Below are 56961 nucleotides of genomic sequence, written 5' to 3'. Positions count from 1 at the left end.
CAGCCACCACCGGCAGCGGAGCGCCCAAGTGACGAACGCTTCCCTCCCCGGCCACCCCCACATTGCCCAGCGCGACGGCGCACTGCATGTCGAAGGTCTCGCCCTTGATGCGTTGGCGCGCGAGCACGGCACGCCGCTGTTCGTCTACTCGAAGCAATGGATGCTGGACGCCCTGGCGGCCTACCAGCGTGGCTTCGAGGGCCGCGACGCCCTGATCTGCTATGCGATGAAGGCTAATTCGTCGCTCGGCGTGCTGCGCGTGTTCGCGGAGGCGGGCTGCGGATTCGACATCGTCTCGGGCGGCGAACTCGCCCGCGTGCTGGCCGTGGGCGCCGATCCGAAAAAGATCATCTTCTCGGGCGTCGGCAAGACGCGCGCGGAAATGCGCCAGGCTCTCGCGGCCGGCATCGCCTGCTTCAACGTCGAGAGCGAAGCCGAACTCGACGTGCTCAACGAAGTGGCGTTGGCCGAAAGCCGCCGCGCGCCGATCAGTATCCGCATCAATCCGAACGTCGACCCGAAAACGCACCCCTACATTTCTACCGGCCTGAAGGGCAACAAGTTCGGCATCGCGCATGACCGCGCCGTGCAGGCGTACCGCCATGCCGCCAAGCTGCCCGGACTCGAAGTGGTTGGCATCGATTGCCACATCGGCTCGCAGATAACCGAAGCGTCGCCGTACCTGGACGCCTGCGATCGCGTCCTCGACCTGGTCGAGGCGATCGAGGCGGCCGGCGTGCCGATCCACCACCTGGACTTCGGCGGCGGCCTGGGCATCGATTACAACGGCGAAGTGCCGCCCAAGGCCGATCACCTCTGGCAGCAGCTGCTCGCCAAGCTCGACGCGCGCGGCTTCGGGCAGCGCAAGCTGGTCATCGAACCCGGCCGTTCGCTCGTCGGCAATGCGGGCGTGTGCGTGACCGAAGTGCTCTACACCAAGCCCGGCGAAGACAAGAATTTCTGCATCGTCGATGCGGCCATGAACGACCTGCCGCGCCCCGCGATGTACCAAGCCTTCCAGAAGATCGTGCCGCTGCGCATCCGCGCTGGCGACGCGCCGACCTACGACGTGGTCGGCCCGGTCTGCGAGAGCGGCGACTGGATCGGCCGCGACCGCGCGCTCAATGTGCTGGCCGGCGACCTGTTGGCCGTGCTGTCGGCGGGCGCGTACTGCATGAGCATGTCCAGCAACTACAACACGCGTCCGCGTGCGGCCGAAGTGCTGGTGAGCGGCCAGAGCGCCACGCTGATCCGTCGCCGCGAGACGATGGAAGACCAGCTGCGTAACGAACAGGTCTGAGCAGCCTAAGTGGTGCTGCGCAGCGGCTTCTCGCCGCCGCGTGCACCGGCGGACGCCTTGGCCTTGCGCTTGCTCGCGTAGTTCCACACGCGCCATCCGAGCAGCACCGCGATGATCGCGACGTAGATGAACACCTCGGCGAAGTTGTTCTTGCCGGCACGCATCCAGAAGAAGTGCAATAGGCCGAGCCCCGCGATCACGTACACCAGCTTGTGCAGCATCTGCCAGCGCTTTGCGCCCATCGCCTTGATCGCGCGATTGAACGAGGTGGCGGCCAGCGGCGTCAGCAGCACGAAGGCCGAGAAGCCCACCAGGATGAACGGCCGCTTGGCGATGTCCTTGGCGATCTCGCCCCACTCGAAGCCCATGTCGAACCAGCTGTAGCACAAGAGGTGCAGCACGACGTAGAAGTACGCGAACAGCCCCAACATGCGGCGAAAGCGCGCGAGCGCGTTCCACTTGGCTGTCACGCGCAGCGGCGTCACCGCCAGCACGATGCAGATGAAGCGCAGGGTCCAGTCACCCGTGGCGCGGATCAGGAACTCGGCAGGATTCGCCCCCAGCCCATCGGTGAACGCGCCGTACGCCAGCCGCGCGAACGGCAGCAGGCATAGCAGGAAGATGACCGGCTTGGTCGCCGGGTGCATGAGCAGCTTGTTCATGAGATGCGACCTGGGCGACGAAGCTCGCTCAGAAGTTCTTCTTCAGGTCCATGCCCGCATAGAGCTGGCCCACCTGCGCTTCGTAGCCGTTGAACAGCAGCGTCTTGTTGCGCTTGGCGAACAGCCCGCCGCCATCGCCGATGCGGCGCTCGGTCGCCTGGCTCCAGCGCGGGTGGTCGACGTTCGGATTCACGTTCGAATAGAAGCCGTACTCCTGCGCCGCCGCCTTGTTCCACGCCGTGCTTGGTTCCTTCTCGACGAAGCGGATCTTCACGATCGACTTGGCCGACTTGAAGCCGTATTTCCATGGCACTACCAGGCGCACCGGCGCGCCATTCTGGTTGGGCAGCACCTCGCCGTACATGCCGAAGGCCAGCAGCGTGAGCGGATGCATCGCCTCGTCCATGCGCAGGCCCTCGGTGTAGGGCCAGTCGAGCACGCGCGAGCCGACGAAGGGCATGGTCTTCGGGTCGGCCAACGTCACGAACTCGATGAACTTGGCATTGCCCTGGGGCTCGACCTTCTTGATGAGTTCGGCCAGCGAATAGCCGACCCACGGAATGACCATCGACCAGCCCTCGACGCAGCGCAGGCGGTAGATGCGCTCTTCCTGCGCACTGAGCTTGAGGAGGTCTTCGATACCGTACTTGCCCGGCTTCTTGACCAGGCCTTCGACCTCGACGGTCCACGGGCGCGTCTTCAGCGTGCCGGCGTTCTTGACCGGATCACCCTTGTCGGTGCCGAACTCGTAGAAGTTGTTGTAGCTCGACGCGTCCTTGTAGTCGGTGAGCTTGTCCATGGTCTGCGCGCCGGGCACCGTCGATTTGACGGCGGGCAGCAGCGCCAGCTTGTGCGGGCCCGTGGCTTGCGCGAAGGCCTCGCGTGCCGCAAAGCTGGCCAGCGCCGCACCGGCGACCCCGCCGGCCATCAACTTGAGCATGTCGCGACGGCCTTCGTAGGCGGCGCGCGGCGTGATCTCGCTCGACAGCGGATGGGTGAAGCCACCGGTGTCGCGGCGGTGCGAACGGGAATGGAACGACATGACAGGCCTTTCGCGTGAATCGTTGGTCTCAGGGTAGTTCGTGACATGCCCTGGTTTGGTTACGCGCCGTGGCGGCGCGCGGTTTCAATTCTTCGCGAAAGGCGCAGAACCTGCGCTGCGCCTACAGCGTGCCGTAGCTGTGCAGGCCGCTCAGGAACATGTTGACGCCCAGGAACGCAAAGGTCGTGACCGCCAGGCCGCCCAGTGCCCACCACGCAGCCACGGTGCCGCGCAGGCCCTTGACGAGCCGCATGTGCAGCCAGGCCGCGTAGTTGAGCCAGACGATCAGCGCCCAGGTTTCCTTCGGGTCCCAGCTCCAGTAGCCGCCCCAGGCGTCGGCCGCCCACAGCGCGCCGAGCACGGTGGCGATGGTGAAGAAGGCAAAGCCGACCGTGATCGACTTGTACATGACGTCGTCGAGCACCTCGTTGGCCGGCAGGCGCGCGGCGATGCGCTTGCGCCCGAGCAGGATGCCCGCCGCGATCAGCGCCGAGATGCCTGCGTAGATCACCCAGTAGCTGCCGCCGGCTTCCTGCACGCGCTGGCGGAATGCCACCGGCACGAAGCAGAGGGCCACGCCCAGAAGCCAGATCGGCGTGAGCTTGTACCAGCGCGTCTCGGTCGCCTGCTCCTTGATGAGGTAGGCGAAGGCCACCATTGCCGCGAGCGCGAAGGTGCCATAGCCGATGAAGTTGGCTGGCACGTGCAGCTTCATCCACCAGCTCTGCAAGGCCGGCACCAGCGGCTGGATTTCATGCGCCTCGCGCACGATCGTGTACCAGAGCAAAAAGCCCACCGCCGCACTCACCACCAGCATCACGAACGCGCCGAGTGCGCGCGTGTTGTAGCGCTCTTCGAAGTAAAGGTAGAACGCGGCCGTCAGCCAGCAGAACAGCACGAACACTTCGTACAGGTTGCTCACCGGGATGTGGCCGATGTCCGGGCCGAGCTGGTGGCTCTCGTACCAGCGCACCATGGTGCCGATCAGCGCCATCGTCACGGCCGCCCAAGCCAGGCGCGAGCCGATCGCGTCGAAGGTGTCGGCCTGCTTGCCGCCGAAGAAGCCGAGCCAGTAGAACACCGTGCTCATGAAGAACAGCACGCTCATCCAGAGGATGGCCGACTGGCTCGAGAGGAAGTACTTGAGCCAGAACACCGAGTCGGCGCGCGCCAGGTCGCCCTGATAGGAGGTGATCGCCAGCAGCGAGGCCGCGGCCACCACGATGGCCAGCACCCGCAGCGGGCGCCAGAACCAGCCGATGGAGATCATCGCGATCACCGCGGCGGCGAGGATCGGCTTCTCGTAATAGTCCATCGACCCCGCATAGCGGGTGAAGGCGAACAGGCCACCGGCCAGCACCAGCGCCGCGAACACCCAATCGAACAGGTTGCGGCGCGAGAGCCAGCTTTCATTGAGCGTGAGGGTCGTGGTGTTCATGGTGTCTCTGGTTCTGTCTTGTTCAGCGCGAGCAGCTTGTGCTTCAAATGCTCGAATTCGCGGTCGCTGTCGATCGTCTTGCGGTTGACCGAGAAGGCCATCGTGGCGGCCGTTGCGTTGTCCCCTGAAGCGGCGCCATCGGGAGTGAGCCACACCCACAGCCGGCGCTCGCGCACGTACAGCATGGCAAAAATCCCGACGATCAGCAACAGACACCCGAGATAGACGACGTTCTTCCCAGGGGCACGCGCCACCTGGAACACGCTGGCCTGCACCTGGGTGAAGTCGGTCATCATCATCGCGACGGGCGCCGGGTAGAAATGCGCATCGCTGATGGCCAGCACCGCCTGGGTGAGGTAGGCCTGCGATTTGTCGTCGCTCGGCACGGCCGCAAGGCCCGCGCCTTCGCGGCTCAGGTTGAGCACTTCGAACAGCACGTCGTTGAGGATGCGCACCAGCACCGCGCCGGCACGTTCGCGCTCGGCCTCGGGCACGTTGGCTTCCATGAATTCGGCAATCGCCTGCCAGCCGCCGGCGGTGGTGGCATCGGCCCGAGCGCGCTCGCTGCCCGAGAACAGCGCGAGCGCGCGGGTGGCCGACACGCGCAGTTGCTCGGCCATTTCGGGCCGCTTCGGATCGCTCGCCTTGGCGACATAGCGCTCGATGGCGCGCGCGCGGGTGTCGGCATCGCCGAGTGCGGTGCGCATGCGCACGAACCCGTCCATCGAGCCCTGCTCGTCGGCCGGCACGCGCAGGTAGCGGAACGGGTCCTCGGGCTTCTCGCGCATGCCCAGCAGGAAAACCGGCTGGCCGTCGCCGGTGTCCACCGGCACCATGTAGTTCTGGTATTCGCGCGCCTGGCCGGAAGCGTCGCGCAACTTGTAGCCGATGCTCGGACCGATGTTGCGCAGCACCTTCGGCTTGTTGGTCTTGTTGGCGGCGCCCAGGCGCGACTCGAGGCTGTGGCGCAGGTCGACCTTGCGCACGTCGGCGCCGCTGCCCATGGCTCCGCCGTCGGCGAAGTTCTCCACGTTGATCACGCGCAGCGCGGCGTACTCGAGCGTGAGCTTGTCCTTGCCGTTGGTGATCTCGGTGCTGGGGCCGCCGATGATGCCCTCGACCTCGAAGGGCTTGGCTGCGGCTGCCATCGGCACCGCCTTGAGCTTCACCTTGGAGCCGCCGTCGTCGAAGCTCGACTGGTAGATCTCCACGCCCTTGTAGCTGGCCGGATGGTTCACCTCGATGCGCGCCGGCACCTGCGCGCCGGTCTCGCGGTCGTGCAGCACCACCTCGCTCGCGAAGAGCTTGGGCATGCCGGTCGAGTAGTAGTCGACGATGAACTTCTTCAGCTCGATGGAGAACGGCAGTTCCTGCAGCAGCACGCCATCGGCCTGGTTCAGGATGGCCACGCTGCCCTGCCCGCCTTCGGGCACGAGGATGTTGCCGCGGAAGGTCGGGTTGTTGACCGAGAGCCGGTGCTCGGGCGCCACGTCGGCGATCATGCCGCCGCCGGTGAACACGCTCTTGCCGTTGAACCAGGTCTGCGCGCGCACCACGAGGTCGCCGTCGAGCAGGCCGCCGATGCACACCAGCACGATGGCGCTGTGCGCCGCGATGTAGCCCAGCTTGTGGGCGCCGCCGGCGCGCGCGGCAACCATCCAGCCCGGGGCGGCCTTGCCGTCGCCCGAGCCGTCGCGCTGCTGCAGCTTGACCTTCCAGCCGCCGCTCACCAGCAACTGGCCGATGCGGTTGGCGGCTGCGTCCGGTGTTTCGGCCAGCGTGTTCTCGGCGCGCTGGCCGAAGGCCTTCAGGCTCTGCGCGCGGATGTCTTCCTTGAAAGTCTTCAGGTCGACCAGGATGCGCGGCGTGTTGCGCGCGATGCACAGCGTGGTGCTGATCACCAGGAACAGCAGGATCAGCAGGAACCACCAGGCGCTGTAGATCGAATCGAGCCGCGCCGCCCGGAACAGCTCTGCCCAGAACGGCCCGAACTGGTTGATGTAGTTGTTGATCGGCTCGTGCTGCTTGATGACCGTGCCGATGATCGAGGCGATGCAGATGACGGTGAGCAGCGCGATCGCGAAGCGCATCGACGAGAACAGCTCCACCGCCGCGCGAAGCACTTGCGGGCCGCGATGAACGCGAAGGCCGTGGGTGGAAACTGACATCGGGTGTGGGGCGCTGGAAAAGGGAGAAAAAAGCAAAAGGGCGGGCAATCCTCCTGGATCGGCCCGCCCTTTGTTTGGGGTTGTTGTCGGCGGTTAGTTCACGCTCGAAAGCGCGGAATCAGCGCAGGCCGGCGATGTAGTCGGCCACGGCCTTGATTTCGCGGTCGTTGAGCTTGGCGGCGACGCCCGTCATCGGCAGGCTGTTGGTGCGCACGTTGTCGCGGAAGGCCGTCAGCTGGGCGACGGTGTACTCGGCGTTCTGGCCACCCAGGCGCGGGTACTGGGCGGGAATGCCGGCGCCGTTCGGGCTGTGGCAGCCGGCGCAGGCCGGGATCTGGCGATCGCCGATGCCGCCGCGGTAGATCTTTTCGCCCAGGGCGATGGTGTCCTTGTCCTTCGAGAAGCCCGTCTTGACCTTCTTCGAGCCGACGAACCAGGCGATGTTGCGCATGTCTTCGTCCGACAGCGCCGACGCCAGCGGCTTCATGATCGCGCTCTTGCGGGCGCCGGACTTGAAGTCCTGCAGCTGCTTGAGGATGTATTCGGGATGCTGTTGCGCCAGCTTCGGATTGGCCGCGATGGCCGAGTTGCCGTCGGCGTTGTGGCACGAGGCACAGCTCTGGCTGTTGGCCGGCGTTGCGTTGAACACCGTGTCGCCCTTGGCGGGATCGGGCTTGGCCGGCTTGGCTGCTGCCGCTGCGGGGGCGGCTGCATGTTCATCGGCTGCAAAACTCGCGCTGGCCGTGGCGCCCATGAGGGCTGCAAGCAGAATATTGGCAAACAACTTCATATCGGGGGCTTAGATTTATGGCGCAAAACCCCGCGATTCTACAATGGCGCCCCGTTCCGAAAGCCCATTGATGACCTCCCCGCGCGCCAAGTCCGCCGCTTATCCTCCCCGCGCGGCCCCCGCCGCGGACCCGCAGGTCGCCGAACGCGAGCGCGTGGCACTGGGTTGGCTGCACACCGCCCACTTCCTCACCAGCGCTCCGCAGCTGGAACACCTGCCTCCGGTGGACCTGCCCGAGATCGCTTTCGTCGGCCGCTCGAACGCCGGCAAGTCGACCGCCATCAACACCCTCACCCAGCAGACGCGTCTGGCTTTTGCCTCGAAGACGCCGGGCCGCACGCAGCACATCAACCTGTTCGGCATCGGCAAGCAGAAGGTCGACGACGCGGTGCTGGCCGACCTCCCCGGCTACGGCTATGCGGCCGTGCCGAAGGAAGCCAAGCTGCGCTGGCAGCGCGTGATGGGCAACTACCTCATGACGCGCGAAAGCCTGCGAGGGGTTGTCCTGATGTGCGATCCGCGCCACGGCCTGACCGAGCTCGACGAAATCCTGCTCGATGTGATCCGCCCGCGCGTGCAGCAAGGCCTCAAGTTCCTCATCCTGCTGACCAAGTCGGACAAGCTCACGCGCAGCGAGGGCGCCAAGGTGCTGTCGATCACGCGACTCCAGGCTGGCGGCGGCGAAGTCAAACTGTTCTCGGCGCTGAAGAAGCAGGGCGTCGGCGACGCGGCCCAGCTGCTGTGGCAGTGGGTGCATTCCGAAGGCGGCGCTGCGCCGGCCGAAACGCAGGAGCTGCCGGAACCCCCGGAAGAAACCTGAGGCCGAACGGCTGCATTGACCGTCCTGCCTGCTTCATTCACTATCAAAACAATAGCGACAGTCAACCCAAGGAGACGAGAAGCATGATCGAGACATTCCAACGCAGCCTGCCCAACGGCACTACCCTGAGCTGCCGCGCGGCCGGCAAGCCGGGCCAGCCGCTGATGGTGTTCCTGCACGGCTTTCCCGAGGCCGCGTTCATCTGGGACGAACTGCTCGATTACTTCGCGGACCCCGCCCACGGCGGCTACCGCTGCGTGGCGCCCAACCTGCGCGGCTTCGAGAAATCGAGCGCGCCGACCGAGGTCGCCGAGTACAAGGCGCACCTGCTGATCCAGGACATCCAGCAACTCGTCGCAACCGAAAACGCCGACGGCTCGATGGCCGCGCTGGTCGCCCACGACTGGGGCGGCGCCTTCGCCTGGGGCTACGCCAACGCGTTCCCGGAGCAGGTCGGCAAGCTCGTGATCATCAATTCGCCGCACCCCGGCACCTTCACGCGCGAACTGCGCAACAGCCCGGCGCAGCAGCAGGCCAGCGCGTACATGAATTTCCTGGCGCGCCCTGACGCCGAAGCCCTGCTTGCGGCCGACGACTTCAAGCGAATGTGGCCCTTCTTCACGCTGATGAAGGCCGGCCCCGATGGCTTCGGCTGGCTCACCGAAGAAGTGAAGCAGAAGTACCGCGAGGTCTGGGGCGCTGGCCTCACAGGCGCCTGCAACCTCTACCGCGTGACACCCATGAAGCCGCCGCTGCCGGGCCAGACCATCGATGGCATCCCGGTGCTGCCGCCCGAGCGGCTCACGGTGAACGTGCCGACCTTCGTGTTCTGGGCGCTGGACGATGCGGCGCTGCTGCCGGGCCTGCTCGAAGGGCTGGATGCGTATGTGCCGAAGCTCGAGGTCAAGAAGGTGCCCAACGCGACCCACTGGATCGTGCACGAACAGCCGCAACTGGTCGCCCGCGAGATCGAGGCCTTCCTGCAGCGCAGCTGAGACGGCTCGGCTCCGGGCCGCCCCGAGGCGAGCAGCGCCTCCCCTTGCGGGATGGCGTTACACGCAGCGAAGCGAGTGAAAAGCCGGGGGCGTTTTTCCTCAGTAGATCTTCGGCTCGCCATCGGGGCGCGTCTTGAACCGGCGGTGCACCCAGTAATACTGGGACGGCATCGTGTCGATATAGCCCTGCAGCCGCTCGTTCATGAGCGCGGTGTCGGCCTCGACGTCGTCGGTGGGGAAGTTCTGCCACGCCGGCTTCACCTCGATCTCGTAGCCGCCGGGCGTGAGCTTCGCCACCACCGGTACCACCTTGGCCTTGCCCAGGCGCGCGAAGCGCGAGAGCGACGGCACGGTCGCCGCCTGCACGCCGTAGAACGGCACGAAGATCGTCTGCTCGCGGCCGAAGTCCATGTCGGGAAGCAGGTACAGCAGGCCGCCCTTGCGCAGGCCCGAGAGCACGGGCTTGATGCCGTCCACCCGGTTGAGCGCCGCCACGTCGCCAAAGCGCGTGCGGCCTTCGCGGATCCAGGCGTCCACCATGGGGTCGCGCTGGGTCGTGTAGATCGTGGCCGAGGGGCGCGCCGTGTGCATGGTGAGCGCGGTGGCCGCGGCATCGAGGCCATAGAAGTGCGGCGCGAACAGGATCATCGGCGCGTCGCCCTCGGCGATCTCTGCGATCTCCGATGCCGAGCCCACGATCTTCAGGCGGCTCGCCACGACCTTCTCGGGCGCATGCCACAGCCAGCTGCGGTCCAGCCACGATTGCGCAACGAAGACGAAGGTCTCGCGCGCGATGGCGCGGCGCTCGGCCTCCGATTTTTCGGGGAAGCAAAGGGCGAGGTTTCGGTCGACCACGCGCCGCCGCGGCACGGCGACGGTGTGCAGCAGGCGGCCCAGAATCCTGCTGAAGCCGCGCACGAGCGGCAGGGGCAGCGGTGCCAGCACCCGCATGAAGCCGATGCCCAGGCGTGAGCTGAGGCTCATGGCGTCTGCTCCCCGGCGGCGGCTGCGACGGCCCGGTCGGCGCGCGGCTCCTTGAAGCGCGCGTAGTCCCACACGTACTGGCCGGGCAGGCTGCGGATCAGGCGGCCGATGCCGTCGTTCATTGCGGCGGCCGCGTCTTCGACGGAGGCCTTCGGATCGGTCAGTGCCGTGCCCACGATGGGCTCGAAGCGGATCACGTAGCCCGCGCCGCGCGGCAGCCGCTCGCATACGCTGAGAAAGCACGCCGCGCCGGTCTGCTGCGCGAGGCGCGGGAGCAAGGTCATGGTGTAGGCCGGCCGGCCGAGGAAAGGCACCCAGACGCCCTGCCCCTGCGGCGGCACCTGGTCGGGGAGGATGCCGGTGTAGCCGCCGCTGCGCAGCGTGCGGATCAGGCCGCGCACGCCGGTGTTGTTGGTCGGCAGCGTCTGCAGGCCGGGCCGGTCGCGCGAGCCCGCGGCGATCAGGTCGGCCATCCATTTCTTGCGCGCCGGCCGGAACAGCGCGGTGATCGGCCCGAAGGCCTCGAAGAAGCGCTCGCCGATCGCCTGGCCGCACATCTCCCAGCTGCCCAGGTGCGGCGCGACCAGGATCACGCCCTTCTTCGCCCGCATGGCAGCCTCGAAGGCCTCGACGCCTTCCCAGCGCACGACACGGGACAGCACGCTCTCGCCCTGCGGGCGCAGCCACAGCCAGGGCAGCTCGGAAGCCATGTGGCCGGCGGCGGCGATGGCGGGGCGGTATTGGTCGGGCGCGAAACCCGCGCTTTCGGCATTGGCCTTGAATCGGCGGCGGTAGTCCGGCGCGCAGAACCAGACCAGCCAGCCCAGCATGGCGCCCATGCGATGCATCAACGGCATCGGCACGCGGGCAAGCAGGCGGAACAGGGTGATCATTGAGACGGGAGGGGAGTCAAAAAACGGACGCGCGCGCATGGTATTGCGCGGCTCGAATAGAATGCAAATTGTCGCCGAGTTACGGAACAACTTGCAGGGCGACAAACACAAGCGCGAAGCGATTGTGCCCCGCCGATTCTCGGCACCTGCTAAAGCGTTCGCCAGGGCTCCGCAGAGTTGGCAACGCGCCAAACCACTTCAAGGAGCTTTGAAAAAATGGCGAACGACTTCCTCTTCACTTCCGAATCCGTCTCCGAAGGCCATCCCGACAAGGTCGCCGACCAGATCTCGGACGCCATCCTGGACGCGATCTTCGAGCAGGACCCCCGCAGCCGCGTGGCCGCCGAAACGCTGACCAACACCGGCCTCGTGGTGCTCGCCGGTGAAATCACCACCAACGCGCACGTCGACTACATACAGGTCGCACGCGACACCATCAAGCGCATCGGCTACGACAACACCGACTACGGCATCGACTACAAGGGCTGCGCGGTGATGGTCTGCTACGACAAGCAGTCCAACGACATCGCCCAGGGCGTGGACCATGCCTCCGACGACCACCTGAACACCGGTGCCGGCGACCAGGGCCTGATGTTCGGCTACGCCTGCGACGAGACGCCCGAGTTGATGCCCGCGCCGATCTACTACGCCCACCGCCTCGTGGAACGCCAGGCCCAGCTGCGCAAGGACGGCCGCCTGCCTTTCCTGCGCCCCGACGCCAAGAGCCAGGTCACGATGCGCTACGTGGACGGCAAGCCCCACAGCATCGACACCGTGGTGCTCTCGACCCAGCACAGCCCCGACCAGAGCGAAACCTCGACCAAGATGAAGGCCTCGTTCAATGAAGCCATCATCGAGGAGATCATCAAGCCCGTGCTGCCCAAGGAATGGCTCAAGGACACGCGCTACCTGATCAACCCGACCGGCCGTTTCGTCATCGGCGGCCCGCAGGGCGACTGCGGCCTCACCGGCCGCAAGATCATCGTGGACACCTACGGCGGCGCCTGCCCGCACGGCGGTGGCGCGTTCTCGGGCAAGGACCCCTCCAAGGTCGACCGCTCGGCCGCCTACGCCGCGCGCTACGTGGCCAAGAACATCGTGGCCGCCGGCATCGCACGCCAATGCCAGATCCAGGTCGCCTACGCGATCGGCGTGGCCGAGCCGATGAACATCACGGTCTACACCGAAGGCACGGGCGTGATCCCCGACGAGAAGATCGCCGAACTCGTGCGGGAGCATTTCGACCTGCGTCCGAAGGGCATCATCCAGATGCTCGACCTGCTGCGCCCGATCTACCAGAAGACCGCCGCCTACGGCCACTTCGGCCGCGAAGAGCCCGAGTTCACCTGGGAGGCCACCACGCAAGCGCCTGCACTGCGCGCTGCAGCCGGCCTCAAGTAAGCAAGAACAGACGGTGGGTCGTCAGAAGCGGTATGCACCGCTGAAGCCCACCGTCCAGTTACGGCCCTGCGCGGGCTCGTAATAGCGCGCATTGCCTTCGTTGACGATGACCGAGCCCACGTAGCGCCGGTCGAACAGGTTGTCGACACGCGCGAAGGCGTTGAACTCCCAACGCTCCCATTTCTTCAGATAGCCCGCATACAGCGCCGCGACGGCATAGCCCGGCGCGCTCGCGGTGTTGACGTCGTTCGCCTGGATGCGACCGAGCGCGCGCATCTCGACGCCGGCGCGCCAGCCCTCGGGCGGCACCCAGCCCAGCGATGCGAACAGCGACTGCCGCGCGATGCCCGGGATTCGATTGCCACCCGCCACCGTGTTGGCTGCCGCGCAGGGCGATGGCGAGCAGAAGGCATCGCGGTACGTCGCATCGAGCCACGTGTAGGCCAGCTGCGTGCGCCAGTGGTTCGCCGTCTCGTGCTGCCAGCCGAGTTCGAAGCCGTTGCGCCGCGTGCGACCCGCGTTCTGGAAGGTGGCACGGCCGCCGACGTTGGTGTCGGTCACGATCTCGTCGCGCGTGCGGGTCTGGAACAGCGCCGCCGTCAGCAGCCCGCCGGCGAGCCGCGCCTTCGCACCCAGCTCGACGCTGTCGTTCACCGACGGCCGCAGCGCGAAATTGAGTCCGCTCGCGCCGCCCGAGCGGTACGAGAGCTCGTTGAGCGTCGGCGTCTCGAACCCTCGCCCGACCGACCCATAGAGCGCGAGATCCGGCGTGGCTTGATAGCGCAGCGAGGCCACAGGCAGCGTCTTGCTGTAACGCGCAGTGCCGCTGTCGTCGCGGTTCGCGCCCACGATGTAGCGGTCGTTCGATGCGAAGTGCACGCTGCTGCGGCGCACGCCGGCCTCGAGCGTCCAGCGGTCGGCCAGGCGCCAGGTGCCCTGCGCGTAGGGGTCGAGGTTCCAGACCTCGTTGCGCTCGCTGCGGCGCAGGCGCCCCTGCACGCCCAGCAGCGGGTTGGCGACGCTTCCAAGATAGTTCTCGAAGCCGCGGCGGCGTTCGCGCAGGCTGTCATAGGCAAGGCCGGCCACCACGTCGAGCGGCCGGTCGGCCAGTTGCAGCGCGGCGGTCCAGCGCACATCGACGCCGCCGTACTGCCGCGACAGGTCGATCACGCCGCCCGCATGCAGCGGGTTCTGCTGCGCCGAGGGCGGGATGGACTGGTACTGCGTGGTCTTGCGCTCGCCGCCATAGACCATGAATCGCAGCCCCTGCGTCGCGTCGATGCGCCGTTCGTAGAGCAGACCGATTTGCGTCTGCTCCACGGTCTTGCGCGTGTCGTACTGCGTCGCGAGCGGCGCTTTGCGGGGCGCGAGCGCGTACTGGTCGGCGGTCAGGCCCAGCGGGTCTTGGGCATCGATGCGCACGCTGTTGAGCACCAGCGTGAGCTTGTCGCCGTTGTCCAGCGCGATGCCCAGCTTGCCGTTGGCGATGTCGCGCCGCGCCGCGCTGTGCTCGCGCCAGCCGTCGGTGTGGAACCGGCTCGCGCCCAGCAGATAGTCGACGGCGCCCTGCGATCCGCTCAACTGCAGCGACTGGCGCCAGGTGCCGAAGCTCCCGCCCGCCGCGGAATACGAAAGACGCGGCGCGCCCTCCCCCGATGCGGTGAAGGCCTGCAGCACCCCGCCAGATGAATTGCCGTAGAGCGCCGAGAACGGTCCGCGCAGCACCTCGACGCGATCGACCGAGCCGATGTCTATGTTCGAAGTCTGCCCCTGTCCGTCGGGCAGCGTGGCCGGAATGCCGTCGACATAGAGCCGCACGCCGCGCACGCCGAAGGTGGAGCGCGCACCGAAACCGCGGATCGACAGTTGCAAGTCCTGCGCGTAGTTCAGCCGGTTCTGCACCTGCAGCCCCGGCACCGCGCCGAGGCTTTCGGAGAGGTTGACCTGCAGGCGGCCCTCGCGCATCTCGTTGCCATCGACCCGGTCCACCGAGCCGGGCACGTTGAACGGCGCGACCTGCCCGCGCGGCGTGGAGACCGTGATCGCGGGCAGCTGACCCGCCCCGGCCTCGGCGGTCGGCGCCGGCTGGGCGTGCGCCGCGAAGGGGATGCCCAGCAAAAGCAGTCGGACGGCGTGGGCAGGTGAAGCATTCATCGCCCCGATTCTGCGTTGGCGCGCCGACGCCCTCGCCTAGCGAGAACCCGACGAGACGAGAAGAGACAGAGGGGCGTGCAGCTAGCGGTCGGGCGACCGGCGCCAGCCGAACCAGGCGCAGACCACGACCGGAATACCCAGTGCCGCCCAGGCCAGCATGTCGCCGAACCCGCCGTCGCTGAAGAGCGCGGAGATCAGTCCGACGGTGGTTAGCAGGCCGAGCACGATCGGCCAGCCCCACATGCGCCAGAACGACTGATGCTGGGTCTTGTGGTGCGTCGTCATGCCTGCACCTTCATCGCCGGTGCCGGGTCGGGCTGCGGGCCCGATGCCGCCGGCGGCGCGCGCTCCGTGGCGGGCCCGCTCGCAGTCGTCTTCGCCGGCACGGTGTTGCCGCGCTTGAGCCAGAGGTAGAGCCCGCTGCCCAGCACGATGATCGTCGCGATGTCCAGGAGCGCCCAGATGATCTGCATCGGCATGCCGCCGTAGTCGCCGAAGTGCAGCGGCTGCGACACGAGCAGGGCCGTGAGGTACCAGGGCATCTTCGGCGCCGCCGTCACTTCCGCGGTCTTGGCATCGACCAGCACCGGCTGCAGGAGCTTCGAAGTGAAGGGCTCGTTGCCGCGCATGAAGAAGGTGTTGTGGTGCGGGCTGGAGAACGAGGTGCCGGGGAACGCGATGAACGACAGCTTCATGCCGGGCGTGCGCTGCATGGCCTCGTCCATCGAGCGCTGCACCGAGCCGCGCTCGGCCGCGGGCACGATGGGCTCGTTCTTGTAGGGCGTGAGCAGCGCGCTCAACTGGTCGTACTGCCAGTACTTGATGACGAGGTCGGCCCACGTGTTGATCATGCCGGTGGAGCCCACAACGAACAGCCACACCAGCGTGACCACGCCGAGCAGGTTGTGCAGGTCGAGCCACTTCAGGCGCGGGCGCTTCTCGCGCCGCACGGTGCCGAAGTCCAGCTTGCGCATGAAGGGCGAATAGAGCACCACGCCCGAGACGATGGCCACCAGCAGCAGGAGGCCCATGAAGCCGAGGAAGAGCTTGCCCGCCAGGCCCGCGAACAGGTCGACGTGCAGCTTGAACATCACGTACATGAAGCCCTCGTCGAACTTGGGCTGCGCCAGCACGACGCCGGTGCGCGCGTCGACCGCGACCGACTTGAAGTCGTCCGTGGGCTCCGGCGTGGGCGTGAGCGTGACGAACCACAGGCCGTCGTCGTCCTCGGGCTGCGATGCGAACTGCACCACGCGGTCGGGATGCTTGGCCTTGGCGATCTCCAGGACCTTGTCCAGGCTGATGCGCGGCGTGCTGGCCGGCATCTTGGGCGCCTCGACCTCGGTGCCCAGCAGGTGGCCGATCTCGTGGTGGAAGATCAGCGGCAACCCCGTGATGCACAGGAGCAGCATGAACACGGTGCACACGAGGCTGCTCCACTTGTGCACCCAGGCCCAGGTCTTGATCTTTCGGCTGTTCATGTCGTCGTGGCGGTGTTGGGTTGAGGGCGGAGTTTAGAAGCGGTAGGTCGCGCTCGCGACGATGTTGCGGCGCGAGCCGTACCAGCAGTCACCGCGCGACAGGCAGGTGCTGAAGTACACCTTGTCCGTCACGTTGTTGATGTTGAGCGCATAGCGCCAGCTCGCCGTGTCGTAGGCGAACACGAGGTCGGCCAGCGCGATGCCCGGCACGCGCGGGCCCACGCCGAACTGGGTGTCGCGGAACGAACTCATCAGGCGCACGCCGGCGCCGGCCGAGAAGCCGCTGACGCCGCCGATCGAGAAGCGGTACTTGGCCCAGACGCTGGCCTGGTGCTTGGGCAGGCCCTCGATCTGCGCGTCGGCGTCGGTGTAGTTGTAGTGGGCGACCAGGTCGAGATCGCGGCCGATCGAACCCTTGGCTTCGAGCTCGACGCCCTTGGTCTTGGTGAGGCCGCGTTGCGAGAACACGTTCGGCTGTTCCTCGACGATCTGGTTCTTCTCGCGCAGGTCGTACACCGCGGCGCTGAAGGCCAGGGCGCGGTCCTTGGGCTCGTATTTCACGCCCACTTCCCACTGCTCGCCGCGCAGCGGCGTGAAGATGCGCCCCTGCCGCGGCGACTGCGGCGTGAACGACTCGCTGTAGCTCACGTAAGGCGACCAGCCCGAGGGCGACGCGTACATCAGGCCGAAGCGCTTGGTGGTGGCGCTGCTCTTCTGCTCATCGCTGCCGGCGGCGCTGGACACCGCCTTGTCGTGGCGCAGGCCCGCAACGAAGATCCAGTTGTCCAGCTTGATCTGGTCCTGCAGGTACAGGCCCGTCTGGCGCTGGCGGGTACGCGGCAGAGCGACGGCCTCGGGCACGTCGCGGTGGCCGTAGACAGGCGCATAGACGTCGATGGTGTCGACGGTGGTACCGCTCCAGACGTTCTCGCGCTGGCGCGCGAAGTCCGCGCCGACGAGCAGCGTGTGCTTCAACGCCCCGGTCTGGAAATGGCCTTCGACATGGTTGTCCAGCGTCTGGGTGCGGTTCAGGGTCAGCCCGTTGTCGAAGTAGCGGCCCAGCACGCGCTTGGCGACCGGGTCGGACGACCAGCTGTCGAACCCGCTGAAAGCGGCGCCGTAGTGGTAAAGGTTGGCGTTCTCGTTCTGGGCGTAGCGGAAGTTCTGGCGCACGGTCCAGTTGTCGTTGAACTTGTGCTCGAACAGCCAGCCGAAGGTCTTGCGCTCGCTGTTGTAGAAATCGCCCGGCTCGCCGATGAAGCGGCTGCCCGGAAGGCGTCCGTTCGGGTTCGGCAGCAAGGTGCCTTCCCAGGGCAGGAACTGCGAACTGCTGCCGCTCTTGTCCTTTTGCCAGAGGCCTTGGAGCGTGAGCGAGGTCGCCGCGCTGGGCCGCCAGGTGAGCGAAGGGGCGATCAGGCTGCGGTCGTCGGGCACGTAGTCGACCTGCGTGTCGGACTTGCGCTGCAGCGCGATCAGCCGGTAGGACAGGGAACCGTCGGCATTGAGCGGGCCGGTCAGGTCGGCCTGGATCTGTTTGCGGCCGAAGCTGCCGAACTGCACGCCCACCTCGCGCTGGGCCTCCTGCAGCGGCCGCTTGCTGACCATGTTGACCACCCCCGCGGCCGTGCCCGCGCCGAACAGCATGCCCGAGGGGCCGCGCAGCACTTCGAGCCGCTCCAGGGTGTAGGGCTCGGTGCGGGTGGTGCTGGTGTAGTAGCCGTAGGCCTGGCGCAGGCCGTCCAGGTAGACATCGGGGTAGGCGCCGCGCACACGCACCGAGTCGGTCCGCGAGTCGAGGCCGTAGGCGTCGGAGCGCACGCCGGCGGCGTAGTTGAGCGCGTCCTGCAGGTTGGTCGCGCCCTGGTCGACCATCTGGTCGCGCGTCACGACCGTCACGGACTGGGGCGTTTCGGACAGCGGCGTGTCGGTCTTGGTGGCGGTGACGGCGTTCTTCGCGCGGTAGCCGATGACGGGGGTGGTGGCGGTTTCTGGCTCGGCGTTGGCATCGACCCGTATTTCCGACAGCGAACCCTGGGCTGCGCCCTGGGCCTGGGCCAACACCTGGTGCTGCGTGTAGATCGCCATGCATCCCACCAGCACAGAAGCGGCCCTGCGCCGCACCAACGTCCTCTTCATCCTGCTCCACTCCAATATCAATTAAGAACCATTCTCATTTTAATAGCCACAAAGTCTCAATCTTCCGAATCCCCAACGCGGGGAAGGGAGTTGCGTTGCGAATTCGCGTCCTCGGTCCGAGGCAGAGCAGCTACGATGCCGCGGGCACGTTTTTCCTTGCTGGCAGGCCTCATGCACAAGCTCATTGCCCTTCTGTTTCCTGCGCTGCGCGCCCCGGTTCTGCTGCTGATAGCGCTTGTTCTTACGGGCTGTGCCGGGCTGCCGCCGCGCACGCCTGAGCCGCCGAGCCAGGCCATCGCGGCCTCCCCCGCCACCGCGCTCGGCCGCGCCGCCGTCCGCCTGAACACGCCGCCCGACGGGCTCTCCAGCCTCAGGCCGCTGATCGAGGCTTCCTACGCGCTCGACGCGCGCCTCGAACTCATCCGGCGCGCCCAGTCCTCGCTGGACGTGCAGACCTACCAGCTCGGCAACGACAAGACCGGCCGGTTGCTGTTGCGCGAGTTGCGCGATGCCGCCCGGCGCGGCGTGCGGGTGCGCCTGTTGCTCGACGATTTCTACACGGCCGGCATGGACCGCCTCCTGCTGGGCCTGGCCTCCGAACCCAACGCCGAAGTCCGGCTGTTCAACCCCTTCGTCAACTTTCGCGACCACTCGTCGAGCCGCTGGCTGGAGTTCTTCGGCGATTTCCGGCGGCTCAACCACCGAATGCACAACAAGCTGTTCGTGGCCGACGGCGCCATGGCCATCGCGGGCGGCCGCAACCTGGCCGACGAGTATTTCCAGCGCAGCGAGGTCGCGAACTTCATCGACTTCGAGCTGGTCATGGCCGGCCCCGTGGTGACGGAGTCGGCCGCCATCTTCGACACCTACTGGAACAGCGACGTGGTCTACCCGCTCCAGCGGGTCGCCGGCACCACCCGTACGCCGGCCGAACTGAAGTCGGCGTTCGACGCCGACACCGGCCGCACATACGCCCCGCCCCCCGATCCGTTGCCCGCCACCGACCTCCTGGGCGACCCGCCGCTGGCCGCGCAGCTGGCGAACATCGACGAGGCGAAATGGATGCGTGCAGAAGCGCATGCCACCGCCGACAGCCCCAACAAGGCGCTGGGCGTCATGGCGCACCCCACCGAGTCGCTGGCGCAGCGCTTCCACGAGATGCTGGCCACCGCCCAGTCGAGCGTGGTGGTGATCTCTCCCTACTTCATCCCCGGCGACGAGGGCATGGCCCGCATCCGCATGGGCCGCGACCACGGGATCAACATCACCGTCATCACCAATTCGCTCGCTGACAGCGACGAGCCGCTGGTCAACATCAACTACAACCGCTACCGCGTCGACATGCTCAAGCTGGGCGTGAACCTGTACGAGGTCAGCACCCAGCAGCTGCGGCGCAGCGGCCAGTTCCGCGACCTGCTCAAGAAGGCGCGGGGCCGGCTGCACGCCAAGCTGGCGCTGGTCGACCGCCAATGGGTGCTGCTCGGCTCCATGAACCTCGATCCGCGCTCCGCCCGGCTGAACACCGAGTTCGGCGTGCGCGTGCGCAGCTTCGACCTCACGCAGGCGCTGCTTTTCGCCTACCAGCTGGACGACATCGAAGGCGTCTACCGCGTCGTGCTGAAGCCGGACGGGCAGAACGTGCAGTGGATCGGCACCGGCGACGTCACCAACGAAGTGCTCGACAGCGAGCCCGATTCGAGCATGCTGACCAGGCTGCAACTGCTGCTGTTCTCGTGGTTCGTGCCTACGGACCAGTTGTAAGAACCCGCCCGTCAGCAAGCCCCAGGCCTTGAAAGCCCACCGATTGCCCTTATGATTAGCACTCGCTGATGATGAGTGCTAACAAGCCTCGCTCCCAGTCGATGGGCCGCCGACCTTCAGTCCGGCACCCGACCACAAACCCGTTTCTTATCCATATCCAGGAGATGCAATGAAACTTCGTCCTTTGGCCGATCGTGTGATCGTCAAGCGTATCGACAGCGAAACCAAGACCGCCTCCGGCATCGTCATCCCCGACGCAGCCGCAGAAAAGCCCGATCAGGGCGAAGTCCTGGCCGTGGGCCCGGGCAAGCGCACCGACAAGGGCGAACTGACCGCACTGACCGTCAAGGTCGGCGACCGCGTCCTGTTCGGCAAGTACAGCGGCCAGACCGTCAAGGTCGACGGTGACGAATTGCTCGTCATGAAGGAAGACGACCTGTTCGCAGTCGTCGAGAAGTAATCCATTCCATCCATTCGGAGTAAATAAACATGGCAGCAAAAGACGTAGTCTTCGGCGGAGAAGCCCGCGCACGCATGGTCGAGGGTGTCAACATCCTGGCCAACGCAGTCAAGGTGACCCTGGGCCCCAAGGGCCGCAACGTGGTGCTCGAACGCTCGTTCGGCGCCCCCACCGTGACCAAGGACGGTGTGTCCGTGGCCAAGGAAATCGAACTCAAGGACAAGCTGCAGAACATGGGCGCCCAGCTCGTGAAGGAAGTGGCTTCCAAGACTTCGGACAACGCCGGTGACGGCACCACCACCGCGACCGTGCTGGCCCAAGCCATCGTTCGCGAAGGTTTCAAGCTGGTGGCTGCCGGCATGAACCCGATGGACCTGAAGCGCGGCATCGACAAGGCTGTCACGGCCCTGGTCGCCGAGCTGAAGAAGGCTTCCAAGCCCACCACCACCTCCAAGGAAATCGCGCAAGTCGGCTCCATCTCGGCCAACAGCGACGAAACCATCGGCAAGCTCATCGCTGACGCGATGGACAAGGTCGGCAAGGAAGGCGTGATCACCGTGGAAGACGGCAAGTCGCTGGACAGCGAACTCGACGTCGTCGAAGGCATGCAGTTCGACCGCGGCTACCTGTCGCCCTACTTCATCAACAACCCCGAGAAGCAATCGGCGTTGCTGGACAACCCCTTCGTGCTGCTGTTCGACAAGAAGATCAGCAACATCCGTGACCTGCTGCCGGTGCTGGAGCAAGTCGCCAAGGCTGGCCGTCCCCTGCTGATCATTGCCGAAGAAGTCGAAGGCGAAGCCCTGGCTACGCTGGTCGTGAACACGATCCGCGGCATCCTGAAGGTCGTGGCTGTCAAGGCTCCTGGCTTCGGCGACCGCCGCAAGGCCATGCTGGAAGACATCGCCATCCTGACGGGCGGCAAGGTCATCGCTGAAGAAGTGGGCCTGACGCTCGAAAAGGTGACGTTGGCCGACCTGGGCCAAGCCAAGCGCATCGAAGTGGGCAAGGAAAACACCATCATCATCGACGGCGCTGGCGCCGCTGGCGACATCGAAGCCCGCGTGAAGCAAGTGCGCGTGCAGATCGAAGAAGCCACCAGCGACTACGACCGTGAAAAGCTGCAAGAGCGCGTGGCCAAGCTGGCCGGCGGCGTTGCAGTGATCAAGGTCGGCGCTGCCACCGAAGTCGAAATGAAGGAAAAGAAGGCTCGCGTCGAAGACGCCCTGCACGCCACCCGCGCTGCAGTGGAAGAAGGCGTCGTGGCTGGCGGCGGCGTGGCTCTGCTGCGTGCCAAGCAAGCCGTGGGCGAGTCGGTCAAGGGCGACAACGCCGATCAGGAAGCCGGCATCAAGCTGGTGCTCAAGGCCATCGAAGCGCCCCTGCGCGAAATCGTGAACAACGCCGGCGGCGAAGCCTCGGTGGTGGTGAACGCTGTGTTGGCCGGCAAGGGCAACTACGGCTTCAATGCTGCGAACGACACGTACGGCGACATGCTCGAGCTGGGCATCCTGGACCCGACGAAGGTCACTCGCACCGCACTGCAGAACGCCGCATCGGTGTCCTCGCTGCTGCTGACGACCGAAGCCATGGTTGCTGATGCACCCAAGGACGAATCGGGCGCCGGCGGTGGTGGCATGCCCGACATGGGTGGCATGGGCGGCATGGGCGGCATGGGCATGTGATTTCGCTCGCCCCCAGGCTGCGCGGCACTTCGTGTCCGCTACGCCTACCCCCTACCGGGGGCAACACCTGCGGCCCGGCAAAGCCGGTTCCGCGGTGTTTCGCGAAATAGAAAAAAAGCCCCGCTTCGGCGGGGCTTTTTTCATGGGCGCGTGTCAGCGCTGGGCTAGCGAAACTGGTCGCGCAGCGCCATGTACAGCACCTGGAAACGCGCATGCCGCGTCTTGTGCCCATCGGCCCCTTCAGACGAAGGCGTCAGTTTTTGCTTCACCGGCGGCAACGTGCACACCTCGGCCACGGCACCGCCATCGGCCAGCCACGCGAGCCGCGCCGCACCGAGCGCACCACCCGTCTCGCTGCCTGCATACAACGTGAGCGGCACCTGGAAGATGTCGGCCAACAACTGGCCCCACCAGATGCTGCGCGCACCGCCGCCCACCAGCGCGACTTCGCGCAGCGGCATGTCGGCCGGCAGGCTCAGCGTGTCGAAGCCATCGCGCAGTCCGAAGCTCACGCCCTCGACGATCGCATAGGCGATCTCGGCCGGGCCGTCCGCATGCGTCAGGCCGAACAGCGCGCCCTGCGCGTTCGGGTTGTTGTGCGGCGAGCGTTCGCCCGACAGGTACGGCAGGAACAACGGGCAACGCGCCCGGTCCGCGAGCGCGACCGATGCCGCCGCCTCGAGGAGCGCAGCTTCGTCGGCAAACCTGAATGTCTTCGCGGCCCAGCTCACTGCGCTCGCGGCCGAGAGCATCACCGACATCTGGTGCCAGCGCTGGGGCAGCGCATGGCAGAAGGCATGCATCGCCTGCGCGGGGTTCGGCAAGAAGCGATCGGTCGAGACGAACACCACGCCCGAGGTGCCGAGCGACACGAAGCCCTGCCCTGGTTCAACCAGCCCCATCCCGACCGCGCTGGCGGCGTTGTCGCCCGCACCACCGGCGATGCGCACGATGCCGCTGCCCACGCCCCAACGCGCGGCCAACTCGGGCTTGAGCCTGGCCGACACTTCGCTGCCCTCGACCAGCCGCGGCATATGGTCGCGCGTGAGCCCCGTGACCGCGAGCAGTTCGTCGGACCAGTCGCGCGCCCCCACATCGAGCCACAGCGTGCCGGCCGCATCAGACATCTCGCTGACCGCCTCGCCGCTCAACATGAAGCGCAGCCAGTCCTTGGGCAGCAGCACGCGCGCGGTGCGCTTGAAGATCTCGGGCTCGTGCTTGCGCACCCACAGCAGCTTGGGCGCGGTGAAGCCGGGCATCGCGAGGTTGCCCGCGATCTCGCCCAGGCGCGGTACGGCGCGGGTGAGCTCTTCGCACTGCGCGCCGCTGCGCCCGTCGTTCCAGAGGATGGCGGGGCGCAGCACTTCGCCGGCCGCATCGAGCAGCGTCGCGCCGTGCATCTGGCCCGACAGGCCGATGGCGCGCACGGCCGCCAGCGCCTGTGCATGCGCGCTGCGAAGCTGCGCCATGACGTCCTCGAGTGCCTGCCACCACTGGCTGGGCGCCTGCTCCGACCAGAGCGGTTGCGGCCGTTCGACCGTGAGTGCCGCGCGCGCCACGCCGACGATGCGGTGATCGTCGGCGAGCAACAGCGCCTTGAGCTCGGACGTGCCGAGGTCGAGTCCCAGATACAAGATGAACTCCCTGCTTTTGTGACTACGAAGAGACGCCCGAGCCGAACCGGGTGTCGGCCTGCCGCCGGAATTCGCTGGGCGTCATGCCCTTGATCTCCAGAAAGCGCCGGTTGAAATTCGCGACGTTGTTGAAGCCGACCTGATAGCAGATGTCCGTCACGTAGTGGTCGGTCTGCATCAGCAGGTGGCAGGCGCTGTTGATGCGCACACGGTTCACGAAGTCGGTGAAGCTGTTGCCGGTGGAGCGCCGGAAGAAGCGGCTGAAGCGGCTCTCGCTCATGCCCAGTTCGGCCGCCACATCCGACATCGAGATCGGCTCGGCCATGTTGTTGGTGATGCGGTTGACCACGTCGTTGATCTGGTCGACCTGCGCATCGCCGTCGCTGCCCTGCACGCCCTGCATCTGCACGCTCGAGAGCAGCCGGTAGTCGGTGCATTGCGCCAGGTCCGCCAGGAATTCGAGGAACAGCCCGAGCCGGCGCGCGCCGCGCGCGGCCTTGATGTTGTCCCAGTGCGACTGCGCCTGCTGCGACATGCCGAAGAACTCGATGCCGTGGCGCGCGCGCTCCAGCAGCTGCATCACCTCGCGCAGCTCGGGGATGCCGGTGGCGGCCATCTCGATCGGCTCGTGGCGGAACTGGATCACCCGGTCGCGCCCCGCGGCGCCGCCTTCGGGTACGTCCAGCGAGATCCAGTTGTGCGGCAGCCGCGGCCCGCACAGCACCAGGTGCCCGGGCTGGAACGGCCCGATCCAGTCGCCGATGAAGGCCTTGCCGGAGGTCTCGGTGATCAGGTGCAGCTCGTAGTCTTCGTGGAAGTGCCAGCGCACCAGCGGGCTCGGAAAGCCGTGCGCGAGGCAGCGCACCAGGCCGGTTTCTTCGGGCGCCTCGTAGCCCAGCGAGGGCGAGCGCGCAAAGTCACGCTCCAGCTCGGGTTGGCGCTGACGGGGGATCGAACGTTTGCGTGTGGACGTCGTCATGGCGGCAGAAAGGCAAAACCTGGAAGCAGCCTCAATTGTCTGCCCGGGCGAGCGCGCTGTGAACGGCTTCCAGGGTGGGTGGGTCCGCGCCCTCGCGGGTGCAGTTCAGGGCAGCGGCGGTAGCGGCAAAGCGCATCACTTCGCCCCAGGCCTCGTCGCTCAGTTCGCCCAGCTGGGCCGGATGCTCGACGCCGTGCGCGAGCAGCGACACCGAAAGCCCCGCCGTGAAGGTATCGCCCGCGCCGATGGTGTCGACGACCGTGATCCGCGGCGCAGCGACGGTGAGCGGCTCGTGTCCCGTGCGCCAGAGCGTGGCGCCCGCACTGCCGCGGGTGACGATCACGGCGCGCGCGCCGGCGTTCAGGCAGTCGGCCGCCAGCGCATCGACCGGCTGGCCCGGTGCGAGCAGTTCGGCGTCTTCGTCGCTGAGCTTGACCAGGTCCGCCATCGCCAGCCAGTTCGTCACGCGGTCGCGAAACGCGGCCATGTCCGGAATCAGGCTCGGCCGCACGTTGGGGTCGAACACGATCACGCAGCGGCCTGCGTTCGCGGTGACGAGCTCGGCGATGCGCGTCGAAGCCGGCTCCTGCAGCAGCGAGATCGAGCCGAAGTGCAGGAAGCGGCACTCCGCCGGCAACTGCGGCAGCGGCTCGGGAGACCACGTCGCATCGGCGCTGCCGCGCGTATAGAACGCATAGCGGTTGGTCTCGGGCGTGCGCTCGACGAAGGCCAGCGTCGAGGGCGCACTGCTGCGCAGGATGAAGCCGGTGTCCACGCCGTTGCGTTCGAGAAAACCCATCAGCCGCTCGCCGAACAGGTCGGTCGACAGCTGCGTGAGAAACCCCGTGTGCACCCCGAGGCGCGCGCAGGCCACGGCCGTGTTGAGCGGCGAGCCGCCCTCGTGGCCGAGAAACGCCAGGGTGCCCGCCTCGCTGGCGGTGAAATCGATCAGGGCTTCGCCCGTGAGTGCAATTCGCATGGTTCTTGAATCGTGTGGGTCAGCGCAGTTCGCCGGCATCGGCCAGGAAGCCGCGTTCGGCAGCCAGCGTGGCCGGATGGTCCAGCAGTTCGGAAAAAAGGCGCGGCGGGATCGTGATGGCGCCCACGCCCAGCGCGAGCAGCGACAGGCAGGCCTCGCGCGACCGGATGCTCGCCACCAGCAGCCGCGTGCGGGGCGAAGGCCGCTGCGCGACCAACGACTGCATCTGCGCGATGAGCCCCAGCCCATCGACACCGGCGTCTTCGAGCCGCCCGAGATACGGCGCCGCATAGGCCCCGCCCAGCTGCGCCGCGAAGTGCGCCTGCTCGGGCGCGTACACGGCGGTCCACGTCACGGGTACGCCCTCGGCGATGAGCCGCGCGCCTGCATCGAAGCCCTGGCGCGTGGCCGGAATCTTGACGACCAGCTGGCCGCGGTCGAAGTGGGAGAGCAGCGCCTGTGCATCGTCGAGCATGCCGTCGACGTCGCTCGAATACACCTGCGCCTGCACCTGCCGCGCGCCCAGGTCGAGGCAGCGCTTGAGGAGGCCCGGCACCTCGCCGCGGCCGACGCCCGCGCGCTTGAGCAGCGTCGGGTTGGTCGTCACGCCGTGAACCACCGAGTGCGGCAGGCAGGTCCGCAGTTCGGCGAGGTCGGCGCTGTCGAGGTAGAGATGGAAATCTTCGTTCATGGACCGCGTGCTGCAAAGGAAACCGATCTTCTCACCGTGCCGGAGGCAAATCACCGCCCGGAAGCGAGGCCGCCTGATACTTTCTTACCCGCTCTCCTTTCAGCTCATGACGTTGCCGCCATCGACATTCAGCGTCTGCGCCGTGATGTAGCGCGCCTCGTCGCTGGCCAGGAAAACGGCGGCGCCCGCAACATCGCTCGGCGCGCCCATGCGGCCCAGCGGCACGTCGAGCCCCACGCGCCGCTTCTTCTCGCCGGGCGCGAGCCCTTCGGCCTTGGCGAACAGGCTGTCGACATGGTCCCACATGGGCGTGTCGACCACGCCCGGCGAGATGCCGTTGACGCGAATGCCGTGCGGCGCCATCGCGAGCGCCGCGCTCTGCGTGTAGCTGATGACGGCCGCCTTGGTCGCGCAGTAGTGCGACACCAGCGCCTCGCCGCGGCGCCCCGCCTGCGAGGCCATGTTGATGACCGACGCGCCCTGCGTGCCGGCCTCCACCATGTGGCGCAGCACCGCCTGCATGACGAAGAACATGCCCTTCACGTTGACCGCGAAGAGCTTGTCGAACGAGGCCTCGTCGCTCTCCAGAAGCGGTGCGAGATCGAACACGGCCGCATTGTTGAAGAGCGTGTGGACGGGGCCGAACGCGGCGATCGCCTCGGCCAGCAAACGTCGAATGTCTTGCGCGTTCGTGACGTCGGCCGCGATGTAGGCGAGGCGGTCGGGATGGCGCTGCTGCAAAGCGCGCACGGCGTCCGGCGCGCTGCCAGCACGGTCGATCACGCTGCAGCGCGCGCCTTCGGCGATGCACGCCTCTGCCACCGCGAGACCGATGCCGCCGCCGGCACCCGTCAGCAGCACATGGCGGTCTTGCAGCCGGCCGCTCATTTCACGTCGCCTTCGACGAAGCGCACGACACGCGCGCTTGCCTTGCGCACGGCCTCGACCAGCCGCGCATCGCCTGCGAGGTCGCCCCACAGGCCGGTGTCGGCGCACAGCGCCGCGACCGGGTCGGCCGCATCGCAGATCGCGTGCGCGGCCGCCTCGTCCATGCCCTGGTCCTGGTAGGCGTAGGGCAGCGCCCCGCGGTGCCAGCGCTGCAGGAAGGCGAGGAACAGCGCCGGCAGCATCGCCACGCTGTCGATGCCCTGTCCCGCGGCCAGGCGCTCGCGCACGGTCGGCGCGATGAAGCCGGGGATCTTGGAGAACCCGTCCGCCGCCACGCGCTGGTTGGTGTCGCGGATCGCGGGGTTGCCGAAGCGATCGAGCACCACGTCGCGGTAGGCGGCGAGATCGATGGGGCTCGGGCTCAGGCACGGGATCACGTCGTCGGTCACGTAGTCGTGGGCCATCTTGCGGATGGCCGCGTCGTGCGTGCCTTCGTGGATGAACGCCAGGCCGATCAGCGTGCCGGCCCAGGCGATGCAGCTGTGCGTCGCGTTGAGGATGCGGATCTTGGCCTCCTCGTACGGCTGCACCGACTCGACCAGCTCCACGCCCACGCGTCCCCAGTCGGGCCGCCCGGCGATGAAGTTGTCTTCGATGACCCACTGGATGAAGCTCTCGCCCGTGATCGGCGCGGCGTCGTCGCGGCCCGTCGCTGCGTGCACGCGCGCGCGCAGCTCGGGCGGCGGGCGGGGCGTGATGCGATCGACCATCGCGTTCGGGCAGCGGGTGTTGGCAACGGTCCAGGCCAGCAGGTCGGCATCGCCCGCGCGTTCGATGAATTCCAGCAGCCCGCCATGGAAGCGGTCGCCGTTGTGGCGCAGGTTGTCGCAGTTCAGGAGCGTCACAGGGCCCGCGCCCGCCGCCTTGCGCGCGCGCAGGATCGCGCACACCGCGCCGTAGATGGTCTCCCCGGCTTCGCCGCGCCGCGCGCGTTCGATGTCCGCAGCCAGGTCGGCGAACGACAGGTCGAGCTTGTTGTCCTTCGCGTCGAGGTAGTAGCCCGCCTCGGTCACGGTGAAGGAGACGATGCGCGTCGAAGGCGCCGCGCCGCGCGCGATCACCGCGGCGAGCGAGGGCTCGTAGGGCAGCACCTCGCGGATCGCCTCGATCTGCTCGTAGCGGTACTCGCCCGCCGGCGACACGGTCTCGAGCGTGTAGCGCCCGCCCTGTGCGCGCAGTGCCGCGACGACCTCGGCCATGTCGGGCCGGATGTTGGCGCCCGAAAGCGACCAGCGGGTGTCGCCCGCTTCGATCAGCCGCTGCAGGTAGACAGCCTGGTGGGCGCGGTGGAACGAACCCAGGCCCAGGTGAAGCACCGTGAACTCCGAAGGAGCCGGTGTTGTGTGCGCGGTAGACGCTGCTGCGAGAGTCACGGGGAAATGTCCGGAAAAGAAGAAGAAATCAGACGGAGACCGAACGGCCTTCGCGGTTGAAGAGATGCAGCACCGACGGGTCGAGCTCGACCGCCACGTCGTCGCCGGCCTGCAGGGGCGTGCGGTCGTTCTGCCGCGCGATGAGCGGCACGCCGCCCACGTCGACGTGGATCAGCGTGTCCGCGCCCAGCGCCTCGATCAACTCCACGCGGCCCAGCACGTCCGACACCGGCGCGCCCTGCTTCGGGTGCACGCGCAGGCCCTCGGGGCGCACGCCGAGGAAGCCGTCGTTCGGCAGGCGTCCGCCGGTGGCTGCCGAGAAACTCGGAATGGCGCTGGCCGACACCATGTTCATCGACGGCATGCCGATGAACTGCGCGACGAACTGGTTGGCCGGATGGTCGTACAGCTCCAGGGGCGTGCCGACCTGCTCGATCAGCCCGTCTTTCAGCACCACCACGCGGTCGGCCAGCGTCATGGCCTCGACCTGGTCGTGCGTCACGTAGATCGTGGTCGCGCCGAGCGCGCGGTGCAGCTTGTGGATCTCCACGCGGGTGTTGCCGCGCAGTGCCGCATCGAGGTTCGACAGCGGCTCGTCGAAGAGGAACACCTTCGGCGCGCGCACGATCGCACGCCCGATGGCCACGCGCTGGCGCTGGCCGCCCGAGAGGTCCTTGGGCGTGCGGTCCAGGTACTGCGTGAGGTTGAGCGTCTTCGCCGCGTACTCGACCTTGGTCCTGATCTCGTCCTTGGCCACGCCCGCGAGCTTGAGCGCGAAGGACATGTTGTCGTACACGCTCATGTGCGGATAGAGCGCGTAGCTCTGGAACACCATCGCCAGGTCCCGCTTGCCCGAAGGCGTCCAGGTGATGTCCTTGCCGTCGAGCAGCAGGTTGCCGCTGGTGATGGGTTCGAGCCCCGCGATCAGGCGCAGCAGCGTCGACTTGCCGCAGCCCGAGGGCCCGACGAAGACGATGAATTCGCCCTTGCGGATCTCGAGATCGACGCCCTTGATGATGTTGACGTCACCAAAGCTCTTCTTGATGTTCTTGAGTTCGAGGTAGGCCATTCACAACTCCTTGATTGCTTGTGGGCAGGCTGCCGAAGCGCCTGCACGGGTCGAAAGCGCGCAGCGAAATGCGGGAGCTGCCGCGGAACCGGCTTTGCCGGGCCGCTGGCAGCGCCCCCTTGAGGGGGTTGGCGAAGCGACACGAAGTGCGCGAAGACTGGGGGTGTTCATTTCACGGCGCCGAAGGTCAGGCCTTGGACGAGCTGCTTCTGGCTGAACCAGCCGAACACGACGATGGGCGCGATGGCCATCAGCGAGGCGGCCGACAACTTGGCCCAGAACAGGCCTTCGGGGCTGGAGTACGAGGCGATGAGCGTGGCCAGCGTGCCGGCCTTGGCGGAGGTGAGGTTGAGCGCCCAGAAGGCTTCGTTCCAGCTCAGCACCAGGCAGAGAAGCCCGGTCGATGCGAGCCCGCCCACCGACAGCGGCATCACGACATGGCGGAACTCGGTCCACAGGCTCGCGCCGTCCATGCGCGCGGCTTCGAGGATCTCGTTCGGAATGTCCTTGTAGGCGCTGTAGAGCATCCACACCATGATCGGCAGGTTCGACAGCGTGAACACGATGGTGAGCGCGGTGAGCGAGTCCAGCATGCCCGCGGTCTGCGCGAGCACGTAGATAGGCACCAGCGCGCCGACGGCCGGCATCATCTTGGTGGAGAGCATCCACATCAGGATGTCGCGCGTCTTCTTCGTGCGGAAGAACGCCATCGAGTACGCGGCGGGGGCCGCGATCAGCAAGCCGAGGATCGTCGAGCCCAGGCTGGTGATGAGCGAGTTGCGCGCATACAGCAGGTAGTCGCTGCGTCGCTGCACTTCGCCGAAGTTGTCGAGCGTGGGCTCGAAGATGAAAAGCGGCGGCACGTGGATCGCCTGCAGCTCCGTCTTGAAGGCGGTGAGGAACAGCCAGCCCAGCGGAAAGAAAAGAAGCAGCGCCACGGCCCACGCACCGACGGTGCGCAGCAGCTGGGGAAGGAAGTTGCTGGGTTGCATGATGAGTTACTCCACCGCTCGTTGATTCGGGGCAGGACCAGTTCCAGGAACACCACGGAACCGGCTTTGCAGGGCCGTTGGCGTTGCCCCCTGCAAGGGGGTTGGCGAAGCGACACGAAGTGCGCGAAGACTGGGGCTGTGCAACATGACTAGTCGAGGTTCTTGCCGATGATTCGGATGAGGAACACCGCCACGATGTTCGCCAGCACCACCGCGAACAGCGCACCTGCGGAAGCCACGCCCACGTCGAAATTCATCAGCGACTGCTTGAAGATCAGGTAGGTCATGTTCGTGCTCTCGTTGCCCGGGCCGCCATTGGTGGTGATGGCGATCTCGGCGAACACGCTGAGCAGAAAGATCATCTCGATCATGATCACCACGGCCATCGGGCGGCCCAGGTGCGGAATCGTGAGATAGAAGAAGCGCTGGAACGAGCTCGCGCCGTCCATGCGCGCGGCTTCCATCTGCTCGCGGTCGAGCGACTGCAGCGAGGTGATGAAGATGAGGCAGGCGAAGGGCAGCCACTGCCAGGCCACCATGATGATCACCGAGAGCAGCGGCACGTCGGTGAGCCAGTCCACCGGCTGCGCGCCGAAGAAGCGCCACACGTCGGCCAGGATGCCGTAGATGGGGTTCATCATCATGTGCTTCCACAGCAGCGCATTGACTGCCGGCATGACGAAGAACGGAGAGATGAGCAGCACCCGCACGATGCCGCGGCCCGGAAAGGGCTCGTTCACCAGCAGCGCGAGCAGCACGCCGAACACCACCGTGATGACGATCACGCTGCCGATGAGCAGCAGCGTGTTCCACGTGGCGGGCCAGAAGTCCGGGTCGGTGACGAAGTAGTGAAAGTTCTCCAGCCCCGCGAACGTGCGTTCGCCAGGCTGCATGAGGTTGTAGTTCACGAAGGAGAAGTACAACGTCATCAACAGCGGCACGATCATCCAGAGGAAGAGCGTGAGCACTGCAGGCGCCATGAGGGCCCGGGGCAGGAGTCTTTTCATGAGGAGGTCCCTTCTTGTTGTCTCAGGCTCCTTCCCCCTCTGGGGGAAGGCGGGGATGGGGGCTCCCTGATCGACCACCGTGGCGATTGGATGCGCCGCGTGCCCCCACCCCTACCCTCCCCCGAAAGGGGAGGGAGTCAAGCCCGCGCTTACTTGTACTGGCCCGACTTCTTGATCTCGCGCTCGGCCAAGGTCTGCGAGGTCTTGAGCGCCTGGTCGACCGTGACCTTGCCCGACAGCGCCGCGCTCATCTGCTGGCCCACGCCGGTGCCGATGGCCTGGAACTCGGGAATGGCCGCGTACTGCACGCCGACGTACGGCGACTTGGGCAGCGTGCTGTCGCTCAGGTTGGCGCTGTCGATGGCCTTCTTCTCGGCAGAGGCGAACTTGGCCACTTTCTGGAACTCGGGGTTCGCGTAGGTCGACTTGCGCGTGCCGGTGGGCACCGAGCCCCAGCCGCTTTCCTTGGCGACCAGGTTGACGTACTCCTTGGAGGTCGCCCACTTCACGAAGGTCTGCGCGGCGGCGCCCTTGGTCGAGCTGGCGGGAATCGCCAGGTTCCAGGTCCACAGCCAGTTGGCGCCCTTGGGCGTGACGGCCACGGGAGCCTGCGCGAACGCGACCTTGTCAGCCACCTTCGACTGCTTCGGATCGCTGATGAACGAGGCCGCGATGGTCGCGTCCACCCACATGCCGCACTTGCCTTCGTTGAAGAGCGCCAGGTTCTCGTTGAAGCTGTTGGCCGAGGCGCCCGGCGGGCCGTAGGCCTTCATCAGGTCGACGTAGAAGGTGATCGCGTCCTTCCAGGGCTTGGTGTCGATCTGCGGCTTCCACCGCATGTCGAACCACTGGCCGCCGTTGGTGTTGACCAGCGTCGTGAGGAAGGCCATGTTGTCGCCCCAGCCGGGCTTCCCGCGCAGGCACATGCCGTACACGCCCGCCTTCGGGTCGTGGATCTTGCCGGCCAGCTCCTTCACCTGCACCCAGGTGGGCTGCTCGGGCATCTTGAAGCCGACCTTGTCGGCCAGGTCCTTGCGGTACATGAGCATCGAGCTCTCGCCGTAGAAGGGCGCTGCGTAGAGCTTGCCTTCGTACGACAGGCCCGCGCGGATGGCGGGCAGCAGGTCGTCCGCGTCATAGGCGGCATCGGTGGCGATGGGCTGCAGCCAGCCCTTCTTCGACCAGATCGGCGCTTCGTACAGGCCGATGGTCATCACGTCGAACTGGCCGCCCTTGGTGGCGATGTCGGTGGTCACGCGCTGGCGCAGCGTGCCTTCTTCCAGCGTGACCCACTTGAGCTTGATGTCGGGGTTGGCCTTCTCGAAGAACGGGGTGAGCTTCTGCATCTCGATCATGTGGCCGTTGTTCACGGTCGCGATCACGAGTTCGGTGGCGGCCTGGGACACGAGCCCCGTGCCGATGAGTGCGAGGACGAGGCCCGCTTTCAGAAAACGCTTCATGTTGTCTCCTAGAGGTGAGCGACGCCCTCTTGTTGTCGGGTCGCCGTGGGAGGATTCTGGAGAAACTCAGTTGCGGCTTTGGTACTTCGTCGGTTACCTCCAGTACTTTCATGCACCGGTTGGCTAGTGAATTCCCTAATTGGTGCAACACAGCATGGAAAACAGCAAGCCAAAGGCCTCAGGTGCAATTCAGGTACCGCCGCCGAGCAGTTGGCGCCGGAACTGCGCGGCCGCCGGCGAGAGCGCCCGGTCTTCTCGGGTGATGAGGCAGATCGGCGGCACGCGCACCGGCAGCTCCACCGGCACCGTTCGCAGCACGCCCAGCCGGGCGTAGTGGTCGGCCTGCGAGGCCGGCATCACGGCGGCCATGTCGGAGTTCTCCAGCAGCGCCGTAATGGCGATGGGCGATGCCGTTTCGATGATGTCCAGCCGCGCCTGAATGCCCGCCTCCCGCATCGCCGCCTCGAAGCGCCCGCGCTGCGGCGAGCCCGGCGGCTGCAGCACCCACGACCAGCCCGCCATCTCGGCCAGCGTGACCGGGGCGGCGCGCTCGAGGACCGGGTGCGCCGCGCGCACCACCACCACCTGCGACTCGCCCAGGAGCGGCACGCTCGCGTACTTCGCCTCGTCGTGCCCGTCGGTGAGGCGGCCAAGCACGAGGTCGACATCGCCCTGCTCCAGCTGCGCCTGCATCACGTCGCTGGTCTCGACCACCACCGAGACGGCCACCTGCGGATGGCGGCGGTGGTATTCGACGAGCGCCGGCGCCAGCAGTTCGGGCACCGCGCCCGGCACGCTGCCCACGCGCAACGCACCGCTCAGGCCCGAGCGCAGCGCGAGCATTTCCTCGCGGGCCGTGCCGAAATCGCTGAGAACGCGGCGGGCGTAGCGAATGAGGATCTCGCCGTAGGGCGTGGGCTCCATGCCGCGCGCGAGGCGCTCGAAGAGTTTCTCGCCCAGCGAATCTTCCAGCTGCTGGAGCAGCTTGGTGGCCGCTGGTTGGCTGATGTTCATGGCCTCGGCCGCGCGCCCGAGGTGCCGGTGGGCATCGAGCCGGGCCAGCAACAGCAGCTGGCGCGGCCGCACGTGGAGCATCAGGGAGGCATCGGTGAGGCCGGAATTCATACTCAAAAGTATATGGACCTTCGGACTTTTACGATTGGATCGGGCGGGTGAAGCTCCGTAGGCTCGGGCCAAACAAAGCAGGAGACATCCCGATGAATCTTTCGTTCCTGGCCCGCGCGGCAGGCATTGCCGCATTGGCGCTGGCCGCCGCGGCTGCCGGCGCGCAAGCGACCTACCCCGACAAGCCCCTTCGCATCATGGTCGGCGCTTCGCCAGGCGGCGGCACCGACATCCTCGCGCGCGTGCTGGCCGACAAGTTCTCGCCGGTACTCAAGCAACCGGTGACGGTGGAGAACCGCCCCGGCGCCTCCAACACCATCGCCGGCGAGCTCACCGCGCGCGCACCGGCCGACGGCGCCACGCTGCTGCTGGCCACCAACACCGCGCAGGCGGTGGCGCCGCACATCCTCAAGCTCAAGTACGACCCGCTCAAGGACCTGACGCCCGTCGGCCTCGTGGCGGTGATGCCCAACGTGCTGGTGGTGTCGGCCAGTTCGCCGTACAGGTCGGTAAAGGACCTGGTGGCCGCGATGGCCGCCAAGCCCGGCGGCTTCAAGTACGCGTCGTCGGGCATCGGCAGCACGCAGCACGTGGGCGGCGAGGCCTTCAACCTGGCCACCGGCATGAAGTCGATCCACGTGCCCTACAAGGGCAGCTCGCAGGCGCACATCGACATCATTTCGGGCGAGGTCGACATGATGTTCGACAGCACCTCCTCGGCCATGGGCCAGATCAAGGCCGGGAAGTTCCGCGCGCTGGCGGTGAGCGCGCCGCAGCGCTCGCCCGAGCTGCCCGACGTGCCCACGCTCGCCGAGCAGGGCATCAAGGGCGCCGACGTATCCACTTGGTACGGCCTCTACGTGACGGCCGGCACGCCCCGCCCCGCGGTCGACAAGCTGAACGCCGAGCTCGTGCGCACGCTCAAGCTGGCCGACGTGCAGGCGCGCATCAAGGCCCTGGGCGGCGAGCCCGGCGCACTGACCGGCGAGCCCTTCGCGGCGATGAACCGGCAGGAGTTCGACCACTACGGCCAGCTCGTGCGCGACGCCAACATCAAGGCCGAGTGAGGCCGCCCTTTCATCCCTCCAACTCCCATCCGACGACGACATGTCCACTTCATCGAAAACCCCGAGCGTGATCTCCGCCAAGCCCCGCATCGTCGTGCTGCTGGGCGACCCCGGCGGCGTCGGCCCCGAAATGGCCGTGAAGCTGCTCGCGCGCCAGCGCAACCTGGACGCCGCGCGCGTGCTGCTGATCGCCGATCCGGCCGTGCTGGCCGAGGGCGAGCGCGTGGCGGGCGTGAAGCTCGATCCGCTGCAGGTCGAGGGCCTGAACGACCTGCGCTTCGAGGACGGCCGGCTGAGCCTGTACCTGCGCGACTGGATGGAGGGCGAGACGCCGGTGCTCGGCGAGTCGAACGAGCGCTCGGGCCGGGCCTCGTTCGAGGCGCTCGAATATGCGACGGTGACGGTGCGCCGCGGGCAGGCCGACGCGATCGTCTTCGCGCCGCTCAACAAGCACTCGCTGCGCCTGGGCGGCCTCACGCACGAGGACGAGTTGCGCTACATGCAGGAGCGCTTCGCGGTAACCGGCTTCGTCTGCGAGTTCAACCTCACCGGCTCGCTCTGGACCTCGCGCGTGACCTCGCACATTCCGCTGAAGGACGTGGCCAGCCACATCACGGTGGAGGGCGTGGGCGACGCGGTGAAGATCATCGCGTCGGCGCTGCGCCGCGCGGGCGTGGCGCAGCCGCGCATCGCCGTGACCGGGCTCAACCCGCATGCGGGCGACGGCGGCTCCATCGGCATGGAAGAGATCGAGATCATCGCGCCGGCCATCGCGCAGCTGCGCGCAGAAGGCTTCGACGCACGCGGCCCGTTCTCGCCCGACACGGTGTTCATCGGCGCGCGCCGCGGCGATGTGGATGCGGTGGTGTCGATGTACCACGACCAGGGCCAGATCGCGATGAAGCTCATGGGCTTCGAGCAGGGCGTGACGCTGCACGGCGGCCTGCCGGTGCCCGTGGCCACCTCGGCCAGCGGCAGCGCCTTCGACATCGCCGGCAAGGGCATCGCGCAGATCGAAGGGCTGCAGCAAGCCTTCGACCTGTGCGTGCGGATGGCCAGCGGCGGAGCGGCCTTGAAGGCGCCCGCCGAGACCGCTACGGTCTGAAGCGCTTCAGGAACCCAGGCGCTTCAGGAGGCCGGCCGTCGAGGCGTCGAGCCCGGTGATGTCGCCCGAGGCCAGGCGCGGCTCGATGTCCTTGGCGAGCACCTTGCCCAGTTCCACGCCCCACTGGTCGAAGCTGTTGATGCCCCACAGCGCACCGCTGGTGAAGACGCGGTGCTCGTACAGCGCGAGAAAGGCGCCCAGTGATTCGGGCGCGAGCTTCTCGAACACGAAGAAGGTGCTCGGCCGGTTGCCAGGAAAGTTCTTGTGGCCGCCCTCGTCGAGCTTGCCTACCATCAGCGCCTGCGCCTGCGCGAGCGCGTTGGCCAGGAGCTTGGGGTGGTGGCCTTCCAGGTCGTGCGCCGCATCGCGCACCGCCACGAATTCGAGCGGGATCACGTCGGTGCCCTGGTGCAGCATCTGGAAGTAGGCGTGCTGGCCGTTGGTGCCGGGCTCGCCCCAGAGCACGGGCGAGGTGCCGAACGCCACGGGATTGCCGTTGGCATCGACCTGCTTGCCGTTGCTCTCCATCTCCAGCTGCTGCAGGTAGGCCGGCACGCGCTTCAGGGCGCTGTGGTACGGCGCGATGCTGCGGCTCGTGAACTTGTGGAAGTTGCGGTACCAGACGTCGAGCAGGCCCAGGCGCACCGGCAGGTTCTGCGCGAGCGGCGCAGTGCGGAAGTGCTCGTCCATCGCATGCGCACCCGCGAGCAGCCGGCGGAACCCATCGGCACCGATGGCCAGCGCGATCGGCAGGCCGATGGCCGACCACAGCGAATAGCGGCCGCCCACCCAGTCCCAGAAACCGAAGGTGGTGTCGATGCCGAACTTCTTCGCGGCTTCGACATTCGTCGTGAGCGCGGCGAAGTGACCGGCGATGTCGTTGCCGCCCGACTGCTCGTACCAGCGCTTGGCCGAGATCGCGTTGGTCATCGTCTCGGTGGTGGTGAAGGTCTTGGAGGCGACCAGGAACAGCGTGTGCTCCGGCGCGAGGCCGCGCAGCACGCCGGCCAGTTCGTGGCCGTCGACGTTCGAGACGAAATGAAAGCGCTTGCCCGGCGCGGCGAACTCCGCGAGCGCCAGCACCGCCATCTGCGGGCCGAGGTCGGAGCCGCCGATGCCGATGTTGACCACGTCGGTGATCGTGTGGTCGCCGCGCACCTTCTCGGCATAGGCCAGCATCGCGTCGAGCGTGGCGTGCACCTCGCGCAGCTTGTCGGCCGTCTTGCCCACCTTCGCATCGGCGGGCGCGCGCAGCAGCGTGTGCAGCACGGCGCGGTCTTCGGTGTTGTTGATGTGCTCGCCCGCGAACATCGCGTTGCGGTGCGCCTCCAGGCCGCACTCGCGGGCCAGCGTGAGCAGCAGTTCCTCGGTGCGCGCGTCGATCAGGTTCTTGGACAGGTCGGCGAACACATACGGCGCTTCCTGGCTGAAGCGCTCGAAGCGCCCCGCGTCGTCCACGAAGGCATGGCGCACGTCGAACTGGCGGCCCGCCGTCTCGAAGCACGACTGCAGTTGCGCCCAGGCCGGCGCACGGTCGCAGCGTTGGGTCATGGCCATGCTTACTTGCCGCTTTCCTGCATGAGTTTCTCGAGCTTCACGGCATCGGCCGCGAAGGCGCGGATGCCCTCGGCAAGCTTCTCGGTGGCCATCGCGTCTTCGTTGAGCGCGAAGCGGAAGCCGGCTTCGTCGTAGCTCACCTGCTTCGCGTCGCCCTTGGCGGCGGCCTTGGCGTCGAGCACGTGCTCCAGCGGCTCGTCGCTCGCGGCCAGTTCGGCCAGCAACTCGGGGCTGATGGTCAGCAGATCGCAACCGGCCAGTGCCTTGATCTGTCCCACATTGCGGAAGCTCGCGCCCATCACCTCGGTCTTGATGCCGTGCTGCTTGTAGTAGTTGAAGATTTCGCGCACCGACTTCACGCCCGGATCGTTGGCACCCGCGCTCGCCGCTTCGTCCCACTTCGCGCCGGCCGACTTCTTGTACCAGTCGTAGATGCGGCCCACGAAGGGCGAGATGAGCTGCACCTTCGCGGCGCCGCAGGCCACGGCCTGCGCGAACGAGAACAGCAGCGTCAGGTTGGTGCGGATGCCCTTCAGCTCGAGTTGGCGGGCGGCCTCGATGCCTTCCCAGGTGGAGGCCACCTTGATGAGCAGGCGCTTCTCGGTGTCGATGCCTTCGGCCTTGTAGAGCGCGACGATGCGCTCACCGCGGGCGATGGTGGCGGCGGTGTCGAAGGACAGGCGCGCATCGACTTCGGTGGAGACGCGGCCCGGGATGATCTGGAGGATTTCGGTGCCGAAATTGACCAGGAGGCGGTCGATCACTTCGTCCAGCGGCTTGCCCGCGTGCTTCTTGACTGTCTCGTCGAGGAGGGGGCGGTATTCGGGCTTCTGAACGGCCTTGAGGATCAGCGACGGATTGGTGGTCGCGTCCTGCGGCTTGGAAACGCTGAGCTGCTTGAAGTCACCGGTGTCGGCGACAACGGTGGTCCACTGGCGGAGGGAATCGAGTTGGTTCATGAAATCATTATCCTGTGCGGGTTGTGACAAGTCCTGCACGCAGTTGCGCGTCGGCCGATGTTTTCATGCGCACCGTAGCACGGGTTTTCGCGCGGTTCCATCGGCCTCTTGCCCGCAGGGTTGTCGGCCGCCCCGCCCTACAGGGGCTGTGGTCCGTGACTGACGGCACCTACCCCCCTTCGAGGGCTAACCTGAGTGGAGTGTTACGAGCGATTTACGCCGAACGTCTTACCTTCAGGAGTGCCCCATGTCCCCTCGCCAACGACGCCCCGTTGCAGACCCCGTCGGCCGTCCCTTCGACGACCACCGAACCAGCCAGGCGATCGGCGCGATGGCAACGGCTTTCGTCATCGGCGGACTCGCGACCTGGCTTGCGCTCGGCGCCGCGCGCACTGCGCGTGCCCAGGTGGCCGGCCCGGCAGACGGCGCCCCGCTGATGCGCGCGCCGCTGCAGGTCGTGGCGCCGGTCGATCTCCAGCGCTATGCCGGTATCTGGCACGAACAGGCCCGCCTGCCCAACCGCTTCCAGAAAAGCTGCTCGGGTCCGGTCACGGCCGAGTACACGCCGCAGCCCGACGGCACGGTGCAGGTGATCAACCGCTGCGTGCGGGCGGATGGCAACTTCAACGAGGCCATCGGCTCGGCGCGCGTGGTGCCCGTGGCCGGCCAGCCGGGTGCAGGCCGCCTCGAGGTGCGCTTTGCCCCCGCGTGGCTCAGCTGGCTGCCGATCGTGTGGGGCGACTACTGGATCCTCAAGCTCGACCGTGACTATCAAGTGGCGCTGGTCGGCACGCCCGATCGCGAGTACCTCTGGGTGCTGTCGCGTGCGCCGCGCCTGGACGACGCGACGCTGCAGGTCGAACTGGACTACGCGCGCAGCCTGGGCTTCGACGCCGACAAGGTCGTGTTGACCGGCAGGTAGCGCGAGAGCTGCGCCGGCAGCATGTCCGGCGCGGTGCAGTGGATGGCCTGCCAGCCGAAGGCACGTGCCGCCTCGACATTGGCGGCCGAGTCGTCGATGAACACCGTCTCTGCCGGGTCGAGCGCGTAGCGCACCGCCAGCACTTCGAAGATCTCACGGTCCGGCTTGATGAACTTCACGTCGCCGGAAAACACGCCGCCGTCGAAGCGGCGCATGAAGCTATGCCGCCGTTCGACGCCGCGCGCGTACGGCGCAGGCATGTTCGACAGGTAATAGAGCCGCAGCGGCTGTCCGCCTTCGCGATGGGCGAACAGCTGCTGGAGCATGTCTGTGGTCACGTCGATGGCTTCGAGGCGCTCGCCCAGGTTGTCGAGCATCGCGTGAAGCCGCTCCGCCGGCAGCGACAGCCGCGCCGCCATGCGGGCGATGGCATCGTCCAGCGTGCGCGTGCCGCAATCGAAACTGGTCCAGTCGTCGTGATGGAAAAGCGCCCGGCCCAGCGCCGCGGCGGCGGCTTCAGTGGGGGCGTGGGACGCGAGATGGGCCTGTACCAGCCGTGTGGGCTCCCATGCGAGGAGCACGGCGCCAAGATCGAAAACCACGTTCATGGCGCCATTGTTTCATGCGCCCGGCACCACGCTCACGCCATGGGTTCGCAGCGACAGCGTGGTCTGCGCGCCGGCGGCCAGCGGCTGCGACAGGTCGGTCGAGACCACGAAGACCGGGCCCAGCGTCGTGTCGAAACCGTATTCGTAGAAGCTGCCCAGGTATGCGGCCTTGCGCAAGGTGGCGGGCAAGCCGTCTGTCGCACCGATTTCCCAGGCCTCGGGCCGCACCGCCACCTTCACCGTGCCGGGCGCGACCGCATAGCGCGGCTGCAGGCGCAGCGGGCCGAGCGTGACGCTGCCGTCGGCCTCTGCCACCGCGGGGAACACCATCGCCTCGCCCATGAAGCCCGCGACGAACTCGCTCTCTGGCCGGCCGTAGAGCTGCTCGGGCGTGCCGCGCTGGGCGATCACGCCGTGGTCCATCACGATGATCTGGTCGCTCACGGCCAGCGCCTCGCTCTGGTCGTGCGTGACATAGGCGACGGTGAGCTTCAAGCGCTGTTGCAGCGCGCGGATTTCTTCCCGCATCTCGCGGCGCAGGCGCGCGTCGAGGTTGGAGAGCGGCTCGTCGAACAGCAGCACCGCGGGCTCGAGCACCAGCGCGCGCGCCAATGCCACGCGCTGCTGCTGGCCGCCCGAGAGTTCGCTGGGCAGGCGCTCGTCGAAACCGACCAGGCCCACGCCCCGGAGCGCTTCGCGCGCCCTGGATGTGGCCTCGTCCTTCTTCGCGCCGCTCATGCGAAGGCCGTAGCCCACGTTCTCGATCACGTTCATGTGCGGGAAGAGCGCATAGCTCTGGAACATCATGCTCACGTTGCGCTCGGCAGGGCCGAGCGTCGTCACATCGCGTCCGCCCATGAAGATCGAACCCGAGGTCGGCGACTCGAGCCCCGCGATCATGCGCAGCGTGGTCGTCTTGCCGCAGCCCGAGGGGCCGAGGATGGTGGTGAGCGTGCCGACCGGCACCTCGAAACTGATGCCCTTGACCGCCAGCGGCCCGTTTTTATCGGCACCGTAGCGCTTGGTGACGTTGCGGAATTCGATGCCGTTCATACGGAGAGGCTTTCCATTTTGTGATGTCCCTGATGCGGCGGCGCAGCGCCTCGCCGCCCCAGCTTGCGCTCCCCGACCACGAACTGCACCAGCGCGATCGCCAGCGACATCAGGATCATGAGCACCGTGCAGTATGCGAGCGCGATGCCGTAGTCGCCATTGCCGACGCGGCCGATGATGTACGTGGTGGCGAGTTCGTTCTCGGCGGTGACCAGGAAAATCACCGCGCTCACCGTCGTCATCGCGCGCACGAAGCTGTAGACCAGCGCGGCCACGAGCGCGGGCTTGAGCAGCGGCAGCACCACCTTGAAGAGCGTTTGCGAGGTCGATGCACGCAGCATCAGCGAGGCCTCGTCGAGCGAGCGGTCCAGTTGCTTGAAGGCGGCCGTGCCGGCGCGCACGCCCACCGGCAGGTTCCGGAACATGAAGCACAGAACGATGATGAGCCCGGTGCCGGTGAGCTCCAGCGGCGGCACGTTGAAAGCCAGGATGTAGCTCACGCCGAGCACCGTGCCCGGAATCGCGAAGGCCAGCAGCGCGCCGAACTCGAAGATGCCCTGCCCCTTGAACTCGTTGCGCGCGAGCAACCAGGCGATCAGCAGGCCGAGCGCCGCGGTGATCGGCGCCGAGATGCCCGCGAGCTTGAGCGTGGTGATGAGCGAGTTCCACGCCGTGCCCGCCCACACCAGCCCGAACTGGCCCCACTCCAGCGCGAACGCGTTCTTGAAATGGTTGAGCGTGAAGCTGTAGTCGCGGCCCCAGGTCTGCACGAAGCCGCCTGCGAAGGCGAAGAGGTAGACCACGGCCGTGAAGGCGATCCACGGCAGCGCGATGCAGTAGATGGTGCGGCGCACGCCGTCGGGCAGCGCCATCGCGATGCCCGCGTCGCCCTTGCCGCTCACCGTCGTGTAGTTCTGCTTGCCCAGCAACCCGCGCTGCAGCGCGAACACGCCGAGCGCGAACAGCGTGAGCACCCAGGCGAGCGAGGCCGCACGGCCCTGGTCGTACTGCGCGCCGACGATGGCGAAGAAGATGTCGGTCGAGAGCACCGAGAACTGCCCGCCCACCACCACCGGGTTGCCGAAGTCGGCAATGCTTTCGATGAAGCCGACCAGGAAGGCGTTGGCCAGCCCGGGCTTCAGGAGCGGCAGCGTGACGGTGAAGAAGGTGCGGCGCCGGTCGGCGCGCAGCATCTGCGCGGCTTCTTCGAGGCTGGGCGCGATGCCCTGCACCACGCCGCGCATGATCATGAAGGCGATCGGCGTGAAGGCGAAGAGCTGCGCCACCAGCACGCCCGGCATGCCGTAGAACCAGCGCGTCGGCTCGATGCCGAACACGTTTTCCAGCAGCTGATTGACGATGCCCGCGCGGCCGAACAGGAGGATGAGGCCCAGCCCCACCACGAACGGCGGCGTGATGATCGGAAGCAGCGCCAGCACCCGCAGAACGCCCTGCCCGCGCTTGCTGCCGCGCTCGGCCATCAGCGCCATCAGCGTGCCGAGGAAGGTGGTGCCGGCGGCCGTGAGCAAGGCCAGCACCAGCGTGTTCCACGCCACGCCGCAGCGCACCCCGCCCGCCAGGCACCCCAGGCCCCAGATGCGTTCGGTGAACACCCGCGCGATGAAGGCGCCGATCGACCATTGCCCGTCTTCGTTGAAGAACGCGCCCGAGAGCGCCTTGCTCACCGGGTAGGCGATGAACAGCGCCATCAGCACGCCGCAGCCGACGACCGCGGCCGCCACGAACAGGTCGCCCTTGAAGAGACCTAGCCGCGCAATGCCGAAGGCGGCCAGCAGCACGAGCGCCGTGAGCGCCACGAAGCCGCCCGCCCCGATGCCGAACTGGTTGATCGCAAGCTCGCCGAATTGCGTGTTGAGCGCCGCGACGCTCCAACCGCGCGCGCCGATGGTGAAGCCTGCGACGGACAGGCCGACCGCGCCGATGGCGCCGCCCGCCAGGAGCCATCGCCCCTGCGCCCGGCCCGGCGGCAGCCACGCGCCGATCGCGCACATTAAGAGGCCCGCCAGGCCAATGAACAGCCAGCCGCGCCCCTGCGTTGCGGCCTGCATCAGGCCGTTGGCGCCTTCAGCGTGCCCGAAGACCTGCGGAACGGCTTCGTACCAGGTCGCGTCCTGGATCGCGTACCAAGGCAGAAGCAGGTACGCCGCAAGACCCAGCGCGACCCACGCCCAGATCCAGCGCTGCGAGCGCCGCGCGGCCGCCACGGACGCCGGATTGACCGGCGCACCGCCGGTGGAAGGCGCTTGCATCGCGTCCCTCAGCGGGGCAGCGAGTTGACGTCCTTTTCCCAGCGCGCGATCAGGCGCCGGCGTTCGGCGCTGGCGCCGTACTTGGCGTAGTCGTAGTTGATGAACTTGATCTTCTTGAAGTCAGGGATGCGCGGGTCGAGCTTGGCGCTCACGTTGCTCGGCAGCTGGAACTGCTTGTTGGCAGCGCCCAGTTCCTGCGCGGCGGGCGTGAGCGCCCATTCGTAGAACTTCTTGGCCGCATCGAGGTTGCGCGCGCCCTTGATGATGCTCATGGAGCCGATCTCGGCGCCGGTGCCGTCGCTCGGCGTGATGGTCTCGACCGGGAAACCCTGCATCTTCTCGCCCGGGCCGTCGTGCACGAAGCTGATGGAGATCGCGGTTTCGCCGCGCGCCACCGCCTTGATCGGACCGGTGCCCGAGCGGGTGTACTGGCCCACGTTCCTGTGCAGCGCCTTGAGGTAGTCGAAGGCCTTGTCCTCGCCCATCAGCTGCACCAGCGTGGCGATCATGGTGTAGGCCGTGCCGCTGGATGCGGGGTTGGCCACCTGGATGTCGCCCTTGTACTCGGGCTTGAGCAGGTCGGCCCAGGTCTTGGGCACGGCGAGCTTCTTCTTGGCGAGCAGCTCGGGGTTGTAGCCGAAGCCCAGCGGCCCCGAATAGATGCCCACGGTCTTGTAGCCCGACTGCTTGGCCTGCTGCTGGGCCCACGGGTGCAGCTGCGCGAGCGTGGGCGACTTGTATTCGAGCGTGAGGCCCTGTTCGGCCGCCTGCAGGTGCGGATCGCCCGTGCCGCCGAACCAGACATCGGTCTTGGGGTTGTCCTTCTCGGCGATCAGCTGGGCCAGTGCCTCGCCCGAGCCCTTCAGGGCCATGTTGATGCGAACGCCCGTGGTGCGGGCGTAGACGGTGGAGATCACGTTGCACCATTCGGCCTGCACCGAACAGATCACGTTCACGGTCTGTGCCGACGCGGCGGCCGACAGGCCCAGGAGCGCGGCTGCGCAAAAAAGCTTCTTCATTTGGTGTTTCCCCGCCTCGTGCATAAAAAAAGGCCTTGCGGCCTGGGGGCAGCGTAGCTTTAGTACAGGTCGGAGGAATCGGTACAAGTACCATCGCCACTGGCGTCCCGGCAAGCCCGGACGCCTCCAGGCACTCAGACAAAGGAAAGTTTTCTCATGAGCTTCGATCTCGTTCTGTTCGGCGGTACTGGCGATCTCGCGTGGCGCAAACTCATGCCCGCGCTGTTCCAGGCCTTCCGCCATGGCAGCCTCCCGCAGGACGGACGCATCGTCGGCGTGGCACGGGATGACCTGTCGGACGACCAATACCGCGAGCTGATCCAGTCGCGCTTCAGCGCGGTCGAAGGTGCCAAGCGCCCTTCCCCCGAGGAATTCAAGAAGTTCGCGTCGATGCTGCATTACCTGCGCATGGACCTCTCCAAGACCGACGACTACGCCAGGCTGGCCGACCTGCTCAAGCAGCGCGACGCCTCCACCGTCGTGATGTACGTGGCCACGGCGCCCGCCCTCTTCACCCAGGTGGTCGAGCAGATCGCAGCGGCCGGCCTCAACGGCCCGAAGACCCGCATCGTGCTGGAGAAGCCGCTGGGCCACGACCTCGCCTCGAACCGCGCCATCAACGCGGCCGTGGGCAAGGTGCTGGAAGAAAAACAGGTCTTCCGCATCGACCACTACCTGGGCAAGCCCTCGGTGCAGAACCTGTTCGCGATGCGCTTCGGCAACGCGCTCTTCGAGCCGATCTGGCGCCGCGAGCACATCGCCAACATCCAGATCACCATCGCCGAAGACCTGGGCGTTGAAAAGCGCGGCGCCTTCTACGACCAGACCGGCGCGCTGCGCGACATGGTGCAGAACCACGCGCTGCAGCTGCTGTGCGCGATCGGCATGGAGCCGCCGATCAACTCGCACGCCGACGCGATCCGCGACGAAAAGCTCAAGGTGCTGCGTGCACTGAAGCCCTGGACGCCCGAGAGCCTGAGCCTGCACGCGATCCGCGGCCAGTACACCGCCGGCACCGCCTACGGCGAGCGGGTGCAGGGCTACCGCGACGAGCCCGGCGTCGATCCGGACAGCCGCACCGAGACCTTCGTGGCGCTGCGCACCGAAATCGCCAACTGGCGCTGGGCCGGCGTGCCGTTCTACATCCGCACCGGCAAGCGCCTGGCCTCGCGCGATGCGCGCATCGAGGTCAACTTCCGCCCGACGCCGCATGCGATCTACCGCGCGCCCGCGGGCAACGTCAACAAGCTGGTGATCAACCTGCAGCCCAAGGACGGCCTGGAGCTGCACATGCTCGCGCAGGCGCAGGACAACCGCCAGCGCAACGGCCACCAGAGCGCCGCCGCGCAACTCGCGCCAGTGCAGCTGGACCTGGACTTCGACAAGCGCTTCGGCGTCGAACGCGTGGGCGCCTACGAACGCCTGCTGCTCGACGTGATCGACGGACGCCTGAACCTGTTCGTGCGCAGCGACGAGCAGGAAGAGGCATGGCGCTGGGTGGAGCCGCTGATCGACAGCTGGGGATCGGATGGCGGCCCGCGCCCCTACGCAGCCGGCACCTGGGGCCCGAGCGCATCGAGCGCGATGATTGCGCGCGACGGCTTCTCGTGGGGCGAGGAGCAGTAACTCAGGCCCTGATGGCGCGAAAAAACCGTCGCGCCTTCAGCCGAACTGCACGCAGCGCATGCTGAGCGTGCCGGACTGGAATCCTTCATAGACCGTCGTCGCGCGCTCGCCCGCACCGGCGGCACCGAGCGCGTACAGGAACGGGAAGTAGTGATCGGGCGTCGCAACGGCAGTGGACGCACCTTCCAGCTTTTCATAACCGACCAGCGCACGGTCGTCGCGGCCGGCGAGCGCCGATTTCACCGCGTCGTCGAAGGACTGCGCCCAGGGGCGGCTCGCCTTCGGACCGTCGACGGTGCCGCGGTCGGTGGCGCGCAGGTTGTGCACGACGTTGCCGCTGCCCATCACCAGCACCCCCTTGTCGCGCAACGCCGCCAGGTCGCGCCCCACCGCGTAATGGAAGGCGGCTGGCTTGTCGTAGTCGATGCTGAGCTGGAAGACCGGAACATCCGCATTCGGGTAGAGGTGCTTGAGCACCGACCAGGTGCCGTGGTCCAGGCCCCATTGCTCGGTCGCGATCACCGGCGCCTGCTTCACCACGCCGATGGTTTCGCGGGCCAGTGCCGGATGGCCTGGCGCCGGGTAGTCGACATCGAAGAGCGCCTGCGGAAAGCCGCCGAAGTCGTGGATCGTCTTGGGCCTGGCCTGCATGCCGACGCCGGTCGCGCCGCGGCTGAGCCAATGCGCCGACACGCTGAGGATGGCGGTCGGCGGCGGCAGCTCCTTGCCCCACGCGGACAGGCGGCGAGTGAATGCGTTGTCGGCGATGGCATTCATCGGCGTGCCGTGGCCGATGAAGATGACCGGCATGCGCCGCGACGGCGCGCCCGAGGCCGCGTGCGACAGCGTGGCGAGCGATGCCAGCGCGGCGGCAGCGCCGGCCGCCGAGCCCATGAGAAAGCCGCGGCGTCCGGATACCGGCGTCATCGGCCGGGAGCATAGGGAGGGGATCGTCTTGCTTGCCATGGTTGCTTCGGAGTCTGCCGCGCCACTGTGCAGCGGCTGCGGCCTTCGCGCTGTGCGTTTAAACACACGTTCAAGAACCGCAGCCCGGCTCGAAGGCGTAGATGCGCTCCCCCAGCGGCGCCAGGAAGTCGCGCAGCAAGGGCTCTTCCATCAGCCCGCGGATGTAGCCCGGCGCGAGACGGCCATTCTGGGCGTAGACATCGAGCACGCGCAGGCACTCGCCGCGCAGCACAGTGGCGGCATGGATGTCGTCGTGCCCTTCGCAGGCCGCGGCCATGTCGCGCAGCAGCGCAGTGGCGTCCGATGCATCGGGTGCCCACTCCTGCCCGTAGAGCCGCGCCAGCCGCTGTGCCGTATGCGACGGCAGGTCGGGAAACACCAAGGGGAGCAGGCGTTCGCGCAGATGGGCCAGCGCGATCACGTTCGCTGCCGTCGGACCGGATGACGCGCGGGTCTTCGGGCTGCCGATCAATTCGGCGTCCAGGTTGGCCAGCAAGGCGCCATCGCGCACCAGCTCCAGGAGCAGCCCCATCCATGCGAACTCACCGAGCGTGGCGTCGAACCCGAAGCCGCGCCGCCGGATGCGTGGCAACGCCAGCATCAGGCTGCCCATCGACACGGGCCAGGCATCGGAGGGCATGTGGACCAGCATCCCGGCCAGGATCTGCGCATGCATCTGCGGCAGGCGCCGGGACGGGTCCTGGGCACCCAGCGCGCCGATGGCCGGGGAGGCCTGCAGGAATGCAGCTTGCGCCTGCAGGCGGCCCGGCCCGCTCGGCGTATGCGGCGACCACAAGGCCAATGCGTCGCCCTCGGCATGCGCGAGGCCCCATTGCGCCGCGGCTGCCCATCCCATCGGCGAGGGCGCCTGGAGCAGCAGCAGACCGGACAGGCGCGGATCGACTGCCATCCGTTCGCGGATCGCCGCCGCGGTGCCGTCGGTCGAGGCGTCGTCCACCACGATGATGCGGCGCGGAGGCAGCGTCTGCGCCGCCATCGCCATCAATGCGTCCGCCACGCGGGCCTCGTCGTCCCGCGTGACCATCAGCACGGAGACCGCAGGCCCGGGGCCGGTGGCCGCCATGGCCTGGCTGCCCGCGAGACGTTGGCGGGTAGCCGCGAGATAGCGGCGCAGCGCCCCGGCCAGCACCTCCTGCTGCGGTGGCAGGCTCATCAATGCGCGCGGGCCGGCCTTTTCGAGGGCTCGGCGCCGCGGGGCGTCGGCCACCAGGGCGCGCACCCGGTCCACGAGTTCGTCTTTCGTGCAGCCCTCCACCGCATCGCGCAGCGCCGCCGGGATCTCGGAATGGGGATACAGCTCGGACACCACCGCCTTGCGGTTGCGCAGCAGGATGGAAAGGCGCGGCACCTCCGCCGTGGCTGTGCGATCGGCCTTGCGCATGTTCAGGCCGACCTTGGCGCGCGGCAGCAACGCATCGCGCTGCGCAGGCGTCCAGGCGGTGCCGATGGGATAGGCCACCCGCAGTCCGCCGGCTTCCAGCGCGCGCAGCACCTCCAGGCGCCGGGGCATGGTCTCGCCGAAGAAGATGACGTCGATGTCCTGTTCTTCGTCGGGCAGCACCTGGTCTTGCGGCACCACGGGCGTTGCGTGCGGCTCGAACGTCAGCGGCACGTAGTCGGACCTGAGGATGCCCAGGGCCTGGTGGTGCATCAGGTTCTCGAGGCTGTACTCCCACACCCAGGCCCGCTGGAGCAGGCGCCGGTAGCCGGGCATTTCCGCCAGGAGCTCGGGCAGCGCCGGCTCGAAGTTGACGACGATGGCATTGGGCGGCAGGTCCTCGTCGGCGGGCAGGCCCAGGCCCATCGCAAAAAAGAAGATGTTGATGTCGGCGTTGTCGACGCTCGGCGCACTTTCAACGGACGTTGCATGGCCGAGCCGCTCGCAGGCGATGCGAAAGCTCTCCATCACCTCGGCAACGTTCTCGTTGCCCAGCGAACAGAAGCGCAGGTGCGGCCGGTACGGAAAGCCTTCCGGCCAGCCGACCGGACCGCCGGCCGTCACAGGCGGCCTTCCTCCACCGCATGGCAGGCCACCTGCACGCCCTTGATGCCAAGCAGCTTCGGCCGCTCCGCGGAGCAGCGCGCATTCGCATGCGGGCAGCGCGGATGGAATGCGCAGCCCGTCGGAGGGTTCAGCGGATTGGGCACCTCGCCCTGCACCGGCGTGCGCTGGCGCCCCGTGTGCTTCATCTGCGGGATGGCGTCCAGCAGCATGCGGGTGTATGGATGCTGCGGCTCGGCGAAGAGCTTCTGCTTGTCCGCCACTTCCACCAGCCGGCCCAGGTACATCACGCCGACCTGGTCGGCGACGTGGCGCACCACCGCGAGGTTGTGCGAGATGAAGAGGTAGGTCAGGCCCCGCTCGCGCTGCAGGTCCTTCATGATGTTGAGCACCTGCGCCTGCACGCTCACGTCGAGTGCGGAGGTGGGCTCGTCGCAGACCAGGAACTCGGGCTGCGTGGCGAGCGCGCGCGCGATGGAGATGCGCTGGCGCTGGCCGCCCGAGAACTGGTGCGGATACTTGCTCATGTCCAGCGGAGAGAGGCCCACCGACTTGAGCAGCTCGCCCACGCGTTCGCGCAGCTCTGCCTTGCCGCTCAGGATGCCGTGCTCGCGCAGCGGCTCGCCGATGATGTCTTCCACGATCCAGCGCGGGTTCAGGCTCGCGTAGGGGTCCTGGAAGATCATCTGGATGCGGCGGCGCAGCTTCCGGCCTTCGGGGGTCTTGAACGCGGCGTGCGCGTCCTGCCCGTCGAACTGGAAGCCGCCGCGCGTGGGCGCATAGAGGCCGACCAGCAGGCGCGCGACGGTGCTCTTGCCGCAGCCCGATTCGCCGACCAGCGCGAGCGTCTTGCCGCGCTCGATGGAAAAGCTCACGCCGTCCACCGCATGCAGCAGCACGCGCGGCTTGCGCTCAAGCACCCGGTTGAGCCAGGGCGGCGAGACGTCGAAGGTGCGCGCGAGGTCGTGCGCCACCACGAGCGGCTCGGTGGCAGAGACGGCGACGGAAGCGGCGACGCTGTCGCGGCGGGGTTCGATCACGGCGCTCATCGCGTCACCTCCGCGATCGGCTCGGCCGCTTCGGGCGTGGCGCGTTCGCCGGCGGCCAGTGCGTCGTGGTGCTTCGCGGCGATCTCGGCCTGGCCCAGGTGCGGGTCGGCCGCATCGTGCAGCCAGCATGCGGCGCGCGTGGCGCCCGCATGCAGCAGCTCGGGCCGCTCGGTGAGGCAGCGCGCGAAGGTGCGCGGGCAGCGCGGGTTGTAGGCACAACCCGCCGGAATGGCATTGAGCCGCGGCATCGCGCCGTCGATCTGGTTGAGCCGCTCGCGGTCGCTCGCCATGTCTGGAATCGAGGCCATGAGGCCCGAGGTGTAGGGGTGCGCAGGCTGGTGGATCACTTCGTGCACCGGACCGATCTCGGCGATGCGGCCCGCGTACATCACAGCCACGCGGTCGCAGGTCTCGGCGATCACGCCCATGTCGTGCGTGATGAGCATCACGGCCGCGCCGCGGTCCTTGCAGATGCGCTTGAGCAGCTGGATGATCTGCGCCTGGATCGATACGTCCAGAGCGGTGGTCGGCTCGTCGGCCACGATGAGCTTGGGCTCGGCCGCGAGCGCGAGCGCGATCACCACGCGCTGGCGCATGCCGCCGGAAAACTGGTGCGGAAAGTGGTCGATGCGCTGCTCGGCCGCCGGGATGCCGGTGTCCTGCAGGAGGCCGATGGCGCGCTTGCGGGCTTCGGATTCGGTCACGGGCAGGTGCGCGCGGATGGTCTCGATGAGCTGCCGCCCCACGGTGTAGAGCGGGTTCAGCGACGTCAGCGGGTCCTGGAAGATCGCGCCGATCTTGCGGCCGCGGATGGGGCGCATCGCATCGAAACTCAGGTTGTCGATGCGTTGGCCTTCGAGCAGGATCTGGCCGCTGGCCACGCGGCCCGGCGGTTCGAGCAGGCCGATGATGGCCGCGCCAGTAAGCGACTTTCCGGCGCCCGATTCGCCCACCACGCCGAGGATTTCACCCGGCGCGATGTCGAAGGAAATGCGGTCGATCGCGCGCAGCGTGCCGCGGCGGTGCGGGAATTCGACGACGAGGTCTTTGACCTGGAGCAGCGTCATGGTGGCGTTGTCCTTTTCTCTTCAGCGCAGACGCGGGTTGAGCGCATCGCGCAGCCAGTCACCCAGCAGGTTCACGCTCAGGGCAATGAGCACCAGCATCAGGCCCGGGAACACCGTGATCCACCATTCGCCCGAGAACAGGTACTGGTTGCCGATGCTGATGAGCGTGCCCAGCGAGGGCGAGGTCGGCGGCACGCCGACACCGAGGAACGAGAGGGTGGCCTCGGTGATGATCGCGGTCGCGACCTGGATGGTGGCCAGCACCATCACCGGCCCCATCACGTTGGGCAGCACGTGGCGCAGCATGATGCGCACCGGCGCCACGCCGGTGACGCGCGCGGCCTGCACGTATTCCTTGTTGCGCTCCACCAGCGTGGAGCCGCGCACCGTGCGCGCGTACTGCACCCAGCCCGTGAGCGAGATCGAAATGATCAGCACGCCGAACGCGAGCGACTCGTGTGCGCCGGGAAAGAGCGCGCGGCCGACGCCGGCGATGAGCAGCGCGACCAGGATGGGCGGGAACGACAGCATCACGTCGCATACGCGCATGAGGAACGAATCGAGCCAGCCACCGAGAAAGCCGGCCAGGAGGCCGAACACCACGCCGACGACCACCGAAAGCACGACCGAGACGATGCCCACGATCATCGAGATGCGCGCGCCGTAGATGACGGCCGAGAGGATGTCGCGGCCCTGGTCGTCGGTGCCGAGCAAATATTTGGAAGAGCCCTCCGCGCTCCATGCGGGCGGCAGGCGGGCATCGCCGAGTTCGAGCGTCGCGAGGTCGAAGGGGTTGTGCGGCGACACCCATCCGGCGAACGCCGCACAGAACAGGCAGACCAGTGCAATCAGAGCCGCCGCCATCGCCACGGGCGAGGTGCGAAAGCTGTAGCCGACATCGCTGTCGAGCCAGCGGGCAAGAGTTTTTTTCATCGTGGAGCAAAAGGAATGGGCCCGCAAGAAGCGGGCCCATGGTCGGGCCGTCAGGCCGCCCTGCGAGCGGCCTGGGGAATCACTTGATGCTCATCCACTTGAAGTACATGAAGTTGTCGGCCAGTTGCACCAGCTCGACCTTCTTGCTCACGCCCCATGCGAGCGATTGCTGATGCAGCGGCAGCGTGCCGATGTCGTCCGCGTGGAGCTTGAAGGCCTCCTTAATCAGCTCGTTACGCTTGGTCTTGTCGGTCTCCGACTGGATCTTCTTGGTCAGTTCGTCCAGCTTCGGGTTGCAGTACGCGCCCAGGTTGAACTGGCCGGTGCCCTTGTCGTCGGGGCAGGCCGTGAGCGAGCTCAGCGCGTTATGCGCGTCGTAGGTGGTCGGGGTCCAGCCCAGCATGTAGAAGCTGGTGTCGCGGCGCAGGATCTTGGGGAAGTAGGTGCCCTTGGTCTCGGCGGCCAGGTTGATCTTGACGTTGATGCGCGCAAGGTTGGCGGCCACGCTCTGGCAGATCTGGCCGTCGTTCACGTAGCGGTCGTTCGGGCAGTTCATCGTCACTTCGAAGCCGTTGGGGTAGCCGGCTTCGGTCATGAGCTTCTTGGCGGCTTCGACGTCGTAGGGCAGGCGCTTGTCCTGCTCGGCGGTCCAGCCGTTGATGCCGGGGCCGACCAAAAGGCCCGTGGGCCGCGAGGCGCCGCGCATCACTGTGCGCTGGATGCCGGCGATGTCGATGGCCTGGTAGAAGGCCTGGCGAACACGCTTGTCCTTGAACGGGTTCTTGCCCTTGATGTTCGAGTACTGCAGCTCGTCGCGCTTCTGGTCCATGCCCAGGAAGATGGTGCGCAGCTCGGGGCCGGTGATGACGCGCGCAGTGGGCGCGGCGTTGATGCGCGCGATGTCCTGCACGGGCACCGGCTCCATCACGTCGACTTCGCCGGAGACCAGCGCGGCCACGCGGGTGGCGGGGTTGGCGATGGGGGTGAAGACGATCTCTTGCGCGTTGCCTTCGATCTTGCCCCAGTAGGTGCCGTTGCGCGTGAACACGGTGCGCACGTTCGGCTGGCGCTCGCGCACGCGGAACGGGCCGGTGCCGTTGGCCTTGAACGAAGCCGTGTTCTCGATGCCCTTGCGGCGGTCGACGGGCTTGGTCGCCTGGTTTTCCTCGCACCACTTCTTGCTCATGATCATGGTGAGCGAGATCACGTCGGGCAGGATCGGGAAGGGGCCGTTGGTCTCGATCTCGACAGCCAGGTCGCCGACCTTGCGCACGGCCTTGATGTCGCTCAGCGTGGCGCGCATGTCGGAGCCGTCGCCCTGGGCGCGCGCGAAGCTGAAGACCACGTCGTCGGCGCTGAACGGCGTGCCGTCGTGGAAGACCACACCCTTGCGCAGCTCGAAGCGCCAGATGTTCGGGGAGGTCTGCTTCCAGCTGGTGGCCAGCAACGGCGCGAGGCTCAGGTCCTTGTTGCGTCCCACGAGGGTTTCATAGACGTTGGCGGTGACGCTCAACTGCAGCGACTCGTTGAGCGAATGCGGGTCGAGCGACAGCGCGTCGCCCTGGTTCGCGATCCGGATGGTCTGCGCGCTCGCGACCAGGCTGACAGCGCCCAGGGCGCACACGGCGGCGGCCGCGGCCATTTTTTTCTTGAAACTCATGGAACTACTCCTCGGGTTGAATCAAACACATCAAGACGCCGCGGTGGCGGCTGCTTTCCCTTGCTGCGCGCTGCGGGTAGCAGCAAGCGGCATGCCCTGCTCGATCAGGCCGGCATGAAGCGCGGCGCCGAGCGGCAGGATCTCGTCATTGAAGTCGTAGCGGCTGTTGTGCAGGAAGGCGCCTTCGCGCACGTCCTGGCCGATGCGCAGGTATGCGCCCGCCTTTTTCTGCAGCATGAAAGAGAAGTCTTCGGCGCCCATGCTGGGCTCCATGCTGCGCTCGACATTCTTGGCACCGACCAGCGACTCGGCCACGTCGGCCGCGAACATCGCCTCGGGGGCGGTGTTGATGGTGGCCGGGTAGATGCGCTCGTACTTGATGGTGGCGGTGGCGCCGAAGCCGCCGGCGATCGCCGTGCACAGCTCGGTCAGGCGCTGCTCGACCTGGGCCTGCACCCGCGCGCTGAAGGTGCGCACCGTGCCGACCAGCGTGGCCTCGCCCGGAATCACGCTCATCGCGCCGAGGTCGCCCGCCTGCACGGCGCAGATGCTGACGACGGCCGCGTCGATGGGGCGCACGTTGCGCGACACGATGGTCTGCGCCGCGGTGATGATGTGCGCGGCGACCACCACCGGATCGATGGTCTGGTAGGCATGCGCGCCGTGGCCGCCCTTGCCCTTGATCTCGATGGTGATGCGGTCGGCCGCGGCCATCATCGCGCCGCGGTTGATGCCCACGGTGCCGGCGGGCATCGCGGGCCAGTTGTGCATGGCGTAGACGGCGTTGACCGGGAAGCGGTCGAAAAGGCCGTCCTCGATCATCACGCGCGCGCCGGCGAAGCCTTCTTCGCCGGGCTGGAAGATCAGCACCGCGGTGCCGTCGAAGTCGCGTGTCTCGGCAAGGTAGCGCGCGGCGCCGACCAGCATGGTGGTGTGCCCGTCGTGCCCGCAGCCGTGCATCAGGCCATCGTTGGCGGAGCGCCAGCCGAAATCGTTGTCCTCGCGCATGGGCAGGGCGTCCATGTCGGCGCGCAGGCCGATCATTCGGCCGCTGGCGGTGGACTTGCCACGGATCACGCCGACCACGCCGGTCTTGCCGATGCCTTCGTGGATCTCGTCGACGCCGCAGGCGCGCAGCGCTTCGCGCACGCGGCCGGCGGTGTAGACCTCTTCGAAGCCGAGTTCGGGGTGTGCGTGCAGGTCGCGGCGAAAGGCCGTGATCTCGGGATAAAAGCTTGCGATGTGCGCGAACGCCCTGCCGGACGCCTTCAGGCGCGGAGCCGATGCCGTCATGTCAATGTCCTCCGGCCTTGCCGACGCGCAGGCGTGGATCGACCACGAAATACAGGAGGTCGACCACGAGATTGATCACAACGAAGATCAAGGCGATGAGGCACAGGTAGGCGGCCATCACCGGAACGTCGGCAAAGGTCACGGCCTGGATGAACAGGAGGCCCATGCCCGGCCACTGGAAAACCGACTCGGTGATGATGGCGAAGGCGATGAGCCCGCCCAACTGCAGGCCGGTGATGGTCATCACCGGCACCAGCGTGTTCTTGAGCGCATGGCCGAAATGGATGGCGCGGTTCGAGAGGCCACGTGCGCGCGCGAACTTGATGTAGTCGGTGCGCAGCACCTCGAGCATCTCGGCGCGCACCAGCCGCATGATCAGCGTGAGCTGGAAGATCGCGAGCGTCACCGCCGGCAACACGATGTGGTGCCAGCCGTCCGCCTTGAAGAGACCGCTCGTCCACCAGCCGAACTGCACCGTTTCGCCGCGCCCGAAGCTCGGGAACCATCCCAGCAGCACAGCGAAGACGAGGATCAGCAGGATGCCGATCAGGAAGGTGGGCAGAGACACGCCGAGCAGCGAGACCGTCATGAACACCTGGCTCATGAACGTGCCCCGGCGCAGGGCGGTGTAGACGCCCATCGGGATGCCGATGAAGAGGGCCAGCACGGCAGCGACGAGCGCCAGTTCCAGCGTAGCCGGGAAACGCTCGCCGATCAAGCGCGACACTTTGGCGCCCTGGCGCAGGCTCAAGCCGAACTCGCCCTGCGATGCATTGACCAGAAAGTGCCAGAACTGCACGAAGAAGGGCCGGTCGAGCCCCAACGAGGCGCGCATTTCACGGATCTGCTCGGGCTTGGCATCCTGGCCGAGCAGGAAGACGACGGGGTCACCGACGTATTGGAACAAGAGGAAGGCAATGAACGCGACCGCGATCATCACGATCACGGCCTGGATCAGGCGGCGCAGTACAAAGGCAATCATTAGCAAACAGAGTGATCGGGCATGCTAGCAGTGCAAGGTGCGTGCCCGCACGGGGGTTCCCCGGGGGTGCACACACATGGTGCTCATTGCCAACACTTGGCCCATCGCAGCACCGGAACGAAAAAAAGCCACTCGACTTTCGTCGAGTGGCTTTTGAGCTTTTCAGCTTCGAAGCTGGCTTACGCCAGCGTCAAATCAGAAAGCGTGACGGATACCGAAGTCGTAGCCGGTCGAGGTCTTCGGGGTGAAGCCACCGGTGGTCACGAAGCCAGGGCCAGCGCCGACGGTCAGAGCTGCACCGTTCTTGTTGCTGACGCGAGCGATCGTTGCGTACAGAGCCGTGCGCTTCGACAGGTTGTGCACGTAGCCGATTGC

General features: G+C 67.1%; 48 protein-coding genes and 1 pseudogene (1 of these 49 only partly in view). 12 read left to right on the top strand and 37 right to left on the bottom strand.

Going from position 1 to position 56961, the window contains the following annotated elements; all coding sequences use genetic code 11:
- Window positions 1–32, top strand: partial view of an LPS translocon maturation chaperone LptM gene (gene lptM / locus RT97_RS32490; protein WP_080898268.1) — the end only. 238 nt of this gene lie to the left of the window's left edge; the window shows 32 of its 270 coding nt (coding positions 239–270); the start codon falls outside the window, past its left edge; its stop codon occupies window positions 30–32.
- Window positions 29–1300, top strand: coding sequence for a diaminopimelate decarboxylase (lysA, locus tag RT97_RS12265; RefSeq protein WP_042579066.1), 1272 nt, complete (start codon window positions 29–31; stop codon window positions 1298–1300). The genes lptM and lysA overlap by 4 nt, the downstream gene beginning before the upstream one ends.
- Before the next feature lie 5 nt (window positions 1301–1305).
- Here lysA and RT97_RS12260 read toward each other — a convergent pair whose 3' ends face one another.
- From RT97_RS12260 to RT97_RS12240, 5 genes are all read right to left on the bottom strand, one after another.
- Complete coding sequence (locus RT97_RS12260; protein ID WP_042579065.1) at window positions 1306–1962, bottom strand: sulfite oxidase heme-binding subunit YedZ; 657 nt, start codon at window positions 1960–1962, stop codon at window positions 1306–1308.
- 28 nt (window positions 1963–1990) lie between these two features.
- Window positions 1991–3004, bottom strand: coding sequence for a protein-methionine-sulfoxide reductase catalytic subunit MsrP (gene msrP, locus RT97_RS12255; RefSeq protein ID WP_042579064.1), 1014 nt, complete (start codon window positions 3002–3004; stop codon window positions 1991–1993).
- Between the two features lie 121 nt (window positions 3005–3125).
- On the bottom strand, window positions 3126–4442 hold the full coding sequence (ccsB, locus tag RT97_RS12250) for a c-type cytochrome biogenesis protein CcsB (RefSeq protein WP_042579063.1): 1317 nt from the start codon (window positions 4440–4442) through the stop codon (window positions 3126–3128).
- The gene (locus tag RT97_RS12245; RefSeq protein WP_042579062.1) at window positions 4439–6610 is read right to left on the bottom strand and encodes a cytochrome c biogenesis protein ResB; all 2172 of its coding nucleotides are present in this window, start codon (window positions 6608–6610) and stop codon (window positions 4439–4441) included. Before RT97_RS12245 ends, ccsB begins: the two co-directional genes overlap by 4 nt.
- 118 nt (window positions 6611–6728) lie before the next feature.
- Window positions 6729–7400 (bottom strand): c-type cytochrome, encoded by a 672-nt coding sequence (locus tag RT97_RS12240; protein WP_042579061.1) that lies wholly within the window; start codon window positions 7398–7400, stop codon window positions 6729–6731.
- A gap of 70 nt (window positions 7401–7470) precedes the next feature.
- On the opposite strand from RT97_RS12240, the gene yihA reads away from it, so the two are divergent.
- Together yihA and RT97_RS12230 are read left to right on the top strand one after the other, a co-directional pair.
- Entirely contained in the window at window positions 7471–8220 is a 750-nt protein-coding gene (gene yihA, locus RT97_RS12235; RefSeq protein WP_042579060.1) for a ribosome biogenesis GTP-binding protein YihA/YsxC, read from the top strand.
- An 83-nt stretch (window positions 8221–8303) separates the two neighbouring features.
- The gene (locus RT97_RS12230) at window positions 8304–9215 is read left to right on the top strand and encodes an alpha/beta fold hydrolase (protein ID WP_042579059.1); all 912 of its coding nucleotides are present in this window, start codon (window positions 8304–8306) and stop codon (window positions 9213–9215) included.
- 99 nt (window positions 9216–9314) lie between these two features.
- Here RT97_RS12230 and RT97_RS12225 read toward each other — a convergent pair whose 3' ends face one another.
- Complete coding sequence (locus tag RT97_RS12225) at window positions 9315–10199, bottom strand: LpxL/LpxP family acyltransferase (RefSeq protein ID WP_042579058.1); 885 nt, start codon at window positions 10197–10199, stop codon at window positions 9315–9317.
- A complete protein-coding gene (locus RT97_RS12220; RefSeq protein WP_042579057.1) occupies window positions 10196–11092 on the bottom strand; it encodes a lysophospholipid acyltransferase family protein in 897 nt (298 codons plus the stop codon). The genes RT97_RS12225 and RT97_RS12220 overlap by 4 nt, the downstream gene beginning before the upstream one ends.
- A 216-nt stretch (window positions 11093–11308) precedes the next feature.
- Here RT97_RS12220 and metK point away from each other — a divergent pair, with 216 nt between their 5' ends.
- Window positions 11309–12493 (top strand): methionine adenosyltransferase, encoded by a 1185-nt coding sequence (gene metK / locus RT97_RS12215; RefSeq protein WP_042579056.1) that lies wholly within the window; start codon window positions 11309–11311, stop codon window positions 12491–12493.
- Window positions 12494–12514: 21 nt separating this feature from the next.
- Here metK and RT97_RS12210 read toward each other — a convergent pair whose 3' ends face one another.
- The 4 genes from RT97_RS12210 to RT97_RS12195 form a co-directional block, all read right to left on the bottom strand.
- Window positions 12515–14647 (bottom strand): TonB-dependent receptor, encoded by a 2133-nt coding sequence (locus tag RT97_RS12210; protein WP_042579055.1) that lies wholly within the window; start codon window positions 14645–14647, stop codon window positions 12515–12517.
- A gap of 81 nt (window positions 14648–14728) precedes the next feature.
- Window positions 14729–14932 (bottom strand): hypothetical protein, encoded by a 204-nt coding sequence (locus RT97_RS12205; protein ID WP_042579054.1) that lies wholly within the window; start codon window positions 14930–14932, stop codon window positions 14729–14731.
- Window positions 14929–16128 (bottom strand): PepSY-associated TM helix domain-containing protein, encoded by a 1200-nt coding sequence (locus tag RT97_RS12200; protein ID WP_042579053.1) that lies wholly within the window; start codon window positions 16126–16128, stop codon window positions 14929–14931. Before RT97_RS12200 ends, RT97_RS12205 begins: the two co-directional genes overlap by 4 nt.
- Before the next feature lie 33 nt (window positions 16129–16161).
- Window positions 16162–18264: a TonB-dependent siderophore receptor gene (locus tag RT97_RS12195; protein WP_042579052.1), complete on the bottom strand. Its 2103-nt coding sequence runs from the start codon at window positions 18262–18264 to the stop codon at window positions 16162–16164.
- 171 nt (window positions 18265–18435) lie between these two features.
- Here RT97_RS12195 and RT97_RS12190 point away from each other — a divergent pair, with 171 nt between their 5' ends.
- The 3 genes from RT97_RS12190 (at window position 18436) to groL (ending at window position 22170) form a co-directional block, all read left to right on the top strand.
- The gene (locus RT97_RS12190) at window positions 18436–20025 is read left to right on the top strand and encodes a phospholipase D family protein (RefSeq protein ID WP_042579051.1); all 1590 of its coding nucleotides are present in this window, start codon (window positions 18436–18438) and stop codon (window positions 20023–20025) included.
- A gap of 169 nt (window positions 20026–20194) precedes the next feature.
- Entirely contained in the window at window positions 20195–20485 is a 291-nt protein-coding gene (gene groES, locus RT97_RS12185; protein WP_042579050.1) for a co-chaperone GroES, read from the top strand.
- 29 nt (window positions 20486–20514) lie between these two features.
- Window positions 20515–22170, top strand: a complete 1656-nt coding sequence (gene groL, locus RT97_RS12180; protein WP_042579049.1) for a chaperonin GroEL — start codon at window positions 20515–20517, stop codon at window positions 22168–22170.
- Between the two features lie 164 nt (window positions 22171–22334).
- Here groL and xylB read toward each other — a convergent pair whose 3' ends face one another.
- From xylB to RT97_RS12125, 11 genes are all read right to left on the bottom strand, one after another.
- Entirely contained in the window at window positions 22335–23804 is a 1470-nt protein-coding gene (gene xylB, locus RT97_RS12175) for a xylulokinase (protein ID WP_042579048.1), read from the bottom strand.
- A gap of 22 nt (window positions 23805–23826) precedes the next feature.
- Window positions 23827–24783: an AraC family transcriptional regulator gene (locus RT97_RS12170; protein ID WP_042579047.1), complete on the bottom strand. Its 957-nt coding sequence runs from the start codon at window positions 24781–24783 to the stop codon at window positions 23827–23829.
- Window positions 24784–24814: 31 nt separating this feature from the next.
- Window positions 24815–25762, bottom strand: a complete 948-nt coding sequence (locus RT97_RS12165) for a carbohydrate kinase family protein (RefSeq protein ID WP_042579046.1) — start codon at window positions 25760–25762, stop codon at window positions 24815–24817.
- Window positions 25763–25781: 19 nt separating this feature from the next.
- Window positions 25782–26453: a transaldolase family protein gene (locus RT97_RS12160; RefSeq protein WP_042579045.1), complete on the bottom strand. Its 672-nt coding sequence runs from the start codon at window positions 26451–26453 to the stop codon at window positions 25782–25784.
- Window positions 26454–26552: 99 nt separating this feature from the next.
- Complete coding sequence (locus RT97_RS12155) at window positions 26553–27341, bottom strand: L-iditol 2-dehydrogenase (protein ID WP_042579044.1); 789 nt, start codon at window positions 27339–27341, stop codon at window positions 26553–26555.
- Entirely contained in the window at window positions 27338–28717 is a 1380-nt protein-coding gene (gene dalD / locus RT97_RS12150) for a D-arabinitol 4-dehydrogenase (RefSeq protein ID WP_042579043.1), read from the bottom strand. Before dalD ends, RT97_RS12155 begins: the two co-directional genes overlap by 4 nt.
- Window positions 28718–28802: 85 nt before the next feature.
- On the bottom strand, window positions 28803–29843 hold the full coding sequence (locus RT97_RS12145) for an ABC transporter ATP-binding protein (RefSeq protein ID WP_042579042.1): 1041 nt from the start codon (window positions 29841–29843) through the stop codon (window positions 28803–28805).
- 167 nt (window positions 29844–30010) lie between these two features.
- Complete coding sequence (locus RT97_RS12140; protein ID WP_013539656.1) at window positions 30011–30835, bottom strand: carbohydrate ABC transporter permease; 825 nt, start codon at window positions 30833–30835, stop codon at window positions 30011–30013.
- A 149-nt stretch (window positions 30836–30984) separates the two neighbouring features.
- Window positions 30985–31842 carry a carbohydrate ABC transporter permease gene (locus tag RT97_RS12135; protein WP_042579041.1) on the bottom strand — a complete coding sequence of 286 codons (858 nt, stop codon included), beginning with the start codon at window positions 31840–31842 and terminating at the stop codon, window positions 30985–30987.
- 149 nt (window positions 31843–31991) lie between these two features.
- Window positions 31992–33302 carry an ABC transporter substrate-binding protein gene (locus RT97_RS12130; RefSeq protein WP_042579040.1) on the bottom strand — a complete coding sequence of 437 codons (1311 nt, stop codon included), beginning with the start codon at window positions 33300–33302 and terminating at the stop codon, window positions 31992–31994.
- A gap of 189 nt (window positions 33303–33491) precedes the next feature.
- On the bottom strand, window positions 33492–34427 hold the full coding sequence (locus RT97_RS12125) for a LysR family transcriptional regulator (RefSeq protein ID WP_172672195.1): 936 nt from the start codon (window positions 34425–34427) through the stop codon (window positions 33492–33494).
- 92 nt (window positions 34428–34519) lie between these two features.
- On the opposite strand from RT97_RS12125, the gene RT97_RS12120 reads away from it, so the two are divergent.
- Together RT97_RS12120 and RT97_RS12115 are read left to right on the top strand one after the other, a co-directional pair.
- On the top strand, window positions 34520–35494 hold the full coding sequence (locus RT97_RS12120) for a Bug family tripartite tricarboxylate transporter substrate binding protein (RefSeq protein WP_042579039.1): 975 nt from the start codon (window positions 34520–34522) through the stop codon (window positions 35492–35494).
- Between the two features lie 40 nt (window positions 35495–35534).
- The gene (locus RT97_RS12115) at window positions 35535–36599 is read left to right on the top strand and encodes a 4-hydroxythreonine-4-phosphate dehydrogenase PdxA (protein WP_042579038.1); all 1065 of its coding nucleotides are present in this window, start codon (window positions 35535–35537) and stop codon (window positions 36597–36599) included.
- A gap of 6 nt (window positions 36600–36605) precedes the next feature.
- On the opposite strand, the gene pgi is transcribed toward RT97_RS12115, so the two are convergent.
- The gene (gene pgi, locus RT97_RS12110) at window positions 36606–38156 is read right to left on the bottom strand and encodes a glucose-6-phosphate isomerase (RefSeq protein WP_042579037.1); all 1551 of its coding nucleotides are present in this window, start codon (window positions 38154–38156) and stop codon (window positions 36606–36608) included.
- A gap of 2 nt (window positions 38157–38158) precedes the next feature.
- Window positions 38159–39115, bottom strand: coding sequence for a transaldolase (tal, locus tag RT97_RS12105; RefSeq protein ID WP_042579036.1), 957 nt, complete (start codon window positions 39113–39115; stop codon window positions 38159–38161).
- A gap of 247 nt (window positions 39116–39362) precedes the next feature.
- Here tal and RT97_RS12100 point away from each other — a divergent pair, with 247 nt between their 5' ends.
- Complete coding sequence (locus RT97_RS12100) at window positions 39363–40037, top strand: lipocalin family protein (protein ID WP_042579035.1); 675 nt, start codon at window positions 39363–39365, stop codon at window positions 40035–40037.
- On the opposite strand, the gene RT97_RS12095 is transcribed toward RT97_RS12100, so the two are convergent.
- From RT97_RS12095 to RT97_RS12080, 4 genes are read right to left on the bottom strand one after another with little or no spacing between them, the layout of a single operon-like run.
- Complete coding sequence (locus RT97_RS12095) at window positions 39983–40645, bottom strand: HAD family hydrolase (RefSeq protein ID WP_042579034.1); 663 nt, start codon at window positions 40643–40645, stop codon at window positions 39983–39985. The genes RT97_RS12100 and RT97_RS12095 overlap by 55 nt on opposite strands.
- A gap of 12 nt (window positions 40646–40657) precedes the next feature.
- Complete coding sequence (locus tag RT97_RS12090) at window positions 40658–41698, bottom strand: ABC transporter ATP-binding protein (protein WP_042579033.1); 1041 nt, start codon at window positions 41696–41698, stop codon at window positions 40658–40660.
- A complete protein-coding gene (locus RT97_RS12085) occupies window positions 41695–43968 on the bottom strand; it encodes an ABC transporter permease (protein WP_042579032.1) in 2274 nt (757 codons plus the stop codon). Before RT97_RS12085 ends, RT97_RS12090 begins: the two co-directional genes overlap by 4 nt.
- Window positions 43969–43976: 8 nt before the next feature.
- Entirely contained in the window at window positions 43977–44987 is a 1011-nt protein-coding gene (locus tag RT97_RS12080) for an ABC transporter substrate-binding protein (protein ID WP_042579031.1), read from the bottom strand.
- Between the two features lie 156 nt (window positions 44988–45143).
- Here RT97_RS12080 and zwf point away from each other — a divergent pair, with 156 nt between their 5' ends.
- Entirely contained in the window at window positions 45144–46613 is a 1470-nt protein-coding gene (gene zwf, locus RT97_RS12075) for a glucose-6-phosphate dehydrogenase (protein ID WP_042579030.1), read from the top strand.
- A 36-nt stretch (window positions 46614–46649) separates the two neighbouring features.
- On the opposite strand, the gene ygiD is transcribed toward zwf, so the two are convergent.
- From ygiD to RT97_RS33420, 9 genes and pseudogenes are all read right to left on the bottom strand, one after another.
- Window positions 46650–47540 (bottom strand): 4,5-DOPA dioxygenase extradiol, encoded by an 891-nt coding sequence (ygiD, locus tag RT97_RS12070; protein ID WP_253278216.1) that lies wholly within the window; start codon window positions 47538–47540, stop codon window positions 46650–46652.
- 109 nt (window positions 47541–47649) lie between these two features.
- Entirely contained in the window at window positions 47650–49602 is a 1953-nt protein-coding gene (locus RT97_RS12065; protein ID WP_042579029.1) for a glycosyltransferase family A protein, read from the bottom strand.
- On the bottom strand, window positions 49599–50651 hold the full coding sequence (locus RT97_RS12060; RefSeq protein WP_042579028.1) for an ABC transporter ATP-binding protein: 1053 nt from the start codon (window positions 50649–50651) through the stop codon (window positions 49599–49601). Before RT97_RS12060 ends, RT97_RS12065 begins: the two co-directional genes overlap by 4 nt.
- Window positions 50648–51718 carry an ABC transporter ATP-binding protein gene (locus tag RT97_RS12055; protein WP_042579027.1) on the bottom strand — a complete coding sequence of 357 codons (1071 nt, stop codon included), beginning with the start codon at window positions 51716–51718 and terminating at the stop codon, window positions 50648–50650. The genes RT97_RS12060 and RT97_RS12055 overlap by 4 nt, the downstream gene beginning before the upstream one ends.
- A gap of 21 nt (window positions 51719–51739) precedes the next feature.
- Complete coding sequence (locus tag RT97_RS12050; RefSeq protein WP_042579026.1) at window positions 51740–52651, bottom strand: ABC transporter permease; 912 nt, start codon at window positions 52649–52651, stop codon at window positions 51740–51742.
- Window positions 52652–52730: 79 nt separating this feature from the next.
- Complete coding sequence (locus RT97_RS12045; RefSeq protein ID WP_042579025.1) at window positions 52731–54311, bottom strand: ABC transporter substrate-binding protein; 1581 nt, start codon at window positions 54309–54311, stop codon at window positions 52731–52733.
- Window positions 54312–54341: 30 nt separating this feature from the next.
- Window positions 54342–55604 carry a M20 aminoacylase family protein gene (locus tag RT97_RS12040; RefSeq protein WP_042579024.1) on the bottom strand — a complete coding sequence of 421 codons (1263 nt, stop codon included), beginning with the start codon at window positions 55602–55604 and terminating at the stop codon, window positions 54342–54344.
- A gap of 1 nt (window position 55605) precedes the next feature.
- Window positions 55606–56586, bottom strand: a complete 981-nt coding sequence (locus tag RT97_RS12035; RefSeq protein ID WP_042579023.1) for an ABC transporter permease — start codon at window positions 56584–56586, stop codon at window positions 55606–55608.
- Window positions 56587–56781: 195 nt separating this feature from the next.
- Window positions 56782–56961 (bottom strand): annotated as a pseudogene (locus RT97_RS33420) (porin); the annotation flags it as partial.

The sequence above is a fragment of the Variovorax paradoxus genome, from assembly GCF_000834655.1.
Lineage (GTDB): Bacteria > Pseudomonadota > Gammaproteobacteria > Burkholderiales > Burkholderiaceae_C > Variovorax > Variovorax paradoxus_F.
The sequence above is the reverse complement of the archived record's forward strand: the minus strand, read 5'-3'. Positions and strand labels throughout refer to the sequence as shown.

Coding starts and splice junctions, on each gene's coding strand:
- ccsB (WP_042579063.1), bottom strand. CDS start 4,442: ATGAACACCACGACCCTCACGCTCAATGAAAGCTGGCTCTCGCGCCGC.
- zwf (WP_042579030.1), top strand. CDS start 45,144: ATGAGCTTCGATCTCGTTCTGTTCGGCGGTACTGGCGATCTCGCGTGG.
- RT97_RS12245 (WP_042579062.1), bottom strand. CDS start 6,610: ATGTCAGTTTCCACCCACGGCCTTCGCGTTCATCGCGGCCCGCAAGTG.
- RT97_RS12190 (WP_042579051.1), top strand. CDS start 18,436: ATGCACAAGCTCATTGCCCTTCTGTTTCCTGCGCTGCGCGCCCCGGTT.
- RT97_RS12160 (WP_042579045.1), bottom strand. CDS start 26,453: ATGAACGAAGATTTCCATCTCTACCTCGACAGCGCCGACCTCGCCGAA.
- msrP (WP_042579064.1), bottom strand. CDS start 3,004: ATGTCGTTCCATTCCCGTTCGCACCGCCGCGACACCGGTGGCTTCACC.
- tal (WP_042579036.1), bottom strand. CDS start 39,115: ATGAACCAACTCGATTCCCTCCGCCAGTGGACCACCGTTGTCGCCGAC.
- RT97_RS12040 (WP_042579024.1), bottom strand. CDS start 55,604: ATGACGGCATCGGCTCCGCGCCTGAAGGCGTCCGGCAGGGCGTTCGCG.
- RT97_RS12085 (WP_042579032.1), bottom strand. CDS start 43,968: ATGCAAGCGCCTTCCACCGGCGGTGCGCCGGTCAATCCGGCGTCCGTG.
- RT97_RS12140 (WP_013539656.1), bottom strand. CDS start 30,835: ATGCAACCCAGCAACTTCCTTCCCCAGCTGCTGCGCACCGTCGGTGCG.
- RT97_RS12145 (WP_042579042.1), bottom strand. CDS start 29,843: ATGGCCTACCTCGAACTCAAGAACATCAAGAAGAGCTTTGGTGACGTC.
- pgi (WP_042579037.1), bottom strand. CDS start 38,156: ATGGCCATGACCCAACGCTGCGACCGTGCGCCGGCCTGGGCGCAACTG.
- RT97_RS12205 (WP_042579054.1), bottom strand. CDS start 14,932: ATGACGACGCACCACAAGACCCAGCATCAGTCGTTCTGGCGCATGTGG.
- RT97_RS12095 (WP_042579034.1), bottom strand. CDS start 40,645: ATGAACGTGGTTTTCGATCTTGGCGCCGTGCTCCTCGCATGGGAGCCC.
- RT97_RS12220 (WP_042579057.1), bottom strand. CDS start 11,092: ATGATCACCCTGTTCCGCCTGCTTGCCCGCGTGCCGATGCCGTTGATG.
- yihA (WP_042579060.1), top strand. CDS start 7,471: ATGACCTCCCCGCGCGCCAAGTCCGCCGCTTATCCTCCCCGCGCGGCC.
- RT97_RS12060 (WP_042579028.1), bottom strand. CDS start 50,651: ATGAGCGCCGTGATCGAACCCCGCCGCGACAGCGTCGCCGCTTCCGTC.
- RT97_RS12130 (WP_042579040.1), bottom strand. CDS start 33,302: ATGAAGCGTTTTCTGAAAGCGGGCCTCGTCCTCGCACTCATCGGCACG.
- RT97_RS12125 (WP_172672195.1), bottom strand. CDS start 34,427: ATGAATTCCGGCCTCACCGATGCCTCCCTGATGCTCCACGTGCGGCCG.
- ygiD (WP_253278216.1), bottom strand. CDS start 47,540: ATGACGCCGGTATCCGGACGCCGCGGCTTTCTCATGGGCTCGGCGGCC.
- RT97_RS12200 (WP_042579053.1), bottom strand. CDS start 16,128: ATGAACAGCCGAAAGATCAAGACCTGGGCCTGGGTGCACAAGTGGAGC.
- RT97_RS12135 (WP_042579041.1), bottom strand. CDS start 31,842: ATGAAAAGACTCCTGCCCCGGGCCCTCATGGCGCCTGCAGTGCTCACG.
- RT97_RS12080 (WP_042579031.1), bottom strand. CDS start 44,987: ATGAAGAAGCTTTTTTGCGCAGCCGCGCTCCTGGGCCTGTCGGCCGCC.
- RT97_RS12050 (WP_042579026.1), bottom strand. CDS start 52,651: ATGAAAAAAACTCTTGCCCGCTGGCTCGACAGCGATGTCGGCTACAGC.
- RT97_RS12045 (WP_042579025.1), bottom strand. CDS start 54,311: ATGAGTTTCAAGAAAAAAATGGCCGCGGCCGCCGCCGTGTGCGCCCTG.
- groES (WP_042579050.1), top strand. CDS start 20,195: ATGAAACTTCGTCCTTTGGCCGATCGTGTGATCGTCAAGCGTATCGAC.
- RT97_RS12100 (WP_042579035.1), top strand. CDS start 39,363: ATGTCCCCTCGCCAACGACGCCCCGTTGCAGACCCCGTCGGCCGTCCC.
- RT97_RS12155 (WP_042579044.1), bottom strand. CDS start 27,341: ATGAGCGGCCGGCTGCAAGACCGCCATGTGCTGCTGACGGGTGCCGGC.
- RT97_RS12055 (WP_042579027.1), bottom strand. CDS start 51,718: ATGACGCTGCTCCAGGTCAAAGACCTCGTCGTCGAATTCCCGCACCGC.
- RT97_RS12165 (WP_042579046.1), bottom strand. CDS start 25,762: ATGCGAATTGCACTCACGGGCGAAGCCCTGATCGATTTCACCGCCAGC.
- RT97_RS12260 (WP_042579065.1), bottom strand. CDS start 1,962: ATGAACAAGCTGCTCATGCACCCGGCGACCAAGCCGGTCATCTTCCTG.
- RT97_RS12035 (WP_042579023.1), bottom strand. CDS start 56,586: ATGATTGCCTTTGTACTGCGCCGCCTGATCCAGGCCGTGATCGTGATG.
- RT97_RS12115 (WP_042579038.1), top strand. CDS start 35,535: ATGTCCACTTCATCGAAAACCCCGAGCGTGATCTCCGCCAAGCCCCGC.
- RT97_RS12120 (WP_042579039.1), top strand. CDS start 34,520: ATGAATCTTTCGTTCCTGGCCCGCGCGGCAGGCATTGCCGCATTGGCG.
- groL (WP_042579049.1), top strand. CDS start 20,515: ATGGCAGCAAAAGACGTAGTCTTCGGCGGAGAAGCCCGCGCACGCATG.
- RT97_RS12240 (WP_042579061.1), bottom strand. CDS start 7,400: ATGAAGTTGTTTGCCAATATTCTGCTTGCAGCCCTCATGGGCGCCACG.
- RT97_RS12225 (WP_042579058.1), bottom strand. CDS start 10,199: ATGAGCCTCAGCTCACGCCTGGGCATCGGCTTCATGCGGGTGCTGGCA.
- RT97_RS12090 (WP_042579033.1), bottom strand. CDS start 41,698: ATGAACGGCATCGAATTCCGCAACGTCACCAAGCGCTACGGTGCCGAT.
- RT97_RS12170 (WP_042579047.1), bottom strand. CDS start 24,783: ATGACGACGTCCACACGCAAACGTTCGATCCCCCGTCAGCGCCAACCC.
- metK (WP_042579056.1), top strand. CDS start 11,309: ATGGCGAACGACTTCCTCTTCACTTCCGAATCCGTCTCCGAAGGCCAT.
- RT97_RS12210 (WP_042579055.1), bottom strand. CDS start 14,647: ATGAATGCTTCACCTGCCCACGCCGTCCGACTGCTTTTGCTGGGCATC.
- RT97_RS12195 (WP_042579052.1), bottom strand. CDS start 18,264: ATGAAGAGGACGTTGGTGCGGCGCAGGGCCGCTTCTGTGCTGGTGGGA.
- RT97_RS12230 (WP_042579059.1), top strand. CDS start 8,304: ATGATCGAGACATTCCAACGCAGCCTGCCCAACGGCACTACCCTGAGC.